The 57,671-nt window shown below is 50.3% G+C and carries 44 protein-coding genes and 1 tRNA gene (1 of these 45 cut by a window edge); 26 read left to right on the forward strand and 19 right to left on the reverse strand.

What is annotated here, in order from left to right:
• Positions 1-552: 552 nt before the first annotated feature.
• From gltB to hisIE, 17 genes are all read left to right on the forward strand, one after another.
• Entirely contained in the window at positions 553-5,076 is a 4,524-nt protein-coding gene (gltB, locus tag LX69_RS07080) for a glutamate synthase large subunit (RefSeq protein WP_170124279.1), read from the forward strand.
• Between the two features lie 127 nt (positions 5,077-5,203).
• Positions 5,204-6,625, forward strand: a complete 1,422-nt coding sequence (locus tag LX69_RS07085) for a glutamate synthase subunit beta (protein ID WP_111445122.1) — start codon at positions 5,204-5,206, stop codon at positions 6,623-6,625.
• A gap of 341 nt (positions 6,626-6,966) precedes the next feature.
• Positions 6,967-8,382 carry an anthranilate synthase component I family protein gene (locus LX69_RS07090; RefSeq protein WP_111445123.1) on the forward strand — a complete coding sequence of 472 codons (1,416 nt, stop codon included), beginning with the start codon at positions 6,967-6,969 and terminating at the stop codon, positions 8,380-8,382.
• Positions 8,383-8,491: 109 nt separating this feature from the next.
• On the forward strand, positions 8,492-9,061 hold the full coding sequence (locus tag LX69_RS07095) for an anthranilate synthase component II (RefSeq protein WP_111445124.1): 570 nt from the start codon (positions 8,492-8,494) through the stop codon (positions 9,059-9,061).
• Positions 9,062-9,204: 143 nt separating this feature from the next.
• Entirely contained in the window at positions 9,205-10,197 is a 993-nt protein-coding gene (trpD, locus tag LX69_RS07100; RefSeq protein ID WP_111445125.1) for an anthranilate phosphoribosyltransferase, read from the forward strand.
• A gap of 57 nt (positions 10,198-10,254) precedes the next feature.
• On the forward strand, positions 10,255-11,037 hold the full coding sequence (trpC, locus tag LX69_RS07105; protein ID WP_111445126.1) for an indole-3-glycerol phosphate synthase TrpC: 783 nt from the start codon (positions 10,255-10,257) through the stop codon (positions 11,035-11,037).
• A gap of 233 nt (positions 11,038-11,270) precedes the next feature.
• The gene (locus tag LX69_RS07110; RefSeq protein ID WP_111445127.1) at positions 11,271-11,906 is read left to right on the forward strand and encodes a phosphoribosylanthranilate isomerase; all 636 of its coding nucleotides are present in this window, start codon (positions 11,271-11,273) and stop codon (positions 11,904-11,906) included.
• A complete protein-coding gene (locus LX69_RS07115) occupies positions 11,894-12,283 on the forward strand; it encodes a tautomerase family protein (RefSeq protein ID WP_111445128.1) in 390 nt (129 codons plus the stop codon). The genes LX69_RS07110 and LX69_RS07115 overlap by 13 nt, the downstream gene beginning before the upstream one ends.
• A 142-nt stretch (positions 12,284-12,425) precedes the next feature.
• Complete coding sequence (gene trpB / locus LX69_RS07120; RefSeq protein ID WP_111445129.1) at positions 12,426-13,610, forward strand: tryptophan synthase subunit beta; 1,185 nt, start codon at positions 12,426-12,428, stop codon at positions 13,608-13,610.
• 56 nt (positions 13,611-13,666) lie between these two features.
• Positions 13,667-14,383: a class I SAM-dependent methyltransferase gene (locus LX69_RS07125; RefSeq protein WP_111445130.1), complete on the forward strand. Its 717-nt coding sequence runs from the start codon at positions 13,667-13,669 to the stop codon at positions 14,381-14,383.
• The gene (trpA, locus tag LX69_RS07130) at positions 14,380-15,156 is read left to right on the forward strand and encodes a tryptophan synthase subunit alpha (protein WP_111445131.1); all 777 of its coding nucleotides are present in this window, start codon (positions 14,380-14,382) and stop codon (positions 15,154-15,156) included. The genes LX69_RS07125 and trpA overlap by 4 nt, the downstream gene beginning before the upstream one ends.
• Before the next feature lie 133 nt (positions 15,157-15,289).
• The gene (gene purU / locus LX69_RS07135; protein ID WP_111445205.1) at positions 15,290-16,159 is read left to right on the forward strand and encodes a formyltetrahydrofolate deformylase; all 870 of its coding nucleotides are present in this window, start codon (positions 15,290-15,292) and stop codon (positions 16,157-16,159) included.
• A 32-nt stretch (positions 16,160-16,191) separates the two neighbouring features.
• Positions 16,192-16,806 carry an imidazole glycerol phosphate synthase subunit HisH gene (hisH, locus tag LX69_RS07140; RefSeq protein WP_111445132.1) on the forward strand — a complete coding sequence of 205 codons (615 nt, stop codon included), beginning with the start codon at positions 16,192-16,194 and terminating at the stop codon, positions 16,804-16,806.
• A gap of 48 nt (positions 16,807-16,854) precedes the next feature.
• Positions 16,855-17,208, forward strand: coding sequence for a four helix bundle protein (locus tag LX69_RS07145; protein WP_111445133.1), 354 nt, complete (start codon positions 16,855-16,857; stop codon positions 17,206-17,208).
• A 50-nt stretch (positions 17,209-17,258) separates the two neighbouring features.
• On the forward strand, positions 17,259-17,984 hold the full coding sequence (hisA, locus tag LX69_RS07150) for a 1-(5-phosphoribosyl)-5-[(5-phosphoribosylamino)methylideneamino]imidazole-4-carboxamide isomerase (RefSeq protein WP_111445134.1): 726 nt from the start codon (positions 17,259-17,261) through the stop codon (positions 17,982-17,984).
• A gap of 27 nt (positions 17,985-18,011) precedes the next feature.
• The gene (hisF, locus tag LX69_RS07155) at positions 18,012-18,770 is read left to right on the forward strand and encodes an imidazole glycerol phosphate synthase subunit HisF (RefSeq protein WP_111445135.1); all 759 of its coding nucleotides are present in this window, start codon (positions 18,012-18,014) and stop codon (positions 18,768-18,770) included.
• A 139-nt stretch (positions 18,771-18,909) separates the two neighbouring features.
• Positions 18,910-19,509, forward strand: coding sequence for a bifunctional phosphoribosyl-AMP cyclohydrolase/phosphoribosyl-ATP diphosphatase HisIE (gene hisIE / locus LX69_RS07160; RefSeq protein WP_111445136.1), 600 nt, complete (start codon positions 18,910-18,912; stop codon positions 19,507-19,509).
• Between the two features lie 95 nt (positions 19,510-19,604).
• On the opposite strand, the gene LX69_RS07165 is transcribed toward hisIE, so the two are convergent.
• Together LX69_RS07165 and LX69_RS07170 are read right to left on the reverse strand one after the other, a co-directional pair.
• Positions 19,605-21,548: a methyl-accepting chemotaxis protein gene (locus LX69_RS07165; protein ID WP_111445137.1), complete on the reverse strand. Its 1,944-nt coding sequence runs from the start codon at positions 21,546-21,548 to the stop codon at positions 19,605-19,607.
• Positions 21,549-21,650: 102 nt separating this feature from the next.
• Positions 21,651-22,367, reverse strand: a complete 717-nt coding sequence (locus tag LX69_RS07170) for a TorF family putative porin (protein ID WP_111445138.1) — start codon at positions 22,365-22,367, stop codon at positions 21,651-21,653.
• 237 nt (positions 22,368-22,604) lie between these two features.
• Between LX69_RS07170 and LX69_RS07175 the strand changes: the two genes are divergently transcribed.
• Positions 22,605-22,811, forward strand: coding sequence for a hypothetical protein (locus LX69_RS07175; RefSeq protein ID WP_146260664.1), 207 nt, complete (start codon positions 22,605-22,607; stop codon positions 22,809-22,811).
• A 76-nt stretch (positions 22,812-22,887) separates the two neighbouring features.
• On the opposite strand, the gene LX69_RS07180 is transcribed toward LX69_RS07175, so the two are convergent.
• The gene (locus LX69_RS07180) at positions 22,888-25,350 is read right to left on the reverse strand and encodes a helix-turn-helix domain-containing protein (protein WP_111445140.1); all 2,463 of its coding nucleotides are present in this window, start codon (positions 25,348-25,350) and stop codon (positions 22,888-22,890) included.
• Between the two features lie 12 nt (positions 25,351-25,362).
• Complete coding sequence (locus LX69_RS07185) at positions 25,363-26,097, reverse strand: DNA alkylation repair protein (protein WP_111445141.1); 735 nt, start codon at positions 26,095-26,097, stop codon at positions 25,363-25,365.
• A 219-nt stretch (positions 26,098-26,316) separates the two neighbouring features.
• On the opposite strand from LX69_RS07185, the gene LX69_RS07190 reads away from it, so the two are divergent.
• Positions 26,317-26,392: transfer RNA gene (locus LX69_RS07190), tRNA-His, on the forward strand.
• A 115-nt stretch (positions 26,393-26,507) separates the two neighbouring features.
• Here the strand turns inward: LX69_RS07190 and LX69_RS07195 are convergent.
• From LX69_RS07195 to LX69_RS07240, 10 genes are all read right to left on the reverse strand, one after another.
• Positions 26,508-28,412: a choice-of-anchor J domain-containing protein gene (locus LX69_RS07195; RefSeq protein WP_111445142.1), complete on the reverse strand. Its 1,905-nt coding sequence runs from the start codon at positions 28,410-28,412 to the stop codon at positions 26,508-26,510.
• Positions 28,413-28,495: 83 nt separating this feature from the next.
• Positions 28,496-31,198: a TonB-dependent receptor gene (locus LX69_RS07200; RefSeq protein ID WP_221621298.1), complete on the reverse strand. Its 2,703-nt coding sequence runs from the start codon at positions 31,196-31,198 to the stop codon at positions 28,496-28,498.
• A gap of 109 nt (positions 31,199-31,307) precedes the next feature.
• Positions 31,308-33,029: a bifunctional metallophosphatase/5'-nucleotidase gene (locus LX69_RS07205; RefSeq protein WP_111445143.1), complete on the reverse strand. Its 1,722-nt coding sequence runs from the start codon at positions 33,027-33,029 to the stop codon at positions 31,308-31,310.
• 168 nt (positions 33,030-33,197) lie between these two features.
• Positions 33,198-34,211 carry an endonuclease gene (locus LX69_RS07210; protein ID WP_111445144.1) on the reverse strand — a complete coding sequence of 338 codons (1,014 nt, stop codon included), beginning with the start codon at positions 34,209-34,211 and terminating at the stop codon, positions 33,198-33,200.
• 612 nt (positions 34,212-34,823) lie between these two features.
• The gene (locus tag LX69_RS07215; RefSeq protein ID WP_170124280.1) at positions 34,824-34,979 is read right to left on the reverse strand and encodes a T9SS type A sorting domain-containing protein; all 156 of its coding nucleotides are present in this window, start codon (positions 34,977-34,979) and stop codon (positions 34,824-34,826) included.
• The gene (locus tag LX69_RS07220) at positions 34,979-36,475 is read right to left on the reverse strand and encodes a DUF5689 domain-containing protein (RefSeq protein ID WP_146260665.1); all 1,497 of its coding nucleotides are present in this window, start codon (positions 36,473-36,475) and stop codon (positions 34,979-34,981) included. Before LX69_RS07220 ends, LX69_RS07215 begins: the two co-directional genes overlap by 1 nt.
• A 182-nt stretch (positions 36,476-36,657) precedes the next feature.
• A complete protein-coding gene (locus LX69_RS07225; protein WP_221621299.1) occupies positions 36,658-37,644 on the reverse strand; it encodes a metallophosphoesterase in 987 nt (328 codons plus the stop codon).
• A 126-nt stretch (positions 37,645-37,770) separates the two neighbouring features.
• Positions 37,771-38,904: a phytase gene (locus LX69_RS07230; protein WP_111445147.1), complete on the reverse strand. Its 1,134-nt coding sequence runs from the start codon at positions 38,902-38,904 to the stop codon at positions 37,771-37,773.
• A 226-nt stretch (positions 38,905-39,130) separates the two neighbouring features.
• Positions 39,131-40,372, reverse strand: a complete 1,242-nt coding sequence (locus LX69_RS07235; protein ID WP_221621300.1) for a right-handed parallel beta-helix repeat-containing protein — start codon at positions 40,370-40,372, stop codon at positions 39,131-39,133.
• Positions 40,373-40,555: 183 nt separating this feature from the next.
• Entirely contained in the window at positions 40,556-40,897 is a 342-nt protein-coding gene (locus LX69_RS07240; protein ID WP_111445149.1) for a carboxypeptidase-like regulatory domain-containing protein, read from the reverse strand.
• 250 nt (positions 40,898-41,147) lie between these two features.
• Here LX69_RS07240 and LX69_RS07245 point away from each other — a divergent pair, with 250 nt between their 5' ends.
• Positions 41,148-41,798 carry a response regulator transcription factor gene (locus LX69_RS07245; protein ID WP_111445150.1) on the forward strand — a complete coding sequence of 217 codons (651 nt, stop codon included), beginning with the start codon at positions 41,148-41,150 and terminating at the stop codon, positions 41,796-41,798.
• Positions 41,782-44,037 carry an ATP-binding protein gene (locus LX69_RS07250; RefSeq protein ID WP_170124281.1) on the forward strand — a complete coding sequence of 752 codons (2,256 nt, stop codon included), beginning with the start codon at positions 41,782-41,784 and terminating at the stop codon, positions 44,035-44,037. The genes LX69_RS07245 and LX69_RS07250 overlap by 17 nt, the downstream gene beginning before the upstream one ends.
• 494 nt (positions 44,038-44,531) lie before the next feature.
• Here the strand turns inward: LX69_RS07250 and LX69_RS17960 are convergent, their stop codons facing one another.
• Positions 44,532-44,711: a hypothetical protein gene (locus LX69_RS17960; RefSeq protein WP_146260666.1), complete on the reverse strand. Its 180-nt coding sequence runs from the start codon at positions 44,709-44,711 to the stop codon at positions 44,532-44,534.
• A gap of 14 nt (positions 44,712-44,725) precedes the next feature.
• Here LX69_RS17960 and LX69_RS07260 point away from each other — a divergent pair, with 14 nt between their 5' ends.
• From LX69_RS07260 to LX69_RS07275, 4 genes are all read left to right on the forward strand, one after another.
• The gene (locus tag LX69_RS07260) at positions 44,726-46,219 is read left to right on the forward strand and encodes a tetratricopeptide repeat-containing S1 family peptidase (protein WP_146260667.1); all 1,494 of its coding nucleotides are present in this window, start codon (positions 44,726-44,728) and stop codon (positions 46,217-46,219) included.
• A gap of 382 nt (positions 46,220-46,601) precedes the next feature.
• Positions 46,602-47,721 (forward strand): peptide chain release factor 2 gene (prfB, locus tag LX69_RS07265; RefSeq protein ID WP_111445154.1). Its coding sequence is split into 2 segments (ribosomal slippage): positions 46,602-46,664 and positions 46,666-47,721, totalling 1,119 coding nucleotides; the frame shifts between segments, so codons are not numbered across the junction.
• Between the two features lie 138 nt (positions 47,722-47,859).
• Positions 47,860-49,713, forward strand: coding sequence for a sensor histidine kinase (locus LX69_RS07270; RefSeq protein ID WP_170124282.1), 1,854 nt, complete (start codon positions 47,860-47,862; stop codon positions 49,711-49,713).
• Positions 49,714-49,888: 175 nt separating this feature from the next.
• A complete protein-coding gene (locus LX69_RS07275) occupies positions 49,889-52,327 on the forward strand; it encodes a TonB-dependent receptor (protein WP_111445156.1) in 2,439 nt (812 codons plus the stop codon).
• A gap of 284 nt (positions 52,328-52,611) precedes the next feature.
• On the opposite strand, the gene LX69_RS07280 is transcribed toward LX69_RS07275, so the two are convergent.
• From LX69_RS07280 to coaD, 3 genes are all read right to left on the reverse strand, one after another.
• Positions 52,612-53,817, reverse strand: coding sequence for an ammonium transporter (locus LX69_RS07280; RefSeq protein ID WP_111445157.1), 1,206 nt, complete (start codon positions 53,815-53,817; stop codon positions 52,612-52,614).
• 306 nt (positions 53,818-54,123) lie between these two features.
• Complete coding sequence (locus tag LX69_RS07290) at positions 54,124-55,629, reverse strand: TlpA family protein disulfide reductase (RefSeq protein ID WP_111445159.1); 1,506 nt, start codon at positions 55,627-55,629, stop codon at positions 54,124-54,126.
• Positions 55,630-56,106: a pantetheine-phosphate adenylyltransferase gene (gene coaD, locus LX69_RS07295; protein WP_111445160.1), complete on the reverse strand. Its 477-nt coding sequence runs from the start codon at positions 56,104-56,106 to the stop codon at positions 55,630-55,632.
• Positions 56,107-56,384: 278 nt separating this feature from the next.
• Here coaD and LX69_RS07300 point away from each other — a divergent pair, with 278 nt between their 5' ends.
• Positions 56,385-57,167, forward strand: a complete 783-nt coding sequence (locus LX69_RS07300) for an ADP-ribosylglycohydrolase family protein (RefSeq protein ID WP_111445161.1) — start codon at positions 56,385-56,387, stop codon at positions 57,165-57,167.
• 70 nt (positions 57,168-57,237) lie between these two features.
• Here LX69_RS07300 and lon read toward each other — a convergent pair whose 3' ends face one another.
• A protein-coding gene (gene lon / locus LX69_RS07305) for an endopeptidase La (RefSeq protein WP_245934963.1) crosses the window boundary here: on the reverse strand, positions 57,238-57,671 show its end. 2,065 nt of this gene lie beyond the right edge of the window; only the last 434 of its 2,499 coding nucleotides appear in the window; its start codon lies beyond the right edge, outside the window; it ends in the stop codon at positions 57,238-57,240.

Consider the following 57,671-nt stretch of genomic DNA (forward strand, 5'->3'; position numbering starts at 1 on the left):
GAGGACGATGATTAAATGCTGAGTTACCTGCTTTCATATTTAAACGCAATCTATTAATCATACCAACTCAGCGCCTTCGCGCCTCAGCGTTTATTTTGACTCTGTGTTTTCTAAAAAATGCTCAGCGCCTTCGCGTCTCTGCGTTTATTCTTTCTCTGAGTCTGAATGTTGGTTTTTGATTTTCAACAGATGTGACGGAATTGTTAGAAATTCATAATGAATAGCGTTAATTGGTTAGATATTGATATTTGAGGGGCTCAAAAAAATGTTAAAATTCAAGTTGGTGTTGGATGTTGGTGTAGTATAATGAAATAGAAAAACTAACTTTGCATTCTCAATTGTTATCAAATTGAGCGATGTGGTTTTAAACTGTTAGGCACTGTTCTGGTGCTGAAAAGGGGGAAGCTTCGCGGGAGGAATAATTTGACTAACGGATGTGATCTTAATATATTGATACCTTGTTGTTCTCGTCGAAAATGATGAGACGGCTTGGTGGGTTTGTTGTGAAATAAATCGGGGTTTTCAGAAAAAATTCTTTTTAAAGGACGTGATATGATACAGAAGAGATTTCCAAAACCGCAGGGGTTATACGACCCTGCGAATGAGCACGACAACTGTGGGATTGGGTTTGTAGCCAATATCAAAGGGGTCAAAACGCACGACATTGTACAGCGCGGGTTAGAAGTGCTGGTTAACATGACCCATCGTGGCGCGGAGAGTTCGGACAATAAGTCGGGTGACGGTGCCGGTATTCTCATGCAAGTGCCCCACGAACTCTGTGCTTCGTTTGGGTTTAATCTCCCTGCGCCCGGGCAATATGCCACCGGGTTGTTGTTCTTGCCTAAGGGTGAGAAAGACGCAGCTGCTTGTCAGGATATCCTGAGTAAACACATTGTGAACGAGGGTCTCGAACTGATCGGTTTTCGCGATGTGCCGGTCGACAGTACCGTGATTGGCGAGATTGCCGGTCGCACCGAGCCGACGATTCGTCAGGTGTTTGTTAAGGGCAATTATGAGCAGGATACGCTTGAGCGCAAGCTCTATATCACGCGCAAGCTCACCGAGTCGGAAGTGCGCAACAGTGCCATTGCCGACAAGGAGTGTTTTTACATTCCCAGCTTGTCATCCAAGATTTTTATTTACAAAGGGATGTTGACCCCCGATCAGGTGGGACAGTATTACCTCGATTTGCAAAATCCGAAACTCAAGAGTGCCATCGCCCTGGTGCACTCGCGTTTCAGTACCAATACTTTCCCCACGTGGGATTTGGCGCAGCCGTTCCGTATCATGGCGCACAACGGTGAAATTAACACCGTGAAGGGGAACCGCCTGTGGATGCAAGCTCGTGAAGGTTTGCTGCAGAGCGACCTGTTTGGTGACGATTTGGCCAAGATTTTCCCCATTATCGAACCCAACAAAAGTGACTCGGCTTCGCTCGATAACGTGCTCGAGTTTTTGTTCCTCACCGGCCGCACGCTGCCCCACGCGCTCACCATGCTTATTCCCGAGAGCTGGAACAGCAAGAACCCCATTCCGCAAAGCCTCAAGGCCTATTATGAGTTCCACTCGTCCATCATGGAGCCTTGGGATGGTCCGGCGTCTATCGTTTTTTCCGATGGCCGTTACATTGGTGGCACGCTCGACCGCAACGGGTTGCGTCCTTCGCGTTACATCATCACCAAAAACGACATGATTGTGATGGGTTCTGAGGTGGGTGTTCAAACATTTGCCGCCGAAGAGATTCGTGAAAAAGGTCGTCTTCGTCCCGGTAAATTGTTGCTCGTTGACACTCAGCTTGGCATCATCATCCCCGATGAGGAAATCAAAGCGCAGTTGTCGCGTCAGCATCCTTACGAAAACTGGCTCAAAGAGAACCGCATCAAACTGCAGGACATCGAAGCCAAGCAAAACGTGGATGCAGCCCTGGGCGAAAACTTCGAGACATACCTGAAAGCCTTTGGTTATGGCCGCGAGGACTTCAATACCATCATTGCTCCCATGGCCGAAACGGCTCAGGAGCCGGTGGGTTCGATGGGGAACGATACCCCCATTGCCGCTTTTTCTGAAAAGCCACAGCGCTTGTTTAGCTATTTCCGTCAGTTGTTTGCTCAGGTGACCAACCCGCCCATCGACCCCATTCGTGAGGGCTTAGTGATGGCGTTGACCAACTACATCGGGTCGGTATCGAAAAATATTCTCGTTGAACAACCCTCGCACTGCAAGTCGGTGAAGTTCGAGAGCCCCATCATCACCAATACCGATTTGGGCAAAATCAAGGACTATCGCCGCGATGAGTTCAAGCATGCCATCATCCCCATGTTGTTCCCTGTTGCGCAGGGTGGCAAGGGGCTCGAAAGTGCGCTGGAGCACATGTGCCAGTTGGCCGAGCAGGCGGTTGACAACCAAAGTAACTATATCATCCTTTCCGATCGCGAGATTTCGGAAAACATGGCTGCAGTGCCTTCATTGCTGGCCGTGTCGGCAGTGCACCACCATTTGATTCGTGCCAAGAAGCGCATGCAGGTGGGCATCATTGTTGAGACAGCCGAAGCCCGCGAGGTGATGCACTTTGCCCTGTTGCTGGGTTATGGTGCCAGCGTCATCAATCCTTACGGCGCTTTTGCCGTGATTGACGAGATGGTGAAAAAAGGCGACATTAAAGTCGATTACAAAGAGGCGCGTTATAACTATATCAAATCTATCGACAAAGGCTTGCTGAAAGTGATGTCGAAAATGGGTATCAGTACCCTGCGCAGTTACCATGGTGCTCAAATGTTCGAGGCCGTTGGGATTGCCAGCGATGTGATTGGGAAATATTTTGCCGGTACGTCGTCGAAAATCGAAGGCGTTGGCTTTGACGAGATTGCTGCCGAGGCGGCCATCTTCCATAAGGCGGCGTTCTCTGGTCAGTCGTGGAGCAGCTTCCTGGAGACTCAGGGGGCTTATGCCTTCCGCAAGTATGGCGAAAAGCACGGCTGGAACCCCGAAACCATTGGGTTGCTGCAATGGGCTTCGTCGCAAAACGACTATGCCAAGTTCAAGGAGTTTTCGAAACGCGTGAACGAAGATAACCAAACGCCTCTGTTTATTCGTGGTTTCTTCCGTTTGAAAGAGGGTCGTCAGCCCATCGACATCAGCCAGGTGGAGCCCGAAGAGGCCATCATGAAACGTTTCGTGACCGGCGCCATGTCGTATGGTTCTATCTCTAAGGAGGCGCACGAGGCACTGGCCATGGCCATGAACAGCATTGGCGGCCGTAGCAATACCGGTGAAGGTGGCGAGGATGCCGAGCGTTTCAAAACCAATGCCCGCAGTGCCATCAAGCAGATTGCGTCGGGTCGTTTTGGTGTGACCAACAATTATTTGGTGAATGCCGATGAGCTTCAGATCAAGATTGCTCAGGGTGCCAAGCCCGGCGAAGGTGGTCAGTTGCCCGGTTTCAAGGTGGATAAAATCATTGCCCGTTTGCGTAATTCAACGCCCGGCATTACCCTGATTTCACCCCCTCCTCACCACGATATTTATTCTATTGAAGATTTGGCGCAGCTCATCTTCGACCTCAAATGTACCAACCCGACGGCTCGCATCAGCGTGAAACTGGTGTCGGAAACCGGTGTGGGAACCGTTGCGGCCGGTGTGGCCAAAGCTTATGCCGACCTGATTGTGATCAGCGGTACCGAAGGAGGTACGGGTGCCAGCCCCATCAGTTCTATTAAACACGCCGGGATGCCGGTTGAAATTGGTCTCTCCGAAACTCAGCAAACGCTGGTGATGAATAACCTGCGCGGTCGAGTGAAAATTCAGACTGACGGTCAGCTTAAAACCGGTTTGGATGTGATTAAGATGGCCATCCTGGGTGGCGAGGAGTTTGGTTTTGCTACCAGCGCCCTCATTACACTGGGTTGTATCATGATGCGTAAGTGTCACCTCAATACCTGTCCGGCCGGTGTGGCCACTCAGGACGAGGCGTTGCGCAAGCGTTTCATTGGTCGTCACGAGTATGTGGTGAATTTCTTCCGTTTCATTGCCCGCGAAGTTCGCGAGTACCTGGCTCAGATGGGTTACACCAAGCTCGACGACATCATTGGCCGTACCGAGTTGCTCGAACAGGATCCTACCGTGGGTAACTGGAAAACCCAGGGCATCAACATGGCTCGTTTGCTCCACTTCCCCGAAGAGGGCAAAAAATATCCGCTCATCAACACCACGACTCAAAAGCACAAAATTGAGGATGTGATGGATCATGAGCTCATCAAAATGTCCAAAGATGCCATCGATAGCCAAACCAAAGTATGGATGGCCAAGAATATCGGCAACACCGATCGTACCGTGGGTGCGATGCTTTCGGGTGTGATCTCTAAAAAATATGGCGAAGCGGGTTTGCCCAATAATACGGTGAACTGCAACTTCTACGGTTCCGCAGGCCAGAGTTTCGGTGCCTTCCTGGTGAAAGGGGTGACTTTCCGTTTGGAAGGTGATGCCAACGACTACCTGGGTAAAGGCCTCAGTGGTGGTAAAATCATTGTGGTGCCTCCGGTTGGTTCAACGTTCAAGCCCGAGGATAACATCATTGTGGGTAACACGCTATTGTATGGTGCCACCAGTGGTAGTGTGTATGTGCGAGGTGTGGCCGGTGAGCGTTTTGCCGTGCGTAACTCTGGTGCAACTGCTGTTGTAGAAGGCGTGGGTGACCACTGTTGTGAATACATGACCGGCGGTCGTGTGGTGGTGATTGGTAAGACGGGTCGTAACTTCGCGGCGGGTATGAGTGGCGGTATTGCCTATGTGCTCGACGAAGCCGGTAACTTCGATTACTATTGCAACCAGGGCTTGGTTGAACTCTCTAAAGTAGAAGATTCGGCCGACGTGCATGAGCTTCAGGAGATGTTGCACAAGCACCTGCTGCATACCACCAGCTCGAAGGCTCAGGAAATTTTGGTGAACTGGAGTATGTATCTGCCCAAGTTTGTGAAAGTGATTCCTTTTGAATACAAAAAGGTGTTGCAGGAACAAAAAATTAAGGAATTGGAGCAGAAACTTCGTGAAACCGAAGATGCGCCTTATATCAGAGAGTAGTTTTATTGAGTGTTAACAATGAATTTTGTGTCAAGTATCATGGCGTAAGTATCAAGTGTCAGGTGTCAAGATTATTTTGTGTCTTGATGCTTGCTACTAACGTCTTGCTACTAAAAAATATAGAATCATGGGAGATCCTAAAGGTTTTATGAAATTAGGCCGCAAAGAAGGTGGCTATCGTCCGGTGAGTGAGCGCATTGACGATTACGGTGAAGTAGAGCAGACCCTGAATGATAACGACCGTCGCGAACAGGCGTCGCGATGCATGGATTGCGGGATTCCGTTTTGCCACTGGGCATGTCCCGTGGGCAGTAAAATTCCCGAGTGGCAGGATGCCTTGTATCGTGGCAACTACAAGCTGGCCAGTGAAATTTTGCATTCGACCAACAGTTTTCCCGAGTTTACGGGTCGCGTGTGTCCGCATCCCTGTGAGAAATCGTGTGTGCTGGCCATTCATCACGAAGGGGTGACCATTCGCGAGAATGAAGCGGCCACTGTGGAGAAGGCCTTTGAACTGGGTTACATTGTACCCCGCATTCCCCAAGTGCGCACCGGTAAAAAGGTGGCTGTGATTGGTGGTGGACCTGCCGGTTTGTCGGCTGCCGATGTGCTTAATCAAATGGGGCATTCGGTGACCGTGTTTGAGAAGGACGATGTGGTGGGCGGTTTGCTCCGTTACGGCATTCCTGATTTCAAACTGAATAAAAAGGTCATCGACCGCCGAATCAATCTCTTCGTGCAGGAGGGCATTGAGTTTAAAACCAACTGCCATGTGGGTGTTGATGTGAAAGGCGAGGAGTTGTTAAAGAACTTCGATGCTGTGGTGGTGACCATCGGAGCCATGAAACCTCGCGATTTACCTGTTGAAGGCCGCGATTTGAAAGGGGTTTATTTTGCCATGGAATTCCTCAAGCAGCAAAATAAAGTGGTGCGTGGCGATGAATTCAGCGCCGAAGAACGCATCAATGCCAAAGGCAAAAATGTATTGGTGATTGGGGGTGGTGATACCGGTAGTGATTGTGTTGGAACCTCGAACCGTCAAAAGGCCAAGAGCGTGATGCAGATTGAGATTTTGCCCAAACCTCCCGTTGAGCGTGCTGCTAACAATCCTTGGCCTTACTGGCCCACGGTGCTCAAAACTTCCTCGTCGCACGAAGAAGGTTGCGCCCGCGAATGGAATGTGTCGACCAAGCGCTTCATTGGCGAAAACGGCGTGCTCAAGCAGGTTGAACTGGTGGACGTGGAGTGGAGCAAAGGCGACAACGGCCAGTGGGTGATGAGCGAAAAAGCCGGCTCGAACCGCATTCTGGATGTGGATTTGGTATTGCTCTCCATGGGCTTTGTGCATCCCATTCACGAAGGCTTGGTGGCTGAGTTGGGTCTTGAGAAAGATGGCCGCGGTAACGTGAAAATCGATGCTCAATATCAAACCAGCGTGGCCAAGGTATTTGCTGCCGGAGATGCCGCTTCGGGCGCGAGCCTGGTGGTAACATCCATCAACAACGGACGTCGTGCTGCCGAAAATGTGGATGCATTCCTGAAGAAGTAAGTTTTCTTGTTATAACACGTTGATATGAGTTGCCCCGGCTTTGGTCGGGGCAATTCTGTTTTTGGATGAGTTGCTCATTAAAAGGTGTGCGTTTTTGTGGTTGGTTGAAAAAAAGTCATTCATGTTATTTGATAATTAAAAAGCTTTTTCTAAACTTGCAACATCGAAAAATAAACAATGAAAACATTGATGAACAATATTTGGTGGTGGCACAGCAATTCATTCCAAACCCGGATGTGAAGCGACGCCACGTACCTCAACAATAAGATACAAAAAGGCTTGCCGATAACATCGGCAGGCCTTTTTTGATTTTAAACCCAAGCACATAAAAAACTAACGATATGAAGATTGTTCAAATTAACCCCTTGTGTACCAAATTGTCGCCCGGAGTGTCCGATGTCATTACGCCGGTGAGCATTTACATGAAAATGCGTGACATTTATCCCAATACCATTTTATTGGAGAGTTCTGATTATCATGGGAATCGAAATTCCATGTCGTTCATTTGTTTTCAGGCCGACGGCGAGTTTAAAGTGCAAAATGGCACCGTGACGCGGCAGATGCCCGGCGAGGAGGCCGAAACGTTTGTGCCTGCATCGCCGCAGGAAGTTCCCATGCTCCTCGATGGGTATGTTCGCTCGTTTCAGGTTCAGAACAACCATTTGCCAGTAAAAATCAATGGTTTATTCGGATATTCGGCTTACGATGCGGTGCAGTATTTCGAAACCATTCGTCTGAAAACCCCACGTAAGGATGAATATAGCATTCCCGATTTGCGTTACGTCTTTTATCGCAATACCATCGCCATCAATCATTTTACCAATCAGATGTATTTAATCGAGAATCTGCACAACGGGCATGAGTCGCAGTTTCGCTGGGTGATGAACGTGTTGCACAATCCCAACAACCCCGATTTTAAGTTTGTTCCTTCCACAGAGGAGAAATCCAACGTCACCAATGAGCAGTTTATCGAGATGGTGAAGAAGGGTAAAGAGCATTGCTTTAAGGGCGATGTGTTTCAGATTGTGCTCTCGCGTCAGTTCTCACGCGGGTTTACAGGTGATGAATTTAATGTGTATCGTGCTTTGCGCAACATCAATCCATCGCCTTATCTCTTCTTTTTCGATTATGGCGATTACAAAATCTTTGGTTCATCGCCCGAGGCTCAGCTTGTGATTGACGACGGCGTGGCCACCATTAACCCCATTGCGGGAACCTTTAAACGTACCGGTGATGACCTCAAGGATAAAGAGTTGGCTGTGAAGCTCAGCCTCGATCCCAAGGAAAATGCCGAGCACGTGATGTTGGTCGATCTGGCACGCAACGATTTGAGCCGCAATTGCAACCAGGTGAAGGTGCATACGTTTAAAGAGGTTCAGTATTACTCGCATGTGCTTCACCTGGTGAGCGATGTAAAGGGACAGCTCAAGGCAGGTTCAAACACCTGTCGCATCATGGCCGACACGTTTCCAGCCGGAACACTTTCTGGAGCGCCCAAATTTAAGGCCATGGAACTCATTGATGCCTACGAAAATCAGCACCGTAGTTTTTATGGCGGGTGCATCGGTTATTTAGGCTTTGATGGGAATTTTAATCAGGCCATCACCATTCGCACGTTTTTGAGTAAAAACAACACCCTGTTTTATCAGGCCGGTGCCGGGGTGGTGTCGCAGTCTGATGAGGAGAGCGAACTCAATGAGGTGAACAACAAGCTGGGAGCTTTGAAAAAAGCGGTTGAAATGGCTGCCGAGTTTTAAAAGCCTCCCCAACCCCTCCAAAGGAGGGGCTTATGACCATCGAAACTTATTATTAACATCCCAAAGCTTCCCCTCCGGGGAGGTTGGAGGGGCTTCTTTTTTTTGAACCATGAAAATATTAGTCTTAGATAATTACGATTCGTTTACCTACAACATTGTGCATTATGTCGAAGAATTGGTAAACGACAAGGTGGATGTGTTTCGCAACGACGAAATATCCATCGAAAAGGTGGGTGAATACGATAAAATCATCCTTTCGCCCGGTCCCGGAGTGCCCGACGAAGCCGGTCTTCTGAAGCAAGTGATTGCCACGTATGGTCCTTCTAAAAGTATTTTTGGAGTGTGCCTGGGTTGTCAGGCCATTGGCGAAGTGTTTGGGGGCAGCATTCGAAACCTCAATCGGGTGTTTCACGGGGTGGCCACGCCGGTAACGATCATCAACCGCGATGAATATCTGTTTGACGGGCTTCCCGATACTTTTATGGCCGGTCGTTACCACTCGTGGGTGGTAAATGAAGAAGACTTGCCCGCCGAGTTGCTCATCACCATCCGCGATGCCGAGGGGCAAATCATGGGGCTGATGCACCGCGATTATGACGTGCGCGGTGTGCAATTTCACCCCGAGAGTATCCTTACGGAGCATGGTAAGGATATGATAAAGAATTGGTTGATGCATTGATTTTTAATTTATCTCTTTGCGGTGGATGCTTTAGTGTGCTACTGCGATGAGGACTGTTTATTCTTGTAGGAAATTATCTATTGAGTTTGCCTCCGGTTACTCCCGTTGGGAGATGGGGGACTCGATTTTAAAAATAATAAGCTATGTTGCAACCCATATTGAAACGGCTGTTTAATTACGATACCCTTGGGCGCGATGAAGCCTGCCGGGTGCTCATGGACATTGCCGGAGAGAAGTACAACAAGTCGGAGGTGGTGGCCTTTATGACGGTTTATCTGATGCGAAACGTGACCGTAGAGGAGCTTTCCGGGTTTCGCGATGCGCTGTTGGAAATGTGCCTGCGTGTGGATATGAGCGATTTCAACACCATTGACATGTGCGGCACAGGTGGGGATGGGAAAAATACGTTCAACATTTCTACACTGGCCTCACTGGTGGTGGCCGGTGCGGGCGTGAAAGTGGTCAAGCACGGCAATTACGGGGTTTCCTCGTCGTGCGGGTCGTCGAATGTGATGGAGTACATGGGGTACCGGTTTACCGGGGATCGCGATACATTGAATCGCCAGATTGATCAGGCCGGTATTTGCTTTTTGCATGCGCCGCTGTTCAATCCGGCCATGAAGAGCATTGCGCCTATTCGCAAAGAGTTGGGGGTGAAGACGTTCTTCAATATGCTGGGGCCAATGGTGAATCCCTCTTTTCCGCAAAACCAGTTGGTGGGGGTGTTTAGTTTGGAGCTGGCGCGGATGTACAACTACATCTACCAGCAAACCACTAAAAACTATGCTATTTTGCACAGTCTTGATGGTTACGATGAGGTGTCGCTAACCAGTCCCTTTAAGGCCATCTTTCGTTCGGGCGAGCGCCTGATGACGGCTGCTGATTTGAACATGAAGACGCTGCGTCAGGAAGATATTTTTGGCGGAAACACCATTCCCGAAGCGGCTGCCATTTTTACCACTGTGTTGGATGGCAACGGAACCGACGCCCAAAACAATGTGGTATTGGCCAATGCCTCTATGGCCATTCATTGTGTGCATGCCGAAAAGGAAATGGACATTTGTTTGGAGATGGCACGCGAGTCGCTCATGAGTGGCAAGGCCAAGTTGGCTCTCAAACGCTTGATTGAAGCATAGTATTTATGAAACCTGCAAGGCTGTGAAGCCTTTAATGAATTGGATAATCAATAAGACATGACCATACTCGATAAAATCATTGCCCGCAAAAAAGAGGAAGTGGCAGCTGCCAAGGCGGCAGTCTCCATCAAAGATTTAGAGGATTCCAAGTATTTTGAGCTGGATTGCCCCTCGCTCAAGGCCTTTTTGCAAGACCCCGCCAAGACCGGTATCATTGCTGAGTTTAAGCGCCAATCGCCCTCCAAGGGCATCATTAACGACACCGCTCTGGTGCCCGATGTGACTCGTGGTTACGAGGCTGCCGGTGCTTCGGGCATTTCCATCCTTACCGATACTGATTTTTTTGGCGGCTGTTATGCCGATTTGTCGCTGGGGCGCGACTCGGTGGAGATCCCCATTCTTCGCAAGGATTTTATGATTGACACTTATCAGGTGTATGAAGCCAAGTCGATGGGGGCAAGCGCCATTTTGCTGATTGCCGCCGTGCTCACCGATGCCCGTGCCCGCGAACTGGGCTCCCTGGCCAAAGCCATGGGCATGGACGTGCTCATGGAGGTCCACAACCGCGAAGAACTTGACCTGGTGAATCATTATGTGGATATTGTGGGGGTGAACAATCGCGACCTCAAGACCTTTGAAGTGAGCCTCGAAAACAGTGTCAAGCTGGCTTCATACATGCCTGCCGATACTGTGAAAATCAGCGAGAGCGGCATTTATACCGTCGAAGATATTCGCTATCTGCGTTCTCATGGTTTTCAGGGGTTTCTCATTGGTGAGAATTTTATGCGCGAAGCAGATCCGGGTAAGGCCTGTGTTGAATTCAGCGCTAAGTTGAGATAGGTTCGAACGCAGAGACGCCATGACGCAGAGATGTGTTGATTCTGCATTGTGATCGTCATGTAGGTTAAATGGGCACGTTGTTTCAAACCTTTCAGGTCTTCAAGACCTGAAAGGTTTCAGCCTCATGCCGGCCTATTATCCGATTGTGAGTACGATTACAAATCCGCGCCAGCGAAAAAGTTATATAACTATAAGCACCTTTGTGTTTTAGTGTTTATTAAAATTTTTATGTGATGAAAATTAAAGTGTGCGGCATGCGCGACGCCGATAATATTCGGCAGCTATTAGCGCTTAACCCCGATTATGTCGGTTTTATCTTTTATCCGCCTTCATTGCGATACGTGGGGGGCGATTTCCCTGTTGAAGTGTCGGCATTGGTGACGGGCGCCAAAAAGGTGGGGGTGTTTGTGGATGCCGATTTTGCCGATATGCGCGAGATCATCTTTCATCACAAGCTCGATGCCGTGCAGCTGCATGGCAAGGAAACCCCCGGTGAATGCTGGCTGCACCGCTCCTTAGGGCTGACGGTTATCAAGGCTTTTGCCATTGACGAGCAGTTCGATTTTTCGGTGCTGGAACCTTACGTCGATGCGGTTGATTATTTCCTTTTCGACACCAAAACTCCGCAGCATGGCGGCAGTGGGGTGAAGTTCAATTGGGACATTCTGAAAAATTATAACAATGCCAAACCCGTGTTTTTGAGCGGGGGCATTGGTGAGGATGACGTGGCGGCTATCCGCGCGTTGACACATCTCGATATTCATGCCGTGGATGTGAACAGCCGTTTTGAGGTATCTCCCGGGGTGAAGGACGTGGATAAGTTGAAGCGTTTTTTTGATCAAATAAAACAGACATCATGGGACAGGTGAAAATTTATGGGTTGGCCAAGGCATTGGATGACCATCGAACCGAAATATCCGATGTGATTCATTCATGCGTGACCGAGGCCTTGAAATTTCCTGCCGACAAGCGGTTTCATCGCTTTTTTCCCATGCAACCGTGTGATTTCATTTATCCTGCCGGTCGTTCTGACCGTTATGTGATTGTGGAAATACACCTGTTTGAAGGGCGAAGTGTCGATGCCAAAAAGATGTTTTATCGACTGATGTACCAACGGTTCAATGCCCTATTGGGGGTAGATGCAACCGATTTGGAGATCATCTTCATCGAAACTCCACGTCATAACTGGGGTATTCGTGGTGTTGCCGGTGATGAGCTGGTGGTTGACTATCAGGTGAATGTGTGAAAGTAAGACAGTCTTATTTATCCTCTTTCAAAATTATTGACCGACACCGAGATATCTTATTGTGAATGTATAACGGGGGCGATTATCATTTAATTTTGCCGTCGCCTTCACCATCATTTTATTAATATTTTACCCTATTATCATGTCTAAATATCACGCAGACCAGCGAGGCCGCTACGGGAAGTTCGGTGGGGCATATATCCCCGAGATGTTGCAACCCAACATCGACGACCTTAATGAACGATATCTTCCGATTATCAATTCCCAAGCGTTTCAGGATGAGTACAAAAGCCTGTTGAAGGATTACGTGGGACGCCCGTCGCCCCTTTATTACGCCAAGCGGTTGTCGGAGAAATATCATACCAATGTTTATCTCAAGCGCGAAGATCTCAATCACACCGGGGCTCACAAAATCAACAATGCCATTGGTCAGATTCTGATTGCCAAAAAAATGGGCAAAAACCGCATCATTGCCGAAACCGGTGCCGGCCAACATGGTGTGGCCACTGCCACGGCTTGCGCCCTGATGGGGATGCAGTGCGTGGTGTACATGGGTGAGGTGGACATTCAGCGTCAGGCGCCCAACGTGGCGCGTATGAAGATGTTGGGTGCCGAAGTACGACCTGCACTTTCTGGTAGCAAAACGCTCAAAGATGCCACCAACGAGGCTTTGCGCGACTGGATTTGCAACCCCACCGATACATTTTACCTCATTGGTTCTGTGGTGGGGCCGCATCCTTATCCCGATATGGTGGCTCGTTTACAGGCTGTTATCAGTCATGAGATTCGTGAGCAAATGTTGGAGAAAACCGGGACCCCCAATCCCGATTACGTCATTGCGTGCGTGGGAGGCGGTAGTAACGCAGCCGGCACGTTTTACCATTTTCTCGATGAAGAAGGTGTGCGTTTGGTGGCTGTTGAGGCCGCCGGAATGGGCGTCGATTCGGGCGAAACGGCAGCAACCATTGCTTTGGGTGATGTGGGCATCATTCATGGGAGCAAAACGTATCTGATTCAGGACGAAGATGGGCAAATTGTGGAGCCTTACTCCATTTCGGCCGGTCTCGATTATCCCGGTATTGGCCCCCAACATGCTCATTTGAAGGACACCGGGCGTGCCATCTTTTTGTCGGCCACTGATCAGGATGCTTTGGATGCTGCCCTTGAATTGACCCGCCTCGAAGGCATCATTCCTGCGCTTGAGTCGGCCCACGCTTTGTCCGCTCTGCGTAAAATGACCTTTCAGCCATCCGATAAAGTGGTCATCACCGTGTCGGGTCGTGGCGATAAGGATATGGAAACATATATGAAACGCTTTCAATTATAATCGACACCCCTCAGCGGGCGCCGTCTTACTTTGTGTATATTCATCAAAACCAGACGATGTCAATACCTTCTGCCGCGCAACCATCCATACAACTGGAAGGAACCATTCCCCTAGGGCGCAATATTCGGGAGTATGAACTGATGTTTAACTTATGGTCGATGCGGGATACGGTCACATACCTTGATTGTGGAGCCGGCCCCGCGTCGTTCAATGCCGAAATGACGGTTCGTGGTCGCAGGGTGGTATCTGTGGATCCGCTTTACGAACTCTGTAGGGCAGATTTGGCAGAACGCGTGGAGTCTGCGTTACCCGGCATCATTGCGCAGGTGAGTGCTGCCCGACATTTGTATCGATGGGATATGCATGGTTCTCCCGAGCGGTTATCGCAATCGCGGGGAGAGTCGGCTCAGCATTTCCTGGCCGATTACGATCAGGGGCGTCACGATGGGCGATACGTGGCAGCATCGTTGCCGCAGTTACCCTTTGCCGATGAGTCGTTTGATGTGGCCGTTTGTTCGCACTTGTTGTTCTTGTATAGCAAGGTGTTTGATGCCGGTTTTCACATCGATGCCATTCGTGAATTGTTGCGAGTAGCGACCGAGGTGCGCATCTTTCCCTTGTGTGATCTTAATGGGGAGGTGTCGCCCCATTTGCGTGAGGTGGTGAAAACGTTACGAAAGGAGCGCTGCCATACGCAAATTATTAATGTACCTTATGAATTTCAGCGGGGAGTGAATCAGTGTTTGCTCATCCGCAAAAAACGTTCGTTATGACAAATCGCATTCAACAGCTTTTTCAGCAAAAAAAAGATATTCTTTCGGTTTATTTTACGGCCGGTTACCCCACACTCAACGATACGGTTCGCATCCTGCAGGCGCTCGAGAAATCGGGTGTTGACCTGGTGGAGATTGGGATGCCTTTTAGCGATCCTTTGGCCGATGGTCCGACCATTCAGGCCAGTAGTCTGGTGGCGCTTAACAATGGTATGACCATAAAAGTGCTTTTTGAGCAACTGGTTCATATTCGCAAAAGTGTGACCATTCCTTTGGTGTTGATGGGGTATGTGAATCCGGTGCATAAGTACGGCATCGAAGCGTTTATCGCCAAGTGTGCCGAAGTTGGGGTGGATGGTGTGATTATCCCCGATTTGCCTTTTAATGAGTATCTTGATGATTACAAGCCTACGTTCGATGGTGCGGGGGTGGCCAATATCAACCTGATCACGCCACAGACGCCCGAGTCGCGCATTCGCCTGATTGACGAAAATACCAACAGCTTCATCTACATGGTGTCGTCGGCAGCTGTTACCGGAGCCAAAAAGGGGTTGGCACCCGAGCAGATTGCCTATTTTGAGCGCATCAACGCCATGAAACTGAAGAATCCCACGCTGATCGGTTTTGGCATCAGCGACCGTGAATCATTTTTGCAAACCTGCAAGCATGCTTCCGGAGCCATTGTGGGCAGTGCTTTTGTGAAAATGATTGGGGAATCCCCAAATCTTGAATCGGATATCGAAACGTTTGTAAATAACATTAAACGAGGCTAAGCTGATTTAGATTTTGAGAGACACAAAGATGTGGAGGTGCGATTGAAAACCTCTATCATCTTTGTGTCTCTGAGTTTTGATGGTGTTTTTCAATACAATATTGCTATTTTTGCATCTCAATTTACGAACAACCATGAATCAATCACATAGCGAAACAGCCATCATTCGCATTCATTGTCCGGATCAACGGGGCATTGTGGCGCGTGTAACCGACTTTATTCATCGCAATAACGGTAACGTTGTGGCACTCGATCAGCACACCGACCGCGACGATAAGCGTTTTTTTATGCGCATTGAGTGGGAACTCGATGGTTTTGCGCTCACGCGCGAGCAGATTGCGCCTGCTTTTGAGTTTGCCATTGCCACGCCATGTAAAATGACCTGGCGCATCGACTTTTCGGACGAGATTCCACGCATGGCTATTTTTGTCTCCAAAATGTCGCACTGCTTGTACGACTTGTTGTCGCGCTATCGCAGCGGTGAGTATAAGGTTGAGATTCCCTTGGTGATCAGTAACCACACCGATTTGGAAGAAGATGTGCGCAAGTTTGGCATCGATTTCATACACATTCCGGTGACGGCAGCCAACAAAGCCGAACAGGAGCAAAAGGAACTGGATGTACTTCGAGAACGTGGCGTTGACTTTGTGGTGCTGGCGCGTTACATGCAGGTGCTGTCTGAGAATTTTGTGAACCACTACCCCGAACGCATCATCAACATACACCACTCGTTTTTGCCCGCTTTTGCAGGAGCCAAGCCTTATCATGCGGCACATGCACGGGGTGTGAAACTCATAGGTGCTACCAGTCACTATGTGACATCCGACTTGGACGCCGGGCCTATCATTGATCAGGGCGTGTCGCGCATTAGCCATCACGACAGCATCGATCGTTTAGTACAAAAGGGGCGTGATATTGAAAAAATCGTTCTTTCGCGTGCCGTGAAGGCACATATTGAGCGCAAAACGTTGGTTTATAACAACCGAACTGTGATTTTTAATTAATTGAGGCCGGGTTGTCCGATATTTCTGAATTTATGTCATCGACAAAACAAAACATCGTCATCGTCAAGTATAATGCCGGCAACATTCGTTCGGTGAACAATGCCTTGGTGCGTTTGGGGCATGAGGGGCTCATCACGGCCGACCCGGAGTTGATTCGCAAGGCCGACAAAGTGATTTTTCCCGGCGTGGGCGAGGCCAGTAACACCATGAAGTATCTGAACGACACCGGTTTGGGTGCGTTAATTAAGGAACTTCGTCAGCCGGTGTTGGGTATCTGCTTGGGCATGCAGCTCATGGGAAGCCATTCAGAGGAAGGCGATGTTGATTGCCTGGGTATTTTTGATGAGCCGGTGCGTAAGTTTCAGTTGCCCAGTCCCAATCCCGAAAACCTAAAAGTGCCGCAGATGGGGTGGAATCGCATTTACGATTTGCGCAGCGACTTGTTTGATGCTTCGCTCGAAGGTGAATATGTTTACTTTGTGCACAGCTATTACGTGGCCAAAGGCAACGACACAGCTGCTACCACCGATTATTTGTTGCCCTACAGTTCAGCTCTTCAGCGCGACAACTTTTTTGCCACCCAGTTTCATCCCGAAAAAAGCGGGAAAGTGGGTGAGAAGATGTTGGCCAACTTTTTGAAGATGTGATGTTGCAAGAGAAGTGACAAAGTTGCAAAGTAACAAAGTGCCAGAGTGATGAAGACGTATAGAGATTTGATTGCTTGGCAAATGTCGATGGTATTGGTGACAATGGTTTATGATGTTTCAAGGAATTTTCCAAAGGACGAAGTTTATGGACTCACCAATCAGATGCGTCGAGCGACAGTGTCGATTCCTTCAAATATCGCTGAGGGATTTGAGCGTAACTCAAAAGCTGAATTGATTCGATTTTCTCAAATTGCGATGGGTTCAATATTTGAATTGCAGACGCAGGTTGAAATTGGACGGAATTTGATGTTTATCGATGATGAGGTATTTCAGAGGCTATATGAACAGACAAGGGAGGTTGAGCGAATTTTATCTGCCTTCATAAAGTCTCAAAAAGATTAAATTAACGTACTTAGGCACTATATCGCTAAGGTACTTAGGCACTATAAGAGATGATTCAACTAATTCCCGCCATCGATTTGATTGACGGCAAATGCGTCCGATTGAGTAAGGGCGATTACGACACGAAAAAGATTTACAACGAGAACCCCCTTGAGGTGGCGCTTGAATTTGAAGCGCATGGCATACAACGGTTGCATCTTGTTGATTTGGATGGCGCCAAGGCTGGTCGCATTATTAATCACAAAGTTTTGGAAACCATTGCTTCCAAAACCGGTTTGGTGATTGATTTTGGCGGTGGCTTGAAAACGAGCGAAGACCTGCGCATTGCCTTCGAGAGTGGCGCCAGTATGGTGACCGGTGGGAGCATCGCTGTAAAAAATCCCGATGAGTTCACTGGGTGGGTTCAGAAGTATGGTTCCGGAAAAATCATTTTGGGGTCGGATGTCAAGGATCGGAAAATCGCTGTTTCAGGTTGGCTGGAGACATCAAATTTGGAGCTGTTCCCCTTTTTAGAAGACTATATGGCCAAGGGCATCACCCAAACCATTTGTACCGATATCAGTAAAGATGGCATGCTGGAAGGACCTTCGCTCGAATTATACGAAGAAATTCAAGCGCGTTTTCCATCGTTGTTTCTCATTGCCAGCGGCGGCGTGAGCAGCATGGACGACATTGAGAAATTGCATCAGGCCGGTGTGCCGGCGGTCATTTTTGGAAAGGCCATTTATGAAGGGCGCATTTCCATGGCCGAAATTGAACGTTTCCATACGTATTGATGTTTTAATAGGATAACATAAATAAAGATGTTGGCAAAACGAATCATCCCTTGTCTGGATATCAAGGATGGCATGACTGTGAAGGGGATCAAGTTTTTGGAAATCAAAACAGTGGGCGATCCTGTGGAGTTGGCGGCCATGTATGCCGAGCAAGGCGCCGATGAGTTGGTGTTTCTCGATATTACTGCCAGTCACGAGGGGCGAAAGACGTTTGTGGATTTGGTGCATCGCATCGCTCGCCACATCAACATCCCGTTTACCGTTGGAGGTGGCATTAGTGAGCTGAAGGACGCCGAGGCGTTGCTCAATGCCGGTGCCGATAAAATCAGCATCAACTCCTCGGCCGTGCGTAACCCGCAACTCATTGACGATATGGCGCGAAATTTCGGTAGCCAGTTTGTGGTGGTAGCCATTGATGCTAAAAAGGAACCGCAAGGCGATGACTGGGTGGTGACTGTCAATGGGGGACGAATCCCTACCGATAAACGCCTTTTCACCTGGGCTCGTGAGGCAGAAAGCCGGGGAGCCGGTGAGATTCTGTTTACCAGTATGGATCACGACGGCGTGAAGCAGGGGTTTGCCAACGAGGCCTTGGCACGCATTAGTACCGAGCTCTCCATTCCTGTTATTGCTTCGGGCGGAGCCGGCAAGATGGAGCATTTTAAAGATGTCTTCACCATTGGCAAGGCCGATGCAGGTCTGGCGGCCAGTATCTTTCATTATAATGAGATTCCAATTCCGCAACTCAAGCAGTATCTCAAGGGCGAGGGAATTGTGATACGTTAAGTGTCGGTTTGTTTTATTTAATTAACTATAGCATTTACTTGTGGGCAATTCCATTCTTCGGTGTCTGACTTTATTCGAATGTGATTTGATGTTGGAACGCAGGATTGAATTGACAGCAATATCAAAAAAATAATACATCATGAAAGTCGATTTTACAAAATCACCCGACGGCCTTGTGCCGGCCATCATACAGGACAATAGCACCGGAAAAGTGCTGATGCTTGGTTATATGAATCAGGATGCTCTAGACAAGACACAGAAAGAAGGCAAAGTGACCTTTTTTAGTCGATCCAAGAAACGACTATGGACCAAGGGCGAAGAGTCGGGGCATTTCCTGAACTTGGTGTCCATGGCTTCCGATTGCGACGATGATACGTTGCTCATTAAGGTGAATCCCGTAGGACCCACTTGCCACACCGGCTCCGACACCTGCTGGAATGAAGTCAATGAGGTGGATGATCTCTTGTTTTTAAAGCATTTGCAGGATTTCATCGACAAGCGCAAGCAGGAGATGCCTGAGGGGTCTTATACCACTTCATTGTTTAATAAAGGGACTCGTAAAATTGCTCAAAAGGTAGGCGAAGAGGCTGTTGAGACCATCATTGGCGCCATGGCCAATGATGATGAAAACTTCCTGTACGAGGGAGCAGATTTGCTTTATCATCTCATTGTGCTGCTGACGTACAAGGGGTATCGTATTGAGGATTTAGCGCGTGAATTGAAGAAGCGGCACAAGTAAGATTAGGTTTGCAGTTTTGCATAAACTTTTTTGGGCTATTTCGGAGAACAGGATGCTTGTAATAGAGACTGTTTTCCGAAATAGCCTTTTTTATATCATACCGAGTCAAAGGTGTGTGAATCAGCCGAAGCATCATTGGTGGAGGTCTTGAAGAACCCGATGATACCCTTGAGGCTTTCGGCCTGAGCTGAGAGTTCTTCGGCGTTTGAGGCCATTTCCTCGCTTGCAGCAGCATTTTGCTGAATGACGTGGTTAAAGTCCTGAATGGCTCGGCTCACTTGGTTGGTGCCGGCACTCTGTTCGGCCGATGAAACTGAAATCTCTTTAACCAGTCGGGTGGTTTCATCAACGCGAGGAAGGATGTCCAATACCTTGTTTTGAGCAGCTTCGGTCATCGTGAAACTTTCTTTGGCCAGTTTCACGATTTCGTGGGCGGCGTTGCGGCTGCCTTCGGCCAGTTTTCGGACTTCGCCGGCCACCACTGCAAATCCTTTACCGGCATCGCCGGCTCGGGCAGCTTCTACGGCTGCGTTAAGCGCCAGAAGGTTGGTTTGCAGTGCAATGTTGTTGATGACCGATATTTTGGATGCAATCACGCGGTTGGCTTCCAGTGCTTTAGATGACTGTTCCTGTACAAGCAACATTCCTTCGTTGGCTTCTTCCGAGATGCGTTCGGTTTCACGGGCGTTGTTGCTGTTTTGGTCGATGTTGGAGGTCATTTGTTCGATGGTCGATGAAATTTCTTCGGCCGACGAAGCTTGTTCCGAAGCTCCCTGCGACACCTGAATGCTGGCCGTGGTCAGTTGTTTGCTGGCAATGAGAATGTGGTCGGCACCTTCGATGATTTGCTGAATGATGCCGGTGAGTTTTTGCCGCATCTCTGAAAATGCATGGTACAATTTGCCGATTTCGTCGTTTGATACTTTGATTTCCTGACTGTAGGTCAGGTCGCCATCGGCCATCTTAGAGGCCATGGTGGCCATGCTGCCCAGTGGTTGAATCAAACGGTTGATGTAGTAAACGCCGGCAGTCACCATCAATAAGCAGATGATGGTTGAGGCAAATAACAAGCGCCATAGTAAGTTGCGAGCTTCGGCTGTGACCACCGACATGGGGATGGAATAACGAACCTGCCAGGGATAAATGGTTTTGCCCACGACCAGGGGGACGGCAATTTCAAGCGTTTCGGCATTCTCGGTAATGCTCATTTTCCCTTGTTGGATTGATGTTTGGATGGTTTTCATGGTGTCTCCTTCGGTAATGGGGTGTCCCACTTTGGTGGGTTCAAGGCGGTTGGCTACATATATGCCTTTGTTTGACACGATGCTGAGCTGAAAATCTTTGTTTGCAGAATCTCTCTCAGCCACCAGTTGTTGAACGAAATTGATGGGGTAGTCGATGCCGGTTACCCCAATGGGTTTCCCCTTGAGTAGAATGGGAGTCATGCAGGAGATCATCATCACATCCACTCCTTGCACCGGGTAGATGACGGGTTCGGTGAGGAAGTCGGTTTTTATTTTCATCGGTTCCCAGTACCAGGGCGCCATTTCGGCCGTTTGGTAGTCGATGAGGACGTCAATGCTCAGTTCGTTTCCGGCTTTGGTGTAATACGAAAGAAACCTTCCGGTGGCATCGTGAGCCGGAGCGTCCATCCATGCAATGTCGTTTCCGTCGTAGGCATTGGGTTCGAAGGCGATGGTCAGTCCCAGAAAGTTACTGTTTGAAAAGAGAACTTCTTGTGCAATTGCTGTGTATTCGGTTCTTTTTAATTGTCCTTTGCCATTGCCAATGCTTTGCGAAGCCATTGTATGGGCAAAGTGTCGCGACCCTTCCATGGCCGAGTTGAGGATGTGGCGAATGTCACCGGCTATATCTTCGGCTGTGGCTACGGCTCGTTCTTTGGCCGTGGTAATGGCGATGCGGCGGGTTTGAATGGTGCTGATAATTATTATGGCTGCAACGGTAATTAGGATTGCCAATGCAATGAGGATTCCTGTTTTCATCCTCAGCGAGAAGGTGTGTTGATGGATTTGTTTCATAACAGATGTCGTTAGTGGGCGATGAAAAATAGAAATCCGAAATAATGGCTTTCTCCCAATGAGCGTTTTTATTGAGATGTTTGCCAGTGAAATGTTTGTCTTTTAAAAGGAGAGCTTAACCACGAAAAAGGAGTCATCGTTTTGGGGGTTGTGAACGATGGACAGGTTGAGCGGTACCGAAAATTGTTCGGTGATGCGGATATCCTTTTCCGCTTGTATTCCTACGTTTACAAATCCCGTATTTGAGGCATAAAAGCCGTTGTCGGTGAGGGTTGCTCCGGCAAAGGCCGAAAGGTTATAGTCGTTGATGATGAAAGGGTAGGCTGCTTCAAAATATGTGGAGTAGAGTTGCTGGCCTTCGTCATCGCGGTCGTAACCAAAGATGAAGGTGCTGGCGGTGATGGTGATGGGATGCTTGTCGCTTGGGGTGGTGTAGGTGAGGCAGGCTTCTACCAGATGGCCGGTATAGTCTTTGCGCCATTCAGTCCAGTTGGTGGCAGAGAGGTTGGTCTCGTCTTCGTTGTAATAATCGTTTATCGACAGGGTTAGGCCTTTGGTGCTGTAGGAGAGATAAAGGTCAATCTCAGCATAGTTTTTGCCGGTGGCGTATGATGCCCATCCCATCAGCGATAAACCACCATACGAGAAGGTGGCGTAGGGTTGAAGGTTGGGTGAGTCGCTGAATTGTAAGCCGCGCCAAATATATCGGCTCACCATATCGAAACCGCCGTCAAAAGATACTTTGGTAGAGTCTTGCGCCGGGCTGAATAGTGGTATTAAGATAAATGCAAGAGCCAGGGAGAGCTGTTTTTTTGTCATGGTGTTAGTTTTGGTGAGGAGGAATTGATCATCACTTGATTGAGTAAATTACAAGTTGTTGGTGAGAATATCAATAACTTGTGTGAAGGGGAGGTATTTTTGTTTGTTGTTGAATGTCAAGGGGTTATATTTGTGGTGATTGTGAAAAGATGTGAATTTTGTGAAAAACATCACAAATCAGTAACCTTTTACTTGAATAGACGTTCAATTATGCAGATACTTAAATATCAAATTGCAATGAATCGGAAAAGCATTTTAAAAGCAGCAGTGATTGGCGTTGTTTTGGTAGTCGCAGGTGGTTTGTTGACGCTCAACGCCGGGGAACGCAAGGATTATAAGTCGATGAGCAATGAGGAGATATTACAGCTCCCCGTGAGTGAGTTGGCCGAATTGTCTTTGGATGAACTGATGGCAATTTCTGATAAATTCAGATACGCCGAATAATATTAGGATTGGGTTTTTTATAGGAAAGGGTTAATTGTAGGGAAAAGAGGGCGCCTGTGATGGGTTGCCCTCTTTTTTATGCTTCGGATTGTAACTTTAGGTAACTCTGTACCAGTTTGATTTCTCCGTATGAAACCGTTTCGCCCAGTGCGTTTTTTGTGTCGGAGAGACTTGTCATGCGGTTGTTTTGAAGATATTCGCTGATGGTGTCAATTTTTGAGGGTTCCATGATTTCGGTGAGTTCCAGTTGCCCGTTTTCGACATAGCGACTCAGATGACCTTCGATGGTGGCGGGCACCATGCCTCTGTTTTGGGCAATGTCGTTGATGGACATTCCCTGTCGTAACATTTGGTAGCTAAGCTCATGGGTGGGGATTTTGGGTTCTTTTTTTTCTTCGTCGATGCCCATGGGGATGATTTCGGCCGTTTCAATGTTGTTTTCTTTTCGGTAGGCCATCACCATTTCCATGATGGCCGGGCCGTAGTCGGCAATTTTCTTTTTACCTAGGCCTTTGATGTTTTTAAGTTCGGGCATGTAAAGGGGCAGTTTGTTGCATATCTCGGCCATGGTGGCCGTAGGCAAAACCACATAAACGGGTGCATTGAGTTCTTCGGCCTTATGATTGCGCCAGGTTTTGAGGCGGGCATAGAGCTTGGGATGTTCAATGGTGAGTGAGGCGGCTTCGTCGCTGTCGTTGCTTTTCCGGGCGGTAGAGGCCGTGATTTCCGTTGGGGCGATGGCAGCCCTGCCTTTGGCGTCGAGGTAGGTCTTGATGTCGAAACCATGGGTGCTGGCTTTAAAACAGGCCATCTTTATATTCAGTTCTTCTGCAAAGCGGGTAAAAGCTTCGCCAACTTGCTTTTTGATGGTTTTGTTGTCGCTGATGACCGAGGTGCTTTTTAATGGTTTTTCGAGCGATGTGGTCATTTTATCGGCAAACCAGGAGGTGGCTTTGCGAATGCGTTCCTGTAAGGGTTCGTTTTGGGTGATGTCAGGAACAATGTTGGTGTATTGTCTGATTTGGTTGGTAAACTTGTCGGCCACAGGCAGAATGTCGTTGCGGAATTCGCTGAGCATGGTGCCGATTGAAGTAGTGAGGCTGCCGTGCAGGGCATTGGCATGTTCACCTGTTTGACGGTGCAAATAGGTGAGGCGGTTTGTCAGGGTGGCGAGGTTAAAGAGTTCGAACAGTAACTGGTGTTGGTAGTTGATGCGAGCTTCGACCAACTGTTGTTGGTCGGGCTGGTTTTGTTCAACCTGTTGTGTGAAGGATTGCACGCTAGTGTCGGCATGCAGACTTGCCGGTGAAATGGGGCTGCTGAGCACCATTCCTTCGAGCGTTTTGCATCGACTCAGAGCCACGTAAACCTGGCCGTGGGCAAAGGAGGCGCCGGCGTCGATGATGGCTTTTTCGAACGTGAGACCCTGACTTTTGTGGATGGTGATGGCCCAGGCCGTTTTAAGGGGGTACTGGGTGAAAGTGCCGGTTTCGGTTTCGGTAATTTCCTGACTTTCGGCATCGATGCTGTACTTGATGTTGCTCCACTTTTGTTGTGTCACGGCAATGGGTTCTTCGTTGTCACAGCGCACAAATAGCGTGTCGTCGATGATTTTCTCCAGGATACCGATTTTGCCGTTGTAATATCGTTTTTCGGGTGAGGGGTCGTTTTTTACAAACATGACCTGAGCCCCAAGCTTGAGGCGCAACTCACCATCGGTAGGGTAGTTGTATTCGGGGAAGTCACCCTTCACTTCTGCCCGGAACAGGTGAGGGCGGGTGGAGAGGTTTTGCAATTGCCGTTCGTTGATGGCTTTGGCCGAGTGATTGTGGGTGGTGAGGATGATGTATCCTTCGTGTATCTGATCGGCAAAGCCGGGAATGTAGCGTTGGTTGAGGCGCGCAACGGTGGCGGCATCCATTTGTCGGTTGCGCACGCGGTTCAGCAGGTCGATGAATTCGGGGTCGCTTTGGCGGTAGATGTGCTTGAGTTCGATGTTGACGCTGGCCGTTTGTTGCAGGGCTTTGCTGGCAAAGAAAAATGGAGTGGAGTAATGTGTTTTCAGAAGCGCCCATTCGTCCTCCTTGGCCACGGGCGCCAGCTGTTGCAGATCGCCAATCATGAGCAGTTGCACGCCGCCAAAGGGGAGGGTTCGGTTGCGGTAGGTGCGCAGCACGGTGTCGATGCCGTCGAGCAAGTCGGCGCGCACCATGCTGATTTCATCTATCACCAGCAACTCCATGCTTCGAATGATGTTGATTTTTTCTTTTGAGAATCGACGGTTGTAGCTCTCGTTCAGAGCCATGCCTGGTACGATGGGGCCAAAGGGGAGCTGAAACATGGAGTGAATGGTAACGCCCCCCGCGTTGATGGCGGCTACGCCCGTGGGAGCCACCACCACCATTCGTTTGAGTGCGTCATGGCGCAGACGTCGCAAAAAGGTGGTCTTGCCCGTACCGGCTTTCCCGGTGAGGAAGACGTTGCGGTTGGTGTATTGTACAAAGTTGTAGGCCAGTTCTATTTGCGAGTTTTCTGTCATGATGCTCGTGTGTTATTTGCTTTCGTTGAGCCACGCCAGTTCGGTGCGTACCTCCTCGATGGTGTTTGCCCATCCGTCTATATTGGCATCTGTGGCTTGTTGTAACCACCGAGTGGCCTGTTGTATGCCATCGTTGCCCGAGCGTGCCAATTGTCTTATCAGGTGTGAGATGCCTCGTTTTTCAATGGCAGAGGTCTCCTTTGAAGTTGGGATGAGGTTGGGTAATATATTTAAAATGTTGGTTGATGTCAAGATGTTGTTGCGCAAGCTCCATCCCAATGCCAAGAGGGCCGTGGCACGTATGTTACCGTCGGATGACGCGAGTAGCTGTGGTGCGATTTCCGGGAGCTTGGGCATCTTTCCAAGCAAGTTAATGGCCATTTGTTCGGCTAGTTCGGGGTTGGCGATGAGGTCGCACCATTGCAGGGCTTCGTTGGGGGCAAGGCTGAGCGGATCGGCCACCAGTGTTGCGAGTATCATGGTTTCCCTGATTTGACGGTACCATAGCCGCACAGCCAGTTCGTTGCAGGGGGCTATGTCGCGAGCCAGTTCCTTGATGTGAGCCAGGGCGGCGCCATAGCTGAGGCGGTAACTGATGCCGCGCTGCTTTTGCTGGTCGACAGTTTCGCCGTTTTTACGCAGGTCAATGACTTTTAGGAGTTGTTCGATGTGTTGATCCACCTCCGGGTTGGGTGCGAAAAAGCGCGAGGTGGTCGTCTGTTTGGGTGTATTGAGTAGTGACATCATGTGTGTTCTCTGGTGAGGATGGCAAAATTACCATCCTTCGGCGTATTTATCCACTAAAAAAGCAAATTTGTGTGGGCATGTTTTGTGCTTTATAATCAGAGCTATTTGTTTGTAGGGGGAATGTTGGGGTTGAAAAAATGCACATTCGTGCAAAAAAAATGCATTCGGATTTGTTGGATGAAATGAATTATTTCTATCTTTGCAACGCTTTAGAGAAATGGTGAATGTAGCTCAGCTGGTTAGAGCACTAGATTGTGGTTCTAGGGGTCGCCGGTTCGAACCCGGTCTTTCACCCAAGCACAAAGCCCCGCAGAAATGCGGGGCTTTTTTTGTTTTGGGGCTTGTTGGAAAATGAAAACACCCCCGTCGGGTACTGTGCCTGATGGGGGTGTTGTGTTTTGCAATGTTGATTACTGAATGGCAGTGGGGCCACTCACCCACTCAAACTGACCTTTGCCAATTACTTTATATACCATTGTATGGGTGGGCGCCGTTACAGAATTGCCGGTATAGATGGCCACTTTGAGGGTGTAGGTTACCTCAACCCCTTCTATCGGCTCGGCATCGGGGTTCATCTTGGTCAATGCATGCGCCATAACTGTTCGCAGGCGCTCGGTCATCATGGTGGTGACTTCGGCATCGCTCTTTCCTTCATAGCCGGCTGCATATTGAGTTCGTGCAGCCGAGGGGCGCATGTCGATGTTGTTGTAGTAGGCCGATGTGCCGGCGTAAAGTTCGTTATTGCCATAACTGCTCACATATCCTTGTCCTTTAGCGCTGATGCCCAGCTGTGCCTGGTCGATGTTTTCCCACACCCAGTCAGTCGCAGCCTGGTAATAAGCTGTTGAAATGGGATCGTTTTTCACCGGCACAAGGCTGAGTACCACGCTGGGATTGTACACCCATACGCCATTGGCACGAACAAACTGATCGGTGACGGTAATTGTTTCATTATTCTTGCTCCATTTACCCGAGGTAAAGGTATAGGCATCGGCCAGATAGGTGACTGTCTTGGTGCTTGATGAATAGTATTTGTATCCAATCATCATCTTGTTGCCTTCCTGTGCATAGGGATATTTTGAGGAAAGGAACTGTGGTAAATAGTTGGCCGGAGCCATAGAACTGCTAAAGTTTTTGTTGGTGATGCCCATAGCCAGATAGTCATCCACACTCAAGGCATAGGCGTTGGTCATGGGCGCCCATTTGGAGCCCGAATACTGGTAGTAGGCGCCCTGCTCCGACACACCGGTCGCCGTGACGCCAAGTGAGAGCACCTTCACGTGATCAATTTCCCAAGTGGCTGCGTTGGCCAAATTCGACTGGTAGTGAAAGCCAATATAAATTTTTTGTCCCTGCCAGGCCGATAAGTCCAGATTTTCAGTTTCCACAAATACATAGTCCCTGCCGGTGGGCTTGGTGGTGGGGGTGAGGGTTGTCCAAGTGGCTGAAGCGGGGTTGTTGCCGTCAAAGTCGGTGCTGATATTGATGGTAATTTGATCCCACTGACCGTTCACGTACTTGGCTGTTTGGCGCACTTTTAAGGCCGGGCTTGTCATGGCCGACAGGTCGATGGCGGGTGAAATGAGCCAGTCGTTGTTCACCTGCTGGTAACCCGACATCTTCATGAAATTGTCGGGGTTGTAATAGCTGGCGCCCCATGCTTTGTCTCCTTCTAGTGAGAACGTATTGAAGGTGATGTTTTCTTCATTGTCAAAGGTTTCTTCCCACATCGTGGCATAGCCCGATTCGGGGGCATTGATTGTGTTATTGTAGTACACCAGGCAGATGTCGTTTTTAGCGGCATTGGGGTACACATTTTTTAGGATGACAGGCAGGTGTGTGCCCGGTGCTTCTGCCGGGAAGAACGATTTGGCCAGTCCCACGGTGGCATTGACGTTTTTATAGTCATCAGCGGTGAGAGTGCGCACTGTTTTTTCATAGTTGGCCACATCGGCTGCACGGCCTTGATTATAGTTATAGGTCACCTTCACGGTCGATCCGTCATCGGCCGTGCGATAGGTGTTCTTCAGAATGACAGGCAGGTAAGTTGAAGCCGGCAGGGTTGCTGAAAATAACTTGGTGGTTTTTAGATTGCTCAATTCAGTGGTTACACCAGCTGCTTCGGCCAGCGCTTTGTTGGTCGAAGCAGCTGCAACAACGGCATAGTCGGCGTCAGCCAGGGTGTAATCAATGGTTTTGATATCTGAGGGTTGCGCCAGATTATTAAAGCCCTCGAAGTTTTCTTCGTTATAGTCGCATGAGGTGGCCAATACAGCCAGTGCCATCATCGACGGAAGGATATATTTCTTAATCATACTCATCTGTATTAATTATTGATTCATTGGTGAACCCCCGGGGTTGTTACGCCCCAAGGGTTGATATAAAGAGGGGTTAAAAATCAGAACGATACTTTTAAGCGAACCGAGTAGGTGCGTCCAAAGCCATAAAACACGCGATAGGCCGAATCCCAGTTGTGCGTGCCGCCATCGTAAGCTTCGGCAATGTATTCCTGATTGAGCAAATTTTCCACGTTGCCTGAGAAAGTGGCGCGGGTACTACCCAGATCAAACGAGTAACTGGCATTCATATCCACGGTGCTGAAAGAAGGGATTTTCCATGGTGTGACATAGGTTTTTTCGGCGTTGCCAACCAGGTCGCTGCTGCTCACACTCCAGTCGGCATAGTTGCGGGCGGCAAAGTTATAGTCGATGCCCATGCGTAGATCCTTGGTGAATTTGATTTTGGCACCGGCGGCAGCGGTGGTTTGCGCCGAACCGCCCACTTCCACGCCCTTCATGTTAAGCTTGATGGAGGCATGGTCGGCGGCCTGTATGCCCGAGGCTATGGTTCCCTTGGTGTCGGCCAGCGGTTGCCCGCCATTGTTATAAAAGTACCCGGTGGCATTGTTGTTCCAGGTCCAGTCGCCATATGAGAACATGGCGGTTAGCTCAAGCCATTTGAGTGGTTGTGAAGCCAATTCCACCTCAATGCCCTGATGCAGGGCGTTTACCCCGGTCATGTTCACTGAAGCACGATCAATTACGATGCCGTTTTCGCTGATGTCGAATGACTTGGTCATGCTTTTGTCGCGCCATTCGGTGCGGTAAGCGTTCAGCTTTATATCCATCCATGAGGTACGGAAGCCATATCCGGCTTCTACCGAAAAGATTTTTTCATTGACGGCATCCGGGTTGGTAGCATTGCTCACCGTTGACGATAAAAAGGCACCACCCGAGAAAAAAGGCGCACGGCTGATATAACCCACGTTGGCAAACACGTTGTGATGGTCGGTCAGGTTGTAATTGGCACCCCCTTTGGCGGTGTAGCCAATGAAGCTCAAGGTCTCTGACTTTGCGTTGTCCTTGTCGTAATAAAAGCGGTCGTAACGCCAGTAGCTGGTGTTTGAGAGTGATCCGGCAGCAAAGGCACTTATCTTGCCCCGATTGTATTCCACTTGCCCAAACCCGCCTTCCTGCATTACATAGCCGTCATAGTCGCGGTACACCACATCGCCCACTTGCAGTTTTTTATAATTAAATTCATCGGTGCCGGCCTGTGCATGATTGGCCGATGAAACGCTGGCACGATAACGGTCAATATAGTAGTCGGCTCCATACAAGTCAATGAGCTCATTGGTGTGTTGTCCTTTATTGTAGCGCATGTCGATTCCTGCAGTGATGTCGAAATAATCGGCCACGGTTGTGTTATAGGTCGAGAGCAAACCATACCAGTTGTGTGCGTTAATCGATTTGGACATGGCCATCAGGGAACCGGTTTGGCTGGCGGCGTTCAGGTGATAAATCTGGTCGTAGGCAAAGGTGCCATCGGAATTGCGGAAGGTGGTGTTTAAGACGCCATTGGAGCTGCCGTACCAGTATCCCGAGTAGGTGCTGGTGGCTCCTTGTCCGCTGTAGCCGCTACCGCGTCCAATAGAGGTGTAAAGAGCCGTGCTCAGACTGCTTTTGTCGTTGATTTGCCACTGGTGATTAATGGAGATTTGGGGCTTATGGTACTGGTTGTACGACGAGGTTTTGCGCTCGCCATGGAGTCCGAAGCCATAGGTGGGGTTGTATTTATAAGGATTGTCGCCCTTCATGTAGTTCTTCACCTGTTGCCACCCTTCGATGGTGAGCCCGTCGTAGCTGCTGCGTTGGTAATGTTCCTGAGGCGAGCCAAAGGCGGTGAGTGAGATTTGGTGACGATCGTTGATGATCTTGGCGATACTCGCGAAGTAGTTGTAGCTCAGGAATTCGGTGCCTTGCACGTAGCCTTCGCCCCATGTTTTAGCGCCCAGCAGGGTTAATGCCCAACCATTCTCGTTGAGTCCGGTGGAGACATTGAAAAGCATCTTGTTGTAACCATCGCTACCCACGCCATAGGAAATGGCACCGCCTTTTTTGGCTTCGGTGGTAGTGGTCACGATGTTGATGGAGCCACCCACTGACGGGGCTGAGACTTTAGATGCGCCAACACCACGCTGGGTTTGGGTGGTGCGAATCACGTCCGACAGGCCGGCCCAGTTGCTCCAGTACAATCCGCCCCACTCCATGTCATTCATCGGGACACCATTGATGAGCACGGCCACGTTGGCCGACTGGAACCCGCGCATATTGATTTTGGAATCGCCATACCCCCCGGGGCCTTTCGTCGCCCACACGCCGGGAGTGGACTTAAAGATCTCGGGGAATTCCTGGGTACCCAGCTTCTCTTCAATCAACTTGGGTGTAAGGGTGCTCATGGCAATGGGGGTTTTGCGGGTGACTCCCACCGAGGCTGTTACCGATACTTCGCCCAGTCCGATGGCGTCGGGCGCGATGCGGATGGTGCCCAGATTGTCGGCATCGTTCTCGCTGACTTTGTGGGTCTTGTCTTTGTAGCCAATGTATTTGAGCAGTAGGGTCGTGGTTTTGGCATCGGTGTCGAGGTTGAACGAACCGTCAAACCCGGTAATGACGCCATTGGTGGTTCCGTCAATCATCACGGCTGCACCAATGAGGGGCTCATTGGTGTCGGCATCCACAATCTTGCCCTTGAGGTTGCGTTGTGCCAGCCCTGGTAAGGATATGGCCAGCAGGGTTAGCAATACAAATTGTTTCATCATTGATTATTGGTTTTTATTTGTTGTTGTTATTTTATTTTTGGATGTGTTGGGTTTGTGGGTTTCGTAGAGGCAGGGCATGCCCTGCCTCTACGGTGCCCGCACCACGGGGTCATTTCAATTTTAACCGTGTGGCATCCTTTTTCCGTGCCGCATCTACCCACGTGGCCGGTTCGATGTGCCAATTGTGGTTGGTCATCGTCCCCAGGGTGTCTTGTTGTTCTATGTAATGCATGAGCAAATCGCGGTAGTCCTCTTTTGATGTGCTCACCACCCGTTTGGCCAGTTCATCACTGCTGAGCCCAACGCCCTGTGTGAGATGCCCGCCCCCGCCATTGGCCCGGTATGAACTCATGGCCACCTTGTAGGTTGTAAGGGGGTCAAAAGGGCGTCCGTCGGTCATCTGCGTGATGGTGACCCGATCGCCGGCCGGTCGGGTCACATCCACCGTGTAACAGATTCCCTCGGCCGAAGACAGGTTGTAGGCATTGGCCGACAATCGGTTTTCGGCCGTGATGTTGAGCAGAGCATCGCCTGGACTCTTCATCTGGTTGAACCAGTTGGTGGCGGCATATTCCAGAAAACGATCCACTTCGTTACCCGTGAGCGACAAGGTGTAGAGCGTGTTGCTGTATTTATAAATCTTGAACAGGTCGTTGAGGCAGATGACACCGGTATCGGCTTTCACGTTCAAGGCCATGGGTTCGGCCATGGAGATGTCGGCGCCCGAATGGTGCAGTTGTACCCGATGGATGAGGTCGAGAAAGTCGCAATCGCCAAACAGGGCATCATTGATGTTGAGTGGAGTGGCCAAATGTCCGATACGTCGGCTTAGGTAGGTCTTTACTTCATGGATGTGAGGGGCGAAGGCCTGATTGAATGTCGGGTCGTCGGGCAGGTTTTTCAGGCTCACCAGTTTACTTGTGGCTTGATTGCCGGTGGTGGATATCGTCAGGTTGACCACACCCAAATAACGGGAGTGGCTTCCCGGGTTGACAATGGTCACCTGCTGTTTAAAGTCGTTGGTAATGGAATAATTGACCGGCTTGTGGTCGTGTCCGCATATCACCACATCAAACCCTTCGACCTTGCGGGCAATGAGCAGAGAGGCATTATGGTTGAAACGGTCCGTTTCTTTTTGTCCGCCATAGGTGGCATCTATACCTGAGTGAAAGAGTCCCACAATGGCATCGGGGCGATGTTTGTCCTTTACTTCTTGCACGAGTCGGGTCGCCGTTTCAATCATGTCTTCGAAACGCAGTCCCGACCATAGTGAGTAAGGGAGCCACTCCGGCACACCGGGGGTGGTGATGCCGATGATGGCAATGCGCTTGCCCTGGCGTTCAATGAGGGTGTAAGGTTGGAAGAAAGGGGAGTTGGTAACTGTGTCTATCACATTGCCGGCCAGCCATGGGAATTGAAATTCGGTGCGCAGGCGGTCGTAAACCGCATGGCCGCATTCAATATCGTGATTGCCCACTGTGGCGGCGTCGTATTGAAGTTGGTTCATCACCTGGGCGCAGATGTGCAGGGTGTCGGTTTTTACCTGGTTGTAGTAGTCCATCACGGGCTGACCCTGCAAAATATCGCCATTGTCGAGCAGGATAAAGGCGGTGTCGGCATTGGCGCGCATGTGGCGGGCATAGGTGCTCACCCGGCTCAATGACCCTTCGTCGGGGCGGTTGTTGATAAAGTCCCAGGGGAGGATGGTGCCGTGCACATCGCTGGTAACGGCAATCTGAATGGTAACGGGATGGGGGGCTACCTTAGGTTTGCGGGCTACAAGGGGAGCACAGGTAGTGAGCAGGAGATAAAACAGGATGATGTGTTTCATGGGAGTTACGGATGAATGGGAGTGTGAACGAATCGTGTATAGGTAATTAGTGTCAAGTGATTAATGAATCAAAGAGACACAAAGGCATAGCGTCGATCATTCCGGTATATCAGATGTGTTAGCCTGAGTTTTGTCCTCTTTGCTGGTTATGCTTCGTGTGACGTGCTGTTATTTGATGATTTTCACTGCCTTTTCGCCGTTGATGACCACCAGGGCAATGCCATTGGGGATATTTATGGCATCGATGGATAGTTCCGTTTCGCCATGGTAAGTGGCGTTCCAAAGCAGTTGGCCGGTGATGGTGCGTATCTCAACACGGAAAATTGGTGTGTTGGTCGTGATGTTGAGCATACCTGCTGTGAGTGACACGCCGTATGAAGCAGCCTGCTTGTTGGTGAGGCCTGCCGGAATGCCCCCAATGGCGGTGGCAAACTCGGGATGATCGATGAAGGGGTTTCGGTTTTTCTGGTATTTGTACACCACCTCGTTACGGTTGCGTTCAAAATCGTCCACCGCATCCTGGGCATGGCATTTGAGCAAGGTGGACTTCACACCCATGAAGGGTTGTTTATCCCCATCGCCAAAGATGCTTTCGGTGAGTTCCAGATCCGGTTCGCCATTTTTGCCTTCATACCGCACGGCCATGTATAGGATCATGCGTGCCACATCACCCTTCACGGCATCGCGGGGTTCGAAAGTGTAACGTGCGGAATTTTTGTAGCACCCGGTGGCCACATTGTTGTATTTCACCACCGATCCACCCTCGTCGAAATAGAGATTAGAGCGTGTGCTGTTGATGTTGTCGTTTTCGGGACGCAGATGATGGCAGTCGGTGCCGGCACCTTGTGATGTGCCAAAATCGCCGCGTGATTTGGCCCACACATGTTCGCGCGTCCAGCCTTTGGCGCTGTTGTATTCCTGTGCGGCATTCACGCTCAAGGCTGAATAGAGCAATATGACGTTTTCGGCATTGTCCGGATCACGATCACTCTCCTTCAGGATGTCCCAGGTATCGGTACTCGATGACGTATAGGGATAGGTCGTGTGTCCTTTAATAATGTTGTAAAGGGCAGCCTTGAGTTCGTCACCTGTTTTGCCATCGGCATTCAGGTAGTAGTTTTGTGGTATTTGTGCCCAGGTCAGCAAGGGAAGGCTCCAAAGAAGCAGGTACAGATGTTTCATACGTTTGTGATTAAGCCCCCTAATTCCCCAATGGGGGACATGGGGTGGTTTTGTTTTTTTATTTGGCAGCACTATGAAGCTTTTTTAGTGCTGCATGTCTTTACAAATGTTATGGTCAGGTAAATGCGTGGCGTTTTGCATGATTTGTCTCATGTCGCAGGCCGGATTGTTTCTGGTTTGTGATTACAGGCTCATGATTACACTGCCTGGATGTGGCGATAAAGCTGGTTCGGTAGGGATGCCGAATGCCAGGGCGTACATGCCCTGGGTGATGGCGATAACAAACTTAGTGTGTCGCCGTTATGCCGGTGGTAAGCCCACATTAAGGAATTGTCAACATAGCAAAACAGACCTAAAGGGGGTTGCGGTTGTGTATGTGGTTGGATGTGAGGTGTCATGTGTTGCGTTCCCGGGCGAGATCATGCCTATGTATTTGTTAAAACATTGGTCTTGTTCGTTCGAATGGGTGGGTGCTTAACGGTCTGTTTACATTTGCTGTCCTTGGGAGGCATGATGTCTGATCTGCAAAACCGTGTGGTGTGAAAAAAATAAATCCCATGCGGCAGGCAAGCCTGACCGACATGGGATTCGCAGCATGAAAAACTATAATTACTAGAGCACGAAACGCAAAGTGTTCAGATGGGTTTTAACGATGTAAATCCCATGAGGCAACTCGATGGTCACTCGCTGGCCATCGGCTGGCACTGTGCGCACCAGATGACCCTGCATGTTATAAATTGACAAGGTTCCTGTAATGCCCTCGGCCACTATGGCACCATTGACCACCTCGATGTTGGCGGTATTGTTTTGTGTGTCACACCCATTAAGGTGGTGTTGAGGTCGCCCGGTGTGCGCGGCGATAGTTGCAAAGTGGCGTTGTATTGAATGGCCAGACCCGTCACATGAGCTTTTTCCGGGATGGTGTGGCTCTCGAACCCGGCACCGGCCATGGTGCGTACCACAAACGACCGGTCGCCGTAGGTCACATCTAAATTCTGTGCCTTGGCAGTAAAGGTGGTCGTGCCGTCGGCTGTGGTGAAGTTGACGTTTTGAATGTGTACCAAACGCGACTCATAAGAGGCGAAGTTGTTGACAAACTCGTCGGCTGTGATTTCCAATGGTGATACCGCGTTCGCATTGGAATGAATGGTGAGGCCGGGTTGGTTTATCTCCAGTTCCAGCAATCCGCCATACAGTTTCAGTGTTCCTGTCATGCCCGATACCAGATCGCCCAAGGCGGCGCCGGCGGGTGCAATGTCGCTGTTTTTGTCGTAGATGAGGATGCCTGCATGGTTGTCCTGCACGTACATGTTTTTTCCCGATGCGTAGGTCACAAGTGCCTGCCCCTCGAGGAGGTAGCGGGTGTATTGGTCTTCGGTGCCGGTCCATTCGTTGCGCAAGGCTGATACGCTGGCCATGTTTTTCACCTCATAGGCGTTGCCGGTGAGCGTTACGGTCACGTCTTGTGTCAGGCCGCCGCCCGACAGAGTCAGTGTGGCCGTGTGGGCGCCCTTGGCTGCAGGGGCGAAAGTGACAGGTAGGTCAAAGCCTTCGTTCGATTGTGCCGTACTTTGGGCGATGGTGGTGTTGGGGATGCTAAAGGTCGATGAGGTCAGGTTGGCAGTCAGATCGCCGGTGAGGTTGGCGGCTTTGAGGTTGAGGTTGGTAGTTTTGCTTTCTCCTGCCAAAAGTGTTCCGAATGACAATAGATTAGATACTGACAGATTAGGATTGGTAGTTGTTGCTAATGTGGAAATCTTGATGTTGTCAATAAATGCCCTTTTAGCTGTTGTTTCGATCATGATTTGACAAGCACTTGTTCCTCCCGTATTGAAGATGACTTCTTTGGATTCAAATGATACTGAAGACATCGTTGATGAATAAGTCAAACTTTCTGCAGTGGTAGTGCCGACGATACTAACTTTAATATCTCCTTCTACTTTTGTCCATCCTTTTACATCAAATTCAACCTTGAAGGCTCCATTGTTTGTGCTTAAGTCAAGTTCTTTAGTTGTGATTGAACCTGTTTTTGAGCTAGCGCCTAATTTGATGGCTTTGTCAGCTTCGTATGCATTCGTCACAGATGTAAAGTTGTCATTACCTGTCCATGCGGTATTGGAGCCACTTGTGCTTGTGCTGTTTCCTTGGGTTACTTCATTAAAATTCTCCTCAAACACCGTGGTTTGTGCCTGAGTGGCGGCGGTGGATGCCATCAGGGCTAAGGCCAGCAGCCATCCCTTGGTTGTCGTAGTAAAGTTTCTCATTTTCATTTCAGTTTTAATGGTGATTGTGTGGTGTTGATTGATACAAATGAACTGAAATGTCAATTGTTCGACATGAAGTGTGCGTGAAGGTTAGGTTTCGCTTTTATCACGGGAGTGTTAAGCCAGTCTTTTGGGGAACCCCCAAGGCATTGTCTGCCTTGGGGGGATGACATTGCGGGGCGTTATTTCTGTCGATGGTATTGATAAACGATTCTTCCCGCTTTGTCAATGAGTGTGATGGTGGTGCGAGCCGTTTGGATGGAGCAAACCAGGAATCCCGATTCGGAACTGCCGGAGAGTATCTGGTCGGAGGGGATGACTTTGCGCGAGAGCGAAGCCGAGGTGTTCACCACATAGTCGATGCCCGAGTCGGGGCGGCGGATGTGCTGGAAGTTGTGAATGTGGCCGCAGATGTAAAAGTCGGCGTGATGTTTCTCAAGGATGGGTTGGAGTCGTGCCTGCAGGTCGGTTTGTTCGTTTTGGTCTTTGTTGGTGGATGCGTACACGGGGTGGTGGCCCAGTACAATTTTCCATTGGGCATGCGAGTTGTGCAGTTGGGTATCGATCCAATCCAGTTGTTTTTGCATGTTCTCTTTGGCCGCATCGGGATATTCGGGTGATTGGCGGTATTTGTCGATGAGGGGCACGGTGTTGATGAACAGTAGCAATGCCTGAGTGGTGTCGTTGATGATAAGCGTTTTGGCATAGTAGGTTGCCGGCATCTGCCAGCGGCGGCTCACCTTGCTGTAGTCGAGCACGGCTTGTGTATTGCCTTCGTACTCATGGTTGCCCAGCGTAGGATGCCAGGGGAGCATCAGCTCGGGATGGCTGTACACCTGTTCATAGTTGGTCATCCATAGGGGATCGTTCACCGACTGCACTCCCATGAAGTGATGCACGTCGCCCGGGGCGGCTACAAAGTCAGCACCGGTCAAGGCCACCACTTCGCCCATGGTCTCGGCGATGGGTTTCTGGTCGTAGTAGCCATTGCGACCCAGGTCATTGGCAATGATAAAGTTGGTGTACCCCTTGAGCGAGGAAAGGGCTTGGGCATCTACCGGGGTAATTACAACGGGTTGTCCCATGGCCGGCAATCCCATGGTGAGCAGTGCTGCCAATAACAGTCGTTGGGTCAGGTGCAACAAGAAGGATGGGGTGGGTGTAAACATATATGGTGTTGTGATGATGAGTGAAGTGGTTATTGGGTGTGCTGTGTTTCTTTCTTAAACCTTCAAGGTCTACAAGACCTTGAAGGTTTGGATGTTTATCGGGTAATAGAGACCATTCGGTGCCGGTTACTTCAACAACGGCAGGATCTTGCTCACGGGAACCATTTTGAAGTTCTGGCTTTCGGCCTTCGTGCCGTTGGTGTTGAATCCATCCTGAGCCACAAACATACCTTGTTTGTATTTGCCGCCGCACGAGCGGGTGGTGATGTCCAGTCCGTCGGTCTCTTCAATGCCGTCGATGCAGCCCGGTTTCACCACAAAGCTTCCCACGTAACGTGGCTGCCCTGTGACGTTGAACACAGCATACGAAAAGTTGCCCTGTATCGAGGCCACCAAATAGGTGTGTGCAGCGTGGTTGAATAAGGCCAGGCCTTCAATGTCGTAGCGGATGGCTGGGGTCTCGCTTGTGCTTTGAGGCAGCAGGGTTAGTTGGGGTTGGGGATCGTTCAGGTTCACCACATAAATGCCTTCGTCTTCCACGCCCAGGTAAAGGAGGCCGGTACGATCGTCGGCGGCCATGCCTTCGGGTTGTGAGTTGGCTGCGAACTGTTTGGTGAGGCTCCATGTGATGTCATTGTCGTTTGAAGTTATCTCCCATTGTTCCACTACGCCGTTTTTGCCGTTCACAATGGCATAGAAACGGTTGGTTTGACGGTTGTGATAGGTGCACAAGCCGTACACTTCATCTACCCCCGAGGGGATGTTGGCCACCGTATCGGTCATGATGCCCGTGCGCGGGTCGATGAGGTAGAGTGAAATGGCATTGAGGGTGCGGTTGCTGGCAGCCACCAGTGCCATCTCCCGTCCTTGGTGCCGGAAACCGTTGCGTACATCCACATTGTTGATTCGTCCCGTGGGCATGAATTGTTTAATGCGCCCTTTCATGTCGTACACGTACAGCCCCGCTTTTTTGTTGGTTCCCAAAATGAGGCTCTTGCCCGGACGTCGCGGATGAACCCAAATGGCGGGGTCGTCGGCCGCATCGTCATCGAGGTTGGTTTTCACGGGGCGAGTTTCGCCTGTGGCTGTCACCTGAAAGGTAATTTGCGATTGCAGGTGCAGGGCTTCGGCCATCTTGAGGGAATCCTCGCGGGCTTCGGCATCTGACTGTGCTTGTAACAACATGCCGGGTGTCAGCGTGAGGGCGAGGGTCAGCAGAATGATTTTCCGCAAGGGAGTGGAGGTGCTTCGAGTGTGCATAAATGGGAAGATGATGATGTTAATAAAATGATAGTCGTTGCGCCGTCTTGATTACATGAATGATTGGGTTGTTATTCAACGCAGAGATGCGAAGACGCTGAGCTTATAGGTGATACGTCGCGTTTAAATGAGAAATCAGATAACTCAAAAGAGTTTAGTAGAAGTTGCAGAGGCGCAAAGTGTTCTTTCTGCGTCTTAGCGCCTCTGCGTTGATGGTTTCAGAGTCTTACTTCTGCCCGAAGGCTCCAAAGTGGGTGGCGGGAGCTGATGATTGGTAGGTCACGCCGTTGAGGGTAAGTCCGTTGGTGCCAAAATGACGGGTGAAGTTGGTGGTGGCTCCGGTAAGGGCGGGTGAGCTGGCTTTGAGGTGGAAGTCCCAGTCGGTGCTGAAGTCTGTTGCTGTTTGAGAGTTCGAGAGTGGGTAGTTCACCAGCATGGGGTCGTTCTCCCCGGCCTTGGTACCTGCCACATCGTGAGCGCCGCGAACCACATCGGGCACCCCGGGTTGAAAGTTATCGACACACTCCTGGGTATAACCGTAGTAATAGTTGTAGTCGTACACTGAGCGCTCGTCGGCTTCGTCAAACTTGACAGCAAAGCGGCGGTTGACGTGCAGGTTGTTATACGCCAGTGCGTTTACGCCCGCTTCGAGCCAAATGCCGCCGCCTTTCACTTTGGGACGACGCCAGCCGCAGTTCACAATGGTGTTGTTGTACAACACCGGGGCACACTGCGGGGTGCGATCGCCCGAGTTCGACAGTTTAAAGGCGTTGGTGTTGGGGCTGTACATCAGGTTGTAGCTGATATCGGCAATGGAACCCGACTTGAGGTTCACGGCATCGCCGCCTGTTTCGCCGTTGGTGTAAAAGGTGTTGTGCTCAATGATGTAGTTGCCGCCTTCCAGGTAGAGTCCGTCTTCGCCCAGATTGTTGAAGGTGCAATGGCGAATCACCAGCTTGCCGTTGGTCTCGTTGCGGAAGTTCACGGCGGGAAGCCCTTCTCCGGCTTCGGCCTTAAAGAGTCCGGCAATGACCGATGGAGAGGTCTCGGTGGTGACGTAGCCGGTGTAGGCCATGTGGGTGTACTCCATCAGCAGCTCCTGGCACGAAGCGGCGCAGATGATGCCGCCCCACAGGCGCGGAAAGCTGCCCTCGCGACGCAGTTCCTCGGGAACGGTAATGGTGACGGGGTTGGCCTGGGTGCCTTTGCAATAGAGATTGCCGTACACCAGGATTTCTTGCCCCAGCGTGGTGTCGTTCATCAACACGGTGACGCCTTCTTCGATGGTGAGCGATTTGCCCGCCGGAATCACCAGATGGCCGTTGACGGTGATGGTGCTTCCTTTTTCCCACACCCCCGACACTTCGCCGCCGCTCAGGGTTGCGTCATTGGGTTGGTCGCTGTCGTTCTTTTCACAGGCCGTTAAGGCCAGCAGGGCCATCATGAAGGCCGGAATCAGTTTGATCATTTTCATTTGTTTAAGAATTAGTCCCCTCATCCCCCAAACGGTGGACTTGGGAATGGTTCATATTTATGTTGGTTGAGTAATGCGAAATGATGGTACTCTTGCACTCTTGTACTTTTGCACTTCATCAATGTGTTTGTCGTTGATCTTTTTGATTGAACGTTTCGCTCTTAGATGAACTGAAATCTATAACTGATATCGTATGCCAATCAGGTAGATTCGGTGCATCGACTCGTCGCGCAACAGGGTTTGGCTGTCGGAGGCGGCGTGGTGGGGCAGTCCGCCATTGTCGGGGTTGCCTTTTTTGATGAACACGCAGGTGAGGGTGTAGCGACCGGCCTTGAGACCGTTGAGGCGGTACGACCCGTCGAGCCCGCTGATGGTGCCCGTTTGCAGTTCATGCACGTAAAAGGTGCAGCCCGTGAGCAGTTCCCCTGTTTGTCCGTCTTTCACGGTGCCTTTGATTTCGGCACCCTGTGCGGCCGAGACAATCATGAGTGTCAATAATGCGATAATGGTTCGAAACATGTGTGTGGTTTTGCAACGCCACAAAAGTACCGGCACACCCGCCGCTGCCCAATAGTCGCATGGGTGGTTGCCCGATGGTACTTTTGACTACTGCTTGCAAGTGTTTGTTTGTGATGTAGATGTGGATGGGTGGCGGCAGTTGGTTAAGAAAAGCATAACCTCATTGCCTGCAAATTAATATTGTCTTTACACTGCCTTAGGATGGGGGTGATGTTGCAGGGGTAGTTTTGTGGCAACGAACAACGTATCTATGGAACCGATCATCTATTCAATCATCATTGCCGACGACCATGCCGTGGTGCGTCTGGGGCTTCAGTTGATGCTCGACGAAACCCCCGACCTGCGCATCGTGGGGGAAGCCGTCTCGGGCGACGACCTGCTTTACCAACTCTCGCTGCGCCCTTACCACATGGTGGTGCTCGATATGATGATGCCGGGGCGCGACACGGCCGACGTGCTCAAGGAGATTCGTGCCACTTACCCGCACCTGCCCGTGGTCATCTTTTCGATGAATGCCGACGAGGCCTTTGCCATGCGCATGCTCTCCATCGGGGCATCGGCATACATTAATAAGGAGACCCCCACGGCCGACCTGGTGGGGGCGCTTCGACAGGTGGCCACCACCGGACGTTACCTCACCCCGCGTCAGTCGCAACTGCTCATTGAGGCGGCACTCAATCGCGATGTGGTGGCACACAAGCCCCATGAGGAACTCTCGGATCGCGAGTTTCAGGTGTTTACCCTCCTGGCCATGGGGGCACGCAAGACCGAGATTGCCCTTAAGCTCAACATCTCTAAAAACACGGTGAGTAACCATCGCAACAACATCCTCAAAAAGATGGGCTTTGTGCAAAACACCGAACTCACCCGTTATGCCCTTCAGCATGGTTTTATTCGTTAGATGGACGTTGCCGTTGCTGGTGTTGCTCACGGCCTGTCAACCCGGCAAGCGTCCTGTCGCCAAAAGCATCTTGTTGCACTGTGCCGATTCATTATTATATGTCTCGCCGCGCCAAGTGGTGGCCATGACAGCTCAGGCCGATTTGTTGCCTGCCGCCGAGGCCGATTCGCTCCGTCTGTTGATGGGCAAGGCGTGGTACCTCACGGGCGATGGGCAACGGGCGGCTCTCCTGTTCGATTCGTTGTGGAGGGCGCCGGGGGTGCCCGCGGGCATTCGTGCGCAGGCCTGCTTCGAGTTGGCCATGGGGGCCTATTATCAGGCGCATCATCCACGGTGTCTTCACCTCGTTGATTCACTGGCGGCGTTGCCCGTGGTGGCGCACGACTCGTTGTTGCAGGGATGGATGCAGTGGCTCAGGGGCAAGGTGTGGCGCGTGAAGGGCGATTTTGTGCGCTCGCAGCACTGTTTTTACCTGGCTCGTCAGCAGGCCGTGGCCTCGGGCGACCATCGCCTGCTGGTGTCGGTGTTGCTGAGCATGGGCAAGAATGCCCTGGTGGAAGGCAACAAACGGCTGGCCATCGACCATTATCTGGAAGCCTACCGCCAGTGTGCTTTGCTCAACAATCCCTTGCTGACCGGCGATGTGTGCAACCATTTGGGCAGTTATTATTTGCTGACCAACGATCCCGTGCGTGCCCTGGGCTACCACCGTCAGGCATTGGCGTATCGGCGGTTGCCGGCTGTGCCCGATGAGGTGGGGCAGTCGTATATCAACCTGGGGAAGTGTTATCTGGCGTTGCAACGCACCGACAGTGCTGAGATTTGCTTCAATCAGGCATTGGCGCAGTTCGAGCACTCGGGCTACATGAAGGGCATGGTCAAAACGCTTACCAGCCTGGGGCAGTTGCATCTGCAACAGCATCAACACAGCTTGGCGCATGAGGTGTTGCTACGAGCGGGCCACATCGCGAGGCAGTCGGGCTATCGCCTGGGCATGGCCGAGACCTTGCTGGCGTTGGGCGACTACTATCGTGCCGTGCGTCTGCCCCGCCAGGCCATTGTCACCTATCGGAAGGCGCTGGGCACCATTGACGCATCGGGGTTTCACGACTGGCTGGCCAACGTTTATCAGGGGATGTATCTGGCGGCCGTCGATATGGGCGACATGGCAGGGGCGCTGAACTATCATGTGCATCTGCTCGATGCCGAGCGGCAACGTCTCAACGTGGAAACCAACCGCCAGGTGTCGGCGGTGATGCTCGACTTCGACTTTGAGCGGCAGGAGAACGTGAACCGCCTGTTGCGAAAAGATTTGCAGATGGCTGCCGTGGAGATGCGCCGCAATCGCTGGATGATGGCCTTTGCCGTGGTGGCCGTGCTGCTGGTGTCGGTGGTGTGCTGGATCATTTATTCACGTCTTCGGTTCAGGGAGAAAGCACACCGGCGGTTGACGGCGCTCAACGACAGGGTGCAGCAGCAAAACCAGGAACTCACGCAGGTGAACGATCGCCTCAACCGGGTGCTGCGCGACAAGGACAAACTCTTTTCCATCATCTCGCACGAGCTGCGCAACCCGCTCTTTTGGTTCAAGAACCTCACCGGCATGCTCTCGCGAAGTCACGCGAGCATGTCGCCCGACAAGTTGCAACGCTCCATGGCATCGCTCAACGAGTCGGCGCAAAACGTCTATCACCTCATGGATAACCTGCTGTACTGGTCGCGTTCGCAGCTCAACCGCATCGAGCCGCACATGGCTCCCCTGCGTGTGGATGAATTGCTGGGTGGCGTGCTGTCGCTTTTCAGTCACGTGTGGGAGCCCCGCGGACTCACGGTGTCGGTGGCCTTGTTGCCCCATGTGGGCATCACGGCCGATGCCGACCTGATGGCCTGTGTGTTTCGCAACCTGCTCTCGAACGCGGTGAAGTTCACCCCTCCGGGCGGACACATCCGCGTGTCCCTGTGCCGTATCGGCAGCGGGGTGGAGGTGGTCATTGCCGACAACGGCCCGGGGTTGCCCGAGGCGCTGTTGCACGAAGGCATCGCCGGAGAGGTCATCTCGCAACCGGGCTTGCTCAACGAGGTGGGTGCCGGACTGGGGCTGCGCCTGTGCCGCGAGTTTGTGGCCATGCATGGCGGCCGCCTCTCGTTCGAAAGAGCCGATGGCGGCGGCACGGTTGCCCGGGTGGCGATCGATGACCTTTCAGCCTCGTGTTCGACGATCGCACAGCCGGGTGATTGATGACCTCTCAGCCGGCTGGTGGGCGATCGCACAGCCCCGTTTCGCACGGATCGAACGCCTTGGTTCGAATGGTTGATGTTTAAGTAAAAAAAAGGCCACTACTCTATAACTCTTTTGTATCACAATCGCACAACACAACTTCAAAAAACTCTGTGACTACTATATAACTCTTTTACCGAGTGGCACTGTGGCACTGTGGCTCTTTCTCCTCACTGGTTCTCATCTTATCTCACTGAAACTCAGCGTCAGTTCTTGGTTTGTTAAGTTGAGGAAGATGATTAAATGCTGAGTTATCTGCTTTCATATTTAAACGCAATCTACATATTCAAACCAACTCAGCGCCTTCGCGCCTCTGTGTTTATTGAAAACTCTGTGGAACTCCGTGTCTTCTCTGAGTGCCTCTGTGATACCCCTTGCTCCAAACACTTAGTAAGGACGCTTTATCCCCTCGGTTAAAAATGTTTCCCACGCTCATGGGAAGATGTTTCCCACGCCTATGGGAAGATGTTTCTCCTCCCGAATGTGAGTGAAATGCCTGCCATCTCCCTCCACTCTTCCACTTCTCCACTTCTCCACTCTTCCACTTCTCCACTCTTAAACTCCTCCACTTTCCCACGCCCCCCTCCACTTTTTTCCATCCTCTCAATCATCTTTTTCTTTAAATTGATGTGCATAAACCATTGTGCGCATGTTCGCTTTATCTGTCGGTAGATGTCGGTTGGCCTGGAGTTGTTGCCTGCGCGGGTGGGCAATGGGGCTTTTGATGTGGATGTGCGTGGGGGCATCGGGGCAGCAGTTGCTCGAGGTCATCAACCAAACCGAGAAGGCTGTGGTGGCAGCACGTGCCTATGTGCTGGGCGGCCAACTGGTGGATGAGGGTGCCGGGTTTTTCATCAGTGCCGATGGCCTTGCCCTGCTGCCGGCATCGCTCTTTTATTATGGCGATTCGGTGACCGTTGAGCTTCGCTCGGGTCGCACCTATGTGGTGAACCGCATCCTGCAGGCGCATGCGTTTGCCAACATGGCCATGGTGCGGGTGGCCAACCCCCGGAATCACACCTTTACTTATTTGCTGCCCTCGCGCGAGATGTTTGTCGAGAATCAGGATGTGCTCGTGTACAGCCATCCCCTTGAACTCGATGGCGGTTTCGATGCCGTGCAACTGGGGCGGGTGAGTCACCAGTTTTATCTCAAGCGGCAGGCCAGGGTGCGTTCCGGCATCAGCGAGCGTTCCTTTGGGGCACCCGTGGTGAACGTGCGCGGCCAGTGCGTGGGGGTGGTCAATGCCTGGGACGACACCCGTCCTTCTCTGGTGCAAAATATCTTGTTTATGAACGACTCGTTGTGGTTCACCGTCAACAAAGCCACCCGTCAAATGCGCCAGAGTCAGGCCTTGCGCGACCGTCTCTCCCCCGACCTGAATGCGGCCATGTACTACCTCTCGTTGGTCGATTATCCCGAGTCGGCCCGTTACTTCTCCCGTCACCTCAAACTGTTTCCGCGCGACGGGGTGGCTTATGCCTTGCGGGGGCACGTCCGATTTATGTATAAAAACAACTTTGGCAGCCGTGAGGATTTCACCCTGTTGAGTCAGCTCAATCCCAACGACTATCTTCTTTATTATCTCGAAGGGGTGCACCTGATGCGCGAGAAAAAATATGCCGAAGCCCAATCGTCGTTCACCCGATCGCTGGCCGTGAAATCCGACTTTGCCTACGCGCTGGTGGAGCGCGGACGGGCGCGCGTGTTGCTCAAAGGCGATAAGCAAGCTGCCTTCGACGATTTCACGGCCGCCATCCGTGTCGATACCACCTATGCCGACGGCTATTACGAGCGCGCCCGGCTGGTGTTGCAACATGCCGAGAACAATCAGACGGCGCTGGGCGACCTCTCGCGGGCCATCCTGCTCGACCCCAACCTGCCGGGCGCCTGCACCATTCGCGGAACCATTTATTTGGCATTGAACGACTACCGTGCTGCGACCCGCGACTTCGATGTGGCTTTGGTGAAAGATCCCCTCGACCGGTATGCCTACTTTAACAGGGGAGTGGCTTTTTACAACATGGGCATGAGCGAAAGGGCTTGTGTGGATTGGCAGCGCGCCGTTGAACTGGGCTACTCCAAAGCCGCCGATTACGTGGCTGCTTATTGCAGCGCCAAGGTGCGCAAGCAGGGACGATGAAATATTTGCTGCGGTGATGCATGTGATGTTATCATCATCAGATATGGAGATGTGAGATGCCAAGACAGGTGTTCAAATCTCCTCGTCTCTTCTATCTGTCTAATATCTAACCAATGTCGTTAAGTTAAGAGAAGAAGACGCAAGATTGTGAGACAGATGATGAGATAAGGAAAGATATTTAGATCTGTCTTCTTCGTCTTTACAGTCTCATCTATCTGTCTGCGGTCTAAAATTCTTCTTGTCTTTTAATCGCTTGTCACTAACTAAACGACATTGAATATCTAACTGTCTTCTTGTCTTTCTTCCCGTCGAGATTCCCTTTAGGACATCTACATCCGATTATTTCGTTATTTTTGCGGCTCATTTAAAGAATTAACACGCTATGATTACTATTGACCAGGTGAAAGACCTTGTTGAGCGGGAGCAGGCGTTGAGGGGGTACCTTTGACATCGACCGCAAGAAGATTGAAATAGAAGAAGAAGAGACGCGTTCACAAGCCCCGGGCTTTTGGGACGATGCCAAAAAAGCCGAGGCGCTGATGAAACGCCTTCGCGAACTGAAATCGTGGGTGTCGGGCCACACCAAAATTGCCCAAGCCGTTGACGACCTGCAAGTGATTTTCGACTTCCACAAAGCCGGTGAGGCTTCGGAAGAAGAGGTGGATGCTCAATATGCCGAAACCCTTGCCATGGTCGAAGATCTGGAGCTCAAAAATATGTTGCGTCGTGAGGAGGACAAGCTGGGCGCCGTGATTAAAATTGTGGCCGGTGCCGGTGGTACCGAGGCGCAGGACTGGGCTCAGATGCTGTTTCGCATGTATCAGCGCTGGTGCGAACGTCAGGGCTACCGTTGCGAAACCACCAACTATCAGGATGGCGATGAGGCCGGTCTCAAAACCGTGACCATGCAAATTGAGGGCGAGATGGCTTATGGTTACCTAAAAAGCGAAAATGGCGTGCATCGTTTGGTGCGCGTGTCGCCTTTCAACGCCCAGGGCAAGCGCATGACCTCGTTTACCTCGGTGTACGTGGTGCCCCTGGTGGACGACACCATCGAAATTGAAGTCAATCCCGGCATGTTGTCGTGGGACACCTTCCGTTCGTCGGGTGCCGGCGGGCAGAACGTGAACAAGGTGGAGACCGGTGTGCGTCTGCACTACAAGTTCATCAACCCGGTGACCAACCAGCCCGACGAGATTGTGATTGAAAACACCGAGAGCCGATCGCAGTTTGGCAACAAGGACAACGCCATTCGCCTGCTCAAGTCGCAACTCTACGAACTGGAGCTCGAGAAACGTCGTGCTGCCGTGGCCATTGTGGAAGCCGGCAAAAAGAAAATCGAATGGGGCTCGCAAATCCGCAGCTACGTGTTCGACGACCGCCGCGTGAAAGACCATCGCACCAACTTTCAAACTTCGAACGTGAATGCAGTGATGGATGGTGACATCGACGGGTTTATTAAGGCTTATTTGATGGAGTTTGGTGCAGAAGGCGTTTCGTAAACGTCTTTCTCCAATTTCATTATCATTACTATAAAAAACCACTGTGCGGCTGCATGGTGGTTTTTTTTATGGGTGCCACAGTATGTTGAGTAGACATCGGTCAAAAATCATTGTAACTTACAGGAAATAATGCCTGGCATGAAGTATATGTTTGTTGTTTTGATGATGATGCTGATGCTGCTGCCCGAGACGGTAGTGGCCGACAAACCCGCGAATCCATATCGGGTGTTGTGTCTCAACTCCTATCACGTGGGGTTTTCGTGGAGCGATGAGGTCACCAGCGGCATTGTGGGGTATTTTGCGCGGCGCGACAGTTTCGATATCAGGGTTGAGCACATGGATGCTAAGCGGCAATCGCACCAACAGGCCGAGGAGGTGTTTTACCCCTATCTGTTGACGAAATACAAGGGGCAGAAGTTCGACTTGGTGGTGGCGCTTGATAATTCGGCGCTTGATTTGGTGCTGAAACACAAAGATGAGACGTTGTTTAAGGATGTGCTGGTGGTGTTTGGCGGCATCTCTAATCCCCATGACTACCCTCTTGAAGCGCTCGATTTGTATGGGGTGTATGAGCCCGACATGTTTGTGGAGTCGTTCGAGATTATCCGCAGTATCTATCCCGATTTTGATACATTGTATTACTTTTCCGATCGCACCAATACCGGCGTGGTTTATCGCGAAAACGCAAGGCGAACCCTGACCGCATATCCCAACTACCGGTTGGTGGCGGTCGATTCTGTCTATTTAGAAACATTGCCCGACCTGATGAAGCAGTTGGGCGGTAAGGGCATTGTTTATTATGCTGGGGTAAGCGTTGATGGGACGGGGCACTTCATCGATGATTGGGAAGCGGCACGGCTGGTGTTCGAAAACGCCCGCATACCTGTTTTTTCTAATTATATCAATAATGTGAGCGGAGCACTGGGGGGCAATTTTACCAAGGGCGTGGATCATGGCATTTATTGTGCTCATCTGATTGAAAAACGATTGACGGGCAAACACATTGAGAACCGCATTAACACGCCTCCTCTTAGTGGTATTTACGATTATTCAAAGATGGAGATTTACAACATCGACCCCGATCTGTTGCCCAAGTGGAGCCGGGTGATTAATCAGCCTGAGTCGTTTTGGGTGAAGTATCGCAAGCTGGTGTTTTGGAATGCCTTGGTGATTGTGTTTTTGGTGGTGGTGATTGTGTTTCTGATTCGGTACAATGCCATGCAGCGTCATGCTCGCGAAATGATGGCGCAGTCCATGGACAAAGCGTTGGAGGCCGATCGGCTCAAAGGGGCATTTTTGGCCAATGTGTCGCACGAGTTGCGCACGCCGCTCAATGCCATTTGCGGCTTCTCCGAACTGCTTTCGGTCGAAGCCCCGGAGGCGCACGTGGGCGAGTATGTCGAGATCATTCGCACCAACTCTGATTTGTTGTCGCAATTGGTCAACGACCTGCTCGATATTTCGCTCATCGACTCCAATTCCATGGTCATCCATCCTCAGCCCATCGACCTGGAGCCGATTTTTGAGAAGTTGCAGACTCAGGCTGTTTCGTTTCTTCGGATACGGGGCAAGGAACACATTTATGTGCATTGTCACACCAATCCGGCCTGTCGTTACCTTACCAATGACGGGTTTCGTGTCATGCAGGTGATGGTGAATTTTATTACCAATGCGGTCAAATACACCGAGTCGGGGCATATTGAAATCGGGTATGGCCGTGCCGATGAACGTCCCGATTGGGTGTATGCGGCTGATGCGCGTTCGGTGGTGCTGTATGTGAAGGACACCGGCATTGGGATTGCTCCCGAGCAGCAACAAATGGTGTTCGAACGCTTTCGCATGGTCGATACCAAGTTTGTGAGCCAGCATGGTGGTGTGGGGTTAGGTCTGAACATTGCCAAAGCGTTGGTCGAACTCATGGGGGGGCACATCTTTGTCTATAGTGAGCCGGGGAAAGGTTCTGTTTTTGGTTTTACGTTGCCAGCGAATTGAGTGGTGTGTTTCTGTTTTGTTAATGCTTTGTTAAAGGTGTTTTTCTATCCCATTGATATGGTGTTGGATGGCTGTTTTGTGGCAGTTATTTGTCGTTTTTGACCCATTGCCAGAGAAGGATTATTGCGGATGCATCGTCTATCTTGCTACAACCAAAGCGAAAAAAACAAAGTAAATGAAGATTAAACAGATGAAATGGCTCGCAATGTTCCTGTTGTTGAGCTTACATGGAATAATGTCGGCTGCTGTGGACGATGATAAAACCGGAACCATCAGAGGTTTGGTGATTGATGCCAATTCGGGAGAGCCTATTGAATATGCCACCATTGCGGTGTACGATGCGCAAAATAACGTGGTGACCGGTACGGTAACCGATGTCAAAGGGGTTTTTAAGGTGAGTGGACTCAATTGGGGGGTGTATCATTTGCAACTCTCATTTATGGGCTACGATGCACATCGGGTTGAAAATCTATCGGTCACCAATGATAAGCCGTCGCATAACCTGGGGACCGTTCGCCTGGCCGCCAATACTGAAAAGTTGAATGAAGTGGAAGTGGTGGCCGAACGGAAACAGTTTGAGTATAAGATCGACAAAAAAGTGGTGAATGTGTCGGGGCAGGCCACGGCGGCCTCCATGACGGCCATTGAGGTGCTCGAAAATGTGCCATCGGTGAAGGTCGATGTCGAAGGCAATGTGTCGCTGCGTGGCAGTGGCGGCTTTACCGTGCTCATCGATGGCAAACCATCCATTCTCGATGCCAGTGATGCCCTGCGCCAAATTCCGGCCAGTGCCATCGATAACATCGAAATCATTACAAACCCATCCGTGAAGTTTGAGCCCGATGGTACGGCAGGGATTATTAATGTGATCACCAAAAAGAATAAATTATTGGGAGTAAGCGGGCAGGCTGCTGTCAACGCCGGCATGTATGGAACGTATGGGGGCGATGCGTTGCTTAATTATCGACATAAAAAGGTGAATTACATTTTTGGCGGAGACTATAACCGTCGTGTGTTTCCCGGTGAGAATGAAAACGAGCGCCGATCGGTGGTGGGTGATCAAACCAATTATTTGATTTCCAAAGGTGAGGGCGAGCGCGATATGCGCATGTGGGGGCTCCGGGGGGGTGTTGAGGTTGATTTTAACCCCAAAAACAGCATGACTCTTTCGGCTCGTATGGGCGGGCGCGATATGATCATGGAATCACCACAGTCGTTTCATGAGTTTAACGATGCCGGTCTTGACAATCGTTATTCCAGTTTGGAGAATTGGCATCGCCAGGGGCAATTTTATGCATTAAATGGTACTTATGTGCGTCAGTTTGCACAAAAGGGACATCAGGTGAGCACGCAATTCAATATAAGTCATCGCGATGCCACCGAAGAGTCGTCAAACGAAAAAACCAGCGACGGGACATTGCTTGAAAAACGACGCAATCTTGAGGATGGCCCCGGTGATCGTGCTGAGTTGAAAATTGATTACACCCTTCCATTTTCCGAGACCAACAAACTCGAAGCGGGTTATCAGGGGCGATGGGAGTCGGAGAGTGACGAAACAGCTCTCGAGAACTGGGATTTGCTTTCCGGGGCATGGGTGCCAAATGCTCAATATGGTAATAATACCGAAGGCGAACAACAAATTCATGGTCTTTATGCGATGTATGCCGGCATGTGGCGAAAGTTTGGTTATCAGGCCGGCTTACGGGGTGAAACTACCCGACGAACCATCTCCAGTAATTTGTCGGCACAGCAGTTTGAGCTCGACCGTTTTGATCTTTATCCTACATTGCACTTGTCGTTGCAGTTGCCATGGGAGCAGCAGTTGATGGGGGGCTATTCGCGCCGCATTCAGCGTACGCACGGATGGATGCTTGAGCCTTTTATTACCTGGGTGAATGCCTATTACGTGCGTCAGGGGAATGCCGATCTGGAGCCCGAGTTCATCGACTCATACGAACTGGGGTACGTGAAGCAGTTTGAGAATGCCTTTGTGTCGTTCGAAGCTTATCACCGCGTCACCCACAACAAGGTTGAAAACCTACAGCGTCAGTGGGAGGGCGATCCTTCCGGAAACATCCTCATGGGGCAACCTTTTAACGTTGGTAAAGATTACTCCACCGGGTTGGAGCTGAGCATTAACCTGCGCCAGTTAAAATGGTGGGAAGTGAACCTGATGGGTAACCTTTATAATTACGAAGTTACCGGCAGTGCCGGCGGCAAAGATTTCTCGAATCAGACTTTTAACTGGGGTGCCCGCCTGAACAACACCTTTAAAGTCGCCCGCTTGCATCAGTTGCAATTCAATGGACAGTTTAATAGCCCCACCGCAACGGCTCAGGGCGAAGTGCATGGTTATTATAGTTTTGATGCCGCTTATCGGGTTGATTTATTTAAGCGTAAATTATCGGCTGTGGTGCAAGCACGCGATTTGTTTGCCACCGGTAAGCGCATTAGCACCACCGAAGGCGAGAATTTCTACACCTGGTCAAAATGGGGAATGAAAGCCCCTCTGGTGTCGATGACCCTCACCTATCGTTTCAATAATTACATGCCCAAGCGGATGACCAACCGCAATGGTGGTGAAGATATCATGAACGAGGGGGGTGAGTTTTAATGTTTGCAGCATTTTTCTTTGTTTTCTACTTTTTTCATAGTTCTTTTTTGGAAATGAAAATGCCCCGAGTAATCGGGGCATTTTTATTTTGCTTGATGTCCGGTTGTTGAAAGTGGACGGTGAGTAAGCGTTTTATTGATTGTTATTTAGTTAGTTAGCGAGAATGCTGAAGATTGTTTGGTTAAAGGCTCATTGTCTCTAAAGTCTGCTTTGTTTGTCTTTCGTCTGTAATTCTACTTGTCTTTTTTTGAGTATCACAAACGAAATGACATTGAAAAAGCTTTCTATATCACCCTTGCAATTTCGCCATGCATGTGAATGTCCAAGCCGGCTCTTTCCACTTCTTCACTCACTTTAACCTTGGTGAAACGATTGATGATGATGAGCGTGACCCATGTAAATGCGCTGGCCCACACAATTGCCAATATCAAAGCGGTGATTTCTTCGCCGAAGAGAGACCAGTCGCCCCCAAGTAATACTCCATCCTGAATGGATGGGTTGATGGCGTGGCTGGCCACCAGACCCATGAGGATGGTTCCAAAGACGCCCCCCATGCCATGAACGCCCCAAACATCAAGGGCATCATCCCATTTCATGTAATTTTTAAACTCAACTGCAAAATAACAAACCACAGCGGCGAGGATGCCGATGATACATGCCGTTCCCACGGTGACATAACCTGCAGCGGGGGTAATGGTGGCCAATCCGGCTACGGCACCGGTCATCAGCCCGATGAAGGTCGGTTTTTTGGCGCCGGTGTTCCATTCTATCAGTAGCCAGGTGATGGCAGCAAATGAGGCCGACACATCGGTATTGATAAATGCTGATACCGTAATGCCGTTCATGTCCAGTTCGCTGCCGGCGTTAAAACCATACCAGCCGAACCACAGCAGTGCCGTTCCGATGGCAACCAATGGTATGTTGTTGGGTTTGTGAGCTCCTTCTTTTCGTTTGCCCACATAAATGGTGGCCACCAGGGCTGCAAATCCGGCTGTGGCATGCACCACAATTCCACCTGCAAAGTCAAGAACTCCCCACTCTTGCAGGATGCCTCCGCCCCAAATCATGTGTACAAAGGGATAGTAAACGAATATTTGCCAAAAAATCAGGAAAAACACATACGATTTAAAGGTGACCCGGTTGATGAATGCTCCGGTAATGAGCGATGGGGTGATGATGGCAAACATCATTTGATAGGCAAAAAATACGTATTCAGGAAAAGCTTTTCCCGGCATGATGGTGTCGTGGGTAATGCCATTCAAAAAGGCTTTGTCGAAATTTTCTAAAATGCCGAAAAAATCGGTGCCTTCGGCTACGGTTCCGCTAAAGCAAAGTGAGTAACCGAAGGTAAACCACAGAATGGTGGTTAGCCCCAGCGATACAAAACTTTGCATCATGATGTTGAGAATGTTCTTCTTGTTGCCTAATCCGCCATAAAAAAATGCCAGCCCCGGTGTCATGAGCATCACAAGGCTTGTGGCCAGTACCATAAAGGTGGTAACGCCTTTGTTGATTATGGTGATGAATTTAAAGTAATATCTGTTTTTAAGTTTTAATCTATTATCTTAGGGCTGCAAATATAGTGAAATTACAACATGGCCGTTTTCGAATGGGGTGTTTGTTGATAATGTTGTGGTTTTTTTGTTCTCAAGGGGGTGTTGGGATGGGGTGTGTGGTGGATTGATTTGGTTTTTCACCCTGTAAATCTGTGTTTTGTTGTAGATGTAAAAAGCCCCCTCATGCATTGTGAAATGTCATGAGGGGGCTTTTATATGGGGGTGTTTAAATCAAAATGGTTACATGTCGAATATGGATCTTTGTTTATCGGGGGTCATTCTGGTTTTGTTGTTTTTGTAGTTGCGTTGCACTTCTATAAAACGTTCCGCGAAGTTTTCTTCGGGCGCCGGCGCCGGTGATAAGGCTAAGTTTCCGTCGGGGTCAATGAGGTAGTACATGGGCATGGCCTTGATGTTGTAGTCCGACAGAATTCGGCCGTTGCCTCCAAAATGAAGCACTTCCCACTTAAAATTGTTTTTCAGCATGTAGTCAAAGGCCGGCTGGTCGTTTTCGTCGGCCAAAACAGTCAGCACCACCAGGTCGCGTTTCAGTTCGCGGGCAATGGCGGCCAGCGCTTGCAGCTGCTTTTTACAGGCGTAGTTTTGGGTGTGCATAAAGTTGAGATACACGAATTTTCCCCGGAAATCGGCCAGTGAAATGATTTTGCCATTTGTATTGAGCGCTTCGAGTGGTGGCGCGATGGTGCCGGTTTTTAGGCGGTTAATACGGTCGATGATGCGTCGCGCCAAGTGACGTGTTTGGTGGCATTGGGCACGTTCTGTCATTTGAGTGAGCAGGTCATTGATGCGTTTCTCGTCGTAAATTCCCGTGTAATATGCATCGTACAAGGCGCGGATCATCACGGTTTCCCGCAAGTCGTCGCGCGTAAACAAGGTGTCGTTTTTCATAATCAACGACAAGCTGTCGTATGGCGCTCCTTCATTAAACGCCATGCGGAAGCGTTTGCCCGAAGGGCTTTGGAAATAGTAAGCAAAAAAGTCCTTAAACGTCTCGTTGAAACTATCCCAATAAGCCGGCATGCGGTATCGCACCGGTTCGTTACTGAAAAATCGGTTGATGTGCTGGCGTTTGAGTCGGCGCATGGCCAATGCGTAAAGGCGTGACGCTCTGAAGTGTTTGTGCGCGATAAAGAAACTGTCGCTCCCCGACGGATGAATGGAGTCGAGTTGCTCGCAAACACGTTTGGCCAGTGGGCTGTTGTGTTGGTTGAACAACGTCATGGCGTAGGCGTTGTAGTGAGCCTCAAAGTCGATTTCATAATCGTTGATGCGTTCGTTGAAATCTTGCGCATCGGGCGTCAGTACGCCAAGCAGGATGATTTCCGGCTCAAAAAATGGGTTGAATCGTTCGGCTTCGGGACGGGGTTTGTAGGGCGGAAGAGCCAATTGGTAATGTTGTCCGGGTTGTGCATAAAAGGCCCCACGGTAATGTCCCAGGTCGATGGTGCATTGCGTGGTTTCATCGATGGCAAATGCCCCGCTGTAGTTCCCGTCTTCATTGATTGTCAGACGGGTCAGCTCTTCTTGTTCACGCAATAGGGGGTGCGACACCGTTTCTATTATCAGCGTCATCCCGGCATAGTCGGGAGCATTTCCGGTGATGCGCACGCTGTCGGGTGTTGCTCCCCATGCCGTGATGCACCAACACCAAATTCCGGCGGCCAATAATAGACTGCCGACCCGGAGTGTTAAGGTATTTCGGATGAGTCGTTTGTTTCCTGACATTTATCGGTTTAATAGTGACGGGTCGATTTTTATCTTTTCGGGTAGAAATTTGGAAGCATCGCCCCCATGTTTGATGATGTCACGCACGATGGATGAGTTAACGGGGGTGTGTTCGGGCGTGGTGAGCAGAAATACGGTGTCGATGCCGGTCATGGCTCGGTTTACCTGAGCGATGGCTCGTTCGTATTCAAAGTCGGCCGAGGTGCGGATTCCCCGTAGCAGGTGGGTAGCTCCGATGGTTTTGGCATAATCGACCGTCAATCCTTCATATTTGTCCACCCGGATTCGGGGGGCGTTTGAGAATACATCTTTAATCCAGTCGACCCGCATCTCCACCGGGAAAAAATCGGCTTTGTTGGAGTTGTAGCCCACTGCCACCACTATTTCGTCAAAAAGATCGAGCGAGCGGCGAACCACATTTTCGTGGCCAATGGTGAAGGGGTCGAACGATCCGGGGAAGATTGCTATTTTTTTCATGTTTCTCTTCGTATATACAAACGGTAAAATTTGAAAAATTTGTTGGATTGACCAAACGTTTATTCAGGAGCTTCATGGTTTCGTGTTTCAGGTGACGGGATGTTTATTCGTAAGCGTCCATACTAACCATAAATGAACCTGCATGTCAATGTTAAGTGGGTGTGAATAGTGTTTAAAAATTTTGCAATCATTGAAAAAAAAGCCACCTTTACCCCCTGATTTTAAAGGCCAACAGCAGAGAAAGGCCATTGTCACATCATTCTGTTAATCGGTTTTTTATGAGAGGTGCAATTATCGGTGATATTATCGGTTCTGCTTTTGAAAACAACCAGCCTGACGCACAGGATTTTCAATTACTCAAGCCTTTATCGGCATATACAGACAACACCATCACCACGCTGTCGACAGCGGATGCTATTTTGCACAACAAAGCCTATGGCGATACGCTCAAGGATTGGGTGCAACGTTATCCCAAAGCCGGTTATCGCCCACGATTTCTTGAGTGGGCTTTGTCGGAGAATAAGGCCACTTATGTGAGTGAGGGGGATGGTGCTGCCCGTCGCATCAGTCCCATTGGCTTTGCATCTCCTTCGCTCGATGAGGCATTGCGCCAGGCCGAGATGTCTACGGTCATTACTCACAATACGCAAATTCGTATTGAAGCCTCCAAAGCGGTGGCCGGGAGTATTTTTCTTGCCAAGCAGGGTAAGTCAAAGTCGGAAATTAAGCAGCTTATCGAGGAGATATTTAATTATAAGCTCGACCAGACGCTCGAAGAAGTGAAATTGATGTTGAGTCAAACCTCTGACGATTTGCCCACGCCGGTTCCGGCTGCCATGGTGGCTTTTTTGGCCAGCAGCGATTTTGAAGATGCCATTCGCAAAGCCGTTTGGTTGGGTGGCCCCACCCATACCATTGCTTCTATTACCGGTGGTATTGCCCAGGCTTATTATAATCACATTCCTAAGTCGTTGGTGCGAAAAACATTGTGTCGTTTGCCGTCCGAGATGGAGGAACTTATAGAGGAGTTTGAAGCGGCTTATTTGACTCCTGTTTGTTGAAAAAATCATTGATATAAACGATATAAAAAAAGACCCGAGTGAATTTCGGGTCTTTTTTTATGGTCTGTTGTCATGCTTTTTCGTCAAGCAGTGCAGTTTTTAAAACGTCCTGAATGGTATTGAAGTAAATGATTTCCAGTCCCTCGATGTAGATTGGTTTTATTTCATTCACGTCTTTGCGGTTTTCTTCGCAGAGCAGCACGGTGGTGATACCGGCACGTTTGGCGGCCAGTATCTTTTCGCGAATGCCACCCACCGGTAATACTTTGCCCCTCAGGGTAATCTCGCCTGTCATGGCTAGTTTTTCGCGCACTTTGCGTTTGGTAATGGCCGATGCAATGGATGTGGCCATGGTGATGCCTGCCGAGGGGCCGTCTTTGGGGATGGCGCCTTCGGGGACGTGAATGTGCACGTTGGCGTTATCAAATGCTTCAATCGGTAGGTTTAGTAATTCGGCGTGCGCACGAAGGTATTCGAGTGCAATCATGGCCGACTCCTTCATCA

It is taken from the genome of Breznakibacter xylanolyticus, from assembly GCF_003254275.1.
Classification (GTDB): domain Bacteria; phylum Bacteroidota; class Bacteroidia; order Bacteroidales; family Marinilabiliaceae; genus Breznakibacter; species Breznakibacter xylanolyticus.

Bases quoted from the DNA above. Each gene is read 5' to 3' on its own strand.
- LX69_RS07210 (WP_111445144.1), bottom strand. From the start codon at position 34,211: ATGAAACATCTGTACCTGCTTCTTTGGAGCCTTCCCTTGCTGACCTGG.
- LX69_RS07185 (WP_111445141.1), bottom strand. From the start codon at position 26,097: ATGATGTCACTACTCAATACACCCAAACAGACGACCACCTCGCGCTTT.
- LX69_RS07085 (WP_111445122.1), top strand. From the start codon at position 5,204: ATGGGAGATCCTAAAGGTTTTATGAAATTAGGCCGCAAAGAAGGTGGC.
- trpD (WP_111445125.1), top strand. From the start codon at position 9,205: ATGTTGCAACCCATATTGAAACGGCTGTTTAATTACGATACCCTTGGG.
- purU (WP_111445205.1), top strand. From the start codon at position 15,290: ATGAATCAATCACATAGCGAAACAGCCATCATTCGCATTCATTGTCCG.
- LX69_RS07260 (WP_146260667.1), top strand. From the start codon at position 44,726: ATGTTCGCTTTATCTGTCGGTAGATGTCGGTTGGCCTGGAGTTGTTGC.
- LX69_RS07090 (WP_111445123.1), top strand. From the start codon at position 6,967: ATGAAGATTGTTCAAATTAACCCCTTGTGTACCAAATTGTCGCCCGGA.
- LX69_RS07095 (WP_111445124.1), top strand. From the start codon at position 8,492: ATGAAAATATTAGTCTTAGATAATTACGATTCGTTTACCTACAACATT.
- LX69_RS07300 (WP_111445161.1), top strand. From the start codon at position 56,385: ATGAGAGGTGCAATTATCGGTGATATTATCGGTTCTGCTTTTGAAAAC.
- trpA (WP_111445131.1), top strand. From the start codon at position 14,380: ATGACAAATCGCATTCAACAGCTTTTTCAGCAAAAAAAAGATATTCTT.
- LX69_RS07220 (WP_146260665.1), bottom strand. From the start codon at position 36,475: ATGAGAAACTTTACTACGACAACCAAGGGATGGCTGCTGGCCTTAGCC.
- hisA (WP_111445134.1), top strand. From the start codon at position 17,259: ATGATTCAACTAATTCCCGCCATCGATTTGATTGACGGCAAATGCGTC.
- LX69_RS07180 (WP_111445140.1), bottom strand. From the start codon at position 25,350: ATGACAGAAAACTCGCAAATAGAACTGGCCTACAACTTTGTACAATAC.
- LX69_RS07175 (WP_146260664.1), top strand. From the start codon at position 22,605: ATGAATCGGAAAAGCATTTTAAAAGCAGCAGTGATTGGCGTTGTTTTG.
- LX69_RS07290 (WP_111445159.1), bottom strand. From the start codon at position 55,629: ATGTCAGGAAACAAACGACTCATCCGAAATACCTTAACACTCCGGGTC.
- LX69_RS07225 (WP_221621299.1), bottom strand. From the start codon at position 37,644: ATGTTTACACCCACCCCATCCTTCTTGTTGCACCTGACCCAACGACTG.
- LX69_RS07205 (WP_111445143.1), bottom strand. From the start codon at position 33,029: ATGAAACACATCATCCTGTTTTATCTCCTGCTCACTACCTGTGCTCCC.
- LX69_RS07275 (WP_111445156.1), top strand. From the start codon at position 49,889: ATGAAGATTAAACAGATGAAATGGCTCGCAATGTTCCTGTTGTTGAGC.
- LX69_RS07245 (WP_111445150.1), top strand. From the start codon at position 41,148: ATGGAACCGATCATCTATTCAATCATCATTGCCGACGACCATGCCGTG.
- hisF (WP_111445135.1), top strand. From the start codon at position 18,012: ATGTTGGCAAAACGAATCATCCCTTGTCTGGATATCAAGGATGGCATG.
- LX69_RS07270 (WP_170124282.1), top strand. From the start codon at position 47,860: ATGAAGTATATGTTTGTTGTTTTGATGATGATGCTGATGCTGCTGCCC.
- LX69_RS07145 (WP_111445133.1), top strand. From the start codon at position 16,855: ATGAAGACGTATAGAGATTTGATTGCTTGGCAAATGTCGATGGTATTG.
- LX69_RS07195 (WP_111445142.1), bottom strand. From the start codon at position 28,412: ATGATTAAGAAATATATCCTTCCGTCGATGATGGCACTGGCTGTATTG.
- coaD (WP_111445160.1), bottom strand. From the start codon at position 56,106: ATGAAAAAAATAGCAATCTTCCCCGGATCGTTCGACCCCTTCACCATT.
- LX69_RS07115 (WP_111445128.1), top strand. From the start codon at position 11,894: ATGGGACAGGTGAAAATTTATGGGTTGGCCAAGGCATTGGATGACCAT.
- LX69_RS07170 (WP_111445138.1), bottom strand. From the start codon at position 22,367: ATGACAAAAAAACAGCTCTCCCTGGCTCTTGCATTTATCTTAATACCA.
- LX69_RS17960 (WP_146260666.1), bottom strand. From the start codon at position 44,711: ATGCACATCAATTTAAAGAAAAAGATGATTGAGAGGATGGAAAAAAGT.
- LX69_RS07125 (WP_111445130.1), top strand. From the start codon at position 13,667: ATGTCAATACCTTCTGCCGCGCAACCATCCATACAACTGGAAGGAACC.
- LX69_RS07200 (WP_221621298.1), bottom strand. From the start codon at position 31,198: ATGATGAAACAATTTGTATTGCTAACCCTGCTGGCCATATCCTTACCA.
- LX69_RS07250 (WP_170124281.1), top strand. From the start codon at position 41,782: ATGGTTTTATTCGTTAGATGGACGTTGCCGTTGCTGGTGTTGCTCACG.
- LX69_RS07230 (WP_111445147.1), bottom strand. From the start codon at position 38,904: ATGCACACTCGAAGCACCTCCACTCCCTTGCGGAAAATCATTCTGCTG.
- LX69_RS07235 (WP_221621300.1), bottom strand. From the start codon at position 40,372: ATGATCAAACTGATTCCGGCCTTCATGATGGCCCTGCTGGCCTTAACG.
- hisH (WP_111445132.1), top strand. From the start codon at position 16,192: ATGTCATCGACAAAACAAAACATCGTCATCGTCAAGTATAATGCCGGC.
- gltB (WP_170124279.1), top strand. From the start codon at position 553: ATGATACAGAAGAGATTTCCAAAACCGCAGGGGTTATACGACCCTGCG.
- trpB (WP_111445129.1), top strand. From the start codon at position 12,426: ATGTCTAAATATCACGCAGACCAGCGAGGCCGCTACGGGAAGTTCGGT.
- trpC (WP_111445126.1), top strand. From the start codon at position 10,255: ATGACCATACTCGATAAAATCATTGCCCGCAAAAAAGAGGAAGTGGCA.
- LX69_RS07280 (WP_111445157.1), bottom strand. From the start codon at position 53,817: ATGGTACTGGCCACAAGCCTTGTGATGCTCATGACACCGGGGCTGGCA.
- LX69_RS07110 (WP_111445127.1), top strand. From the start codon at position 11,271: ATGAAAATTAAAGTGTGCGGCATGCGCGACGCCGATAATATTCGGCAG.
- LX69_RS07165 (WP_111445137.1), bottom strand. From the start codon at position 21,548: ATGAAACAAATCCATCAACACACCTTCTCGCTGAGGATGAAAACAGGA.
- hisIE (WP_111445136.1), top strand. From the start codon at position 18,910: ATGAAAGTCGATTTTACAAAATCACCCGACGGCCTTGTGCCGGCCATC.
- LX69_RS07240 (WP_111445149.1), bottom strand. From the start codon at position 40,897: ATGTTTCGAACCATTATCGCATTATTGACACTCATGATTGTCTCGGCC.